We start from the raw sequence: 55,882 nt of genomic DNA, 5'->3' as shown, positions 1-55,882 counted from the left end.
CTGCTTCGCCCGGGTGCGCATGACGCGGGCGACGTCGGTGCCGCCGTCGGGTTCGGTCAGCGCGAAGGCCACTCGCTCGCGGCCGTCGAGGAGGGGGGCCAGGACGGTGCTGCGTTGCTGGTCGGTGCCGTACTCAGTGAACAGGCCGACGCCCATGTACTGCACGACCAGGCACACCGCCATCGAGGTTGGGCCGGCGGCGAGCTCTTCGAGGACGATGATCTGAAGTCGAGGGTCGGCGCCGGTCGTGCCGTCGGCCTGGGCATCGAGTCCGATCAGCCCGGCATCTCCGAGGGCACGGTACAGCTCGAGGTCGAAGGCGTTGGCGTCGTCGAGCTCCCTGACCCGCTGCGGAGGTGCATACCGTTCGATGATCTCACGCACCATCTCGCGCAGATCCGCTTGCTCTGTGGTGTCCGGCAGGGTGCCGCTTCCGATCATGAGACTCCTCCGGCTCGGGGTGACGGCACCCTCGGGGCGCAAGGTGCGGCCGCCACCGTGCTGTGACCTGGTCACTCACTCACAATACAAACGAGCGCACGTTTTTCCAAGACATCGAAAGGTTCATTTTCCTGCCTAGACAAACAAACACCCGTTCGTATAACGTGTGTGATGCCCATTACAGAGGGCGTGCGGGCCGTTCGATCCCACACGCGACCCGGCCCCGCCCTCACTCGTCGTGAACTCGCGGTATACGCGCGAAAGACGGCACCGACCACGAGAAAGGGTGACCATGCCTCCCACCGAGACCGCTGTCGACTGGAGTCGGCTCTGGTCGGATCCGTCGATGCTCCGCCTACGACGTGACCGCCGCAGTTTCTTCACCGTTGCCTGGAGCGTTTTCACGGTGGCATTCTGCGCGCTCGTCGGCTTCGCCGCCTTCGCCCCGGAGATCATCGCGAAACGTCCCGTACCGGGGCTGAGCATCGGGTTGATCCTGTCCCTCACCTACGTCGCGACCGTGATGAGCCTCGGCGCCTGGTATGTGAGGCGCGCACGCCACTGGGATGTACTGGCCGCGGCCGTGCTGAGCGTGCCCGCCACCCGGGAGCGAGAGGTCGCGGGCAATGTCTGACGGATTCAACACCACCGCCGTCGTCGTCACGATCCTGCTGCTGGGCACGACCTTCGTGGCGACCTACTTCGCCTCGCGCCGCACGAAGACGTCGGCGGAGTTCTGGACGGCCGGCGGCGGTATGACCGGACGCAAGAACGGCACCGCCATCGCCGGCGACTTCCTGTCCTCGGCCTCCCTGCTGGGTTATGCCGGGCTGGCCTACCTCTACGGCATGGACGGCATCGTCTACGCGATCTTCGCGTGCGGGATCTTCCTGATGGTGATGTTCCTGATCGCCGAAAAGCTGCGTAATCTAGGGCGTTTCACGTTCGCCGACGCGCTCGCCACCCGACTGCGGTCCGGTCCGGTCCGCATCGTCTCGGCGATCTCGACGCTGTTCATCTGCGTTTTCTACCTCCTCGCCCAGATGGTTGCCGGCGGCGTGCTGATGGAGGCACTGGCCGGGATCGACTTTTCCTGGGGCGTGGTGATCGCCGCGGTCCTGATGCTGACCTATGTGCTCTTCGGCGGCATGCTCGCCACGACGTGGCTGCAGATCATCAAGGCCGTCGCCCTGATGAGCGTCGTCGCACTGCTGGTGATCCTGGTTCTCATTCGGATCGATCCCAACCCGCTCAACATCATCGAGCAGGCGATCTCCCAGAGTAAATTCGGCGACCACTACCTGGCCACCGGCAACTCCTTCAAGGGACCCTGGAACATCATGTCCATGGCAGTGGCCGTGACGTTGTCCGCGGTCGGCCTGCCGCACGTGCTGATGCGATTCTTCACCGTCCCCGACGCCATCGAGGCCCGCAAGTCCGCGATCTGGGCGATCAGCCTGATCGGCGGATTCAACGTCCTCATCGCGTTCCTCGGCATCTCCGCACGCGCCGCCCTCGGCGCCGGCGGGGAGGAAATCGCCGGCAAGGGCGGCAATCTCGCCCTACCCGCCTTGACCGTCTGGCTCGGCGGTGGAGACGGCTTCGCGTCCGACCTGCTGCTGGCGCTGGTGGTCGCGGTCTCGATCGCCACGCTGCTGGCGGTGTCGGCCGGCCTGGTGCTCAGCGCGTCGAGCACGATCGCCCACGACCTGTGGGCCAAGACGTTCCACCGTCCCGAAACCGAGGAAATGACGGTCGGCCGGATCGCGGCAGTGGCGTTGGTGATCGTCACCGTCGGTGTCACCCTCACCATCGGCGGCACCCAGAACGTGACCTTCCTGGCCACGCTGGCGACGTCGACCGCGGCCAGCGCGAACTTCCCCGTCCTGATCATGACGCTGCTCTGGCGGCGGATGCGTACCCTCGGGGCCGTAGTCGGGGCGCTGTCGGGTCTGCTGACGGCTCTGGCGCTGATTTTGACCGGTCCGCTGGTGTGGCCGAGTCTGGCTCCGCTGCTGTCGGATTCGTTGTCGACCACCGCTCCGTTCCCGCTGGCCTTCCCGATCCTGCTGTCGGTGCCCGCAGGATTCCTCGGATGCATCGTGGGCAGCTACCTCAGTCGCGAGCCGGCAAATGACGCTGCCTTCGACGAACTTCAAGTGCGTGCCCTGACCGGGGCAGGTCTGGACACGACGAAGACCCTCTCACACTGATCCCCTCACGGCGGCGTTCGACCGGAAGCTGTCATCTCCGGTCGAGCGCCGCTGTGCATTCCCGACTGGTCGCCGAATTTCTACCGGCGGCCGACCGACAGAAGGAGAAATGTATGTCCGTCAAGATCGTTGCGCTGATCACGTCGAAATCCGAGCTTTCTCGCGACGAATTCCTCCGGTACTGGAACGTCGAGCACCCCCAGTACGTCTGGAAGCTCCCGGAACTCGAGCGCTACGTGCAGAACCCGGCGATCGAGCATCGCACGGAGTGGGCGTACGACGGGATGGCGGAGCTGTGGTTTCCGTCGGTCGCTGCGGTGGCCCAGGCGTTCTCCTCGCCGGAGGCGGATGCGGTGCGCGAGCACGAGGAAGAGTTCATCGGGGACATCACCTGGTTCCTCGCATCCGAGTCGGAGATCGTGCCGGTCTGACGGACGTTCGTCGAGGTCAGGGTTCGCGCAGGATGCCTTCCTGGGAGGCCGTTGCGATGCGCGCACCCGCCTCGGTGGTGAAGTCGCATGTGCACAGGCATCGGCCGCCGGTGGCGATCGGGCTGATCTGTCGACACAGCATCCAGTCGTTCATCGAGAACCGGCGGTGAAACCACATCGCGTGGTCGATGCTGGCACCGGCGATTACCCGGTTGCCGTACCAGGAGCGCCCGTGCGGCATCAGCGCGGGATCGAGCAGCGTCAGGTCGCTGACATACGCCAGCAGCGCGGTGTGCAACAGCGGCTCGTCCGGGACACTGGTGGCCGCGCGCACCCAGAACCGCTGCTCGGGAATCCGGGTTCCGGCCGCGGCAAGCGCTTCTGGGTGCTCGAGAAAGCGGAAGTCGAAGGGGTGTGGTTGCGACCACCACTCCGGCAGCATCGCACTCTCGCCCTCGAGCCGCTCGTGCAGCGGCAACAGTTCGTCCGGTGCCGTCTCGGTCAGCGGCGGGGACCATTCGTGCTCGGGGCCGCTCTGATCGGTGGCGAACGAAAGCTGCAGGGTCGCCAGCACGTCGTCGCCCTGGGTGGCGGTTACGGCTCGGGCGCTGTAGGAGCGGCCGTCGCGCAGGATCGTCACCTCGTAGGTGACGGGCGCCGCCGGGTTCCCTCCCCGCAGGAACAGCGTATGCAGCGAATGCGGATACCGATCGGCGGGTACGGTCGCACCGGCCGCCATCACGGCCTGGGCGAGAACCTGTCCGCCGAAGAGCCGGGGAAGTTTGCGCGCCGCGGTCGGTCCGTGGAACCGGTTGTCCCCGGCGTGTGTCAATCGCAGAGCGTCGACCAGCAACTCGAGTTGTTCGGCAGAAGCAATCACCGTCCGCGCCCTCTCTGTCGTCGACCCCGCCCCACGGGCAAGGCGGGAACCATCGTTGACCATTACCACATCGGACGGTACCTTAAGCGAACGTACGATTGTTTGTCTAAGTGGCATGGTCTTACGAAGGCGACCCCACACCGGGGCGCTCATCGGCACAGGTATTCGAAACCCCAAGGAGTCCGGGCATGTTGTCCAAGGTCCTCGTCGCCAACCGCGGCGAAATCGCGGTCCGCATCATTCGCACGTGTGCAGAGGCCGGTGTAGCCAGCGTCGCCGTGTACTCGGAGGCCGACGAAAAGGCGCTCCACGTGCGCCTTGCCGACGAAGCGGTCCTGCTCGGCGCGGCCTCGGCCTCCGAGTCGTACCTGGCGATAGACAAGATCATCGAGGCCGCCGGGAGCACCGGCGCACAGGCCGTGCACCCCGGCTACGGCTTCCTGGCGGAAAACGCCGCGTTCGCCAAGGCCGTCGAGGACGCCGGGTTGATCTTCATCGGGCCCCCTTCCTCGGCGATCGAAGTAATGGGATCGAAGATCGCCGCCCGCGAGATCGCCGCGGAGGCCGACGTCCCGCAGGTCCCCGGCTCGCAGAGCACCATCGCCTCCCCTGCGGACGTGATCGCGTTCGGTGACGAGTACGGCTACCCGGTGGCGATCAAGGCCACCTACGGCGGTGGCGGCCGCGGCATGCGGACAGTCGCCTCGGCCGCGGACGCCGAATCCGCGTTCGCCTCCGCCAAACAGGAATCCGCCGCCGCGTTCGGTCGTGACGACGTTTACCTCGAGCGATACCTGTCCAGCGCCCGCCACGTCGAGGTCCAGGTCTTCGCCGACACCCACGGCAATGCGGTATGGATCGGCGACCGCGACTGCTCGGTCCAGCGCCGACACCAGAAGCTGATCGAGGAAGCGCCCGCCCCCGGCCTGTCCGACGACCTGCGCCGCGCGATGGGCGAGGCGTCGGTCCGCCTGGCCAAGAAGGTCGGATATGTCGGTGCCGGCACCGTCGAGTTCCTTGTCGAGGCCGACCAGGACCGCTACTACTTCCTGGAGATGAACACCCGCATCCAGGTCGAGCACCCGGTCACCGAGATGACCCTCGGCCTCGATCTGGTCGCAGAGCAACTCGCTGTCGCTGCCGGCGAGCCGCTGTCGATCACCGAGTCCGGTGCCGCCCCGCGCGGGCACGCGATCGAGGTCCGCGTCAACGCCGAGGACACCCGCGGCGCCCTGTTCATGCCCAGCCCCGGCCCGATCGCCACCGTGCAGGCACCCACTCGCGCCGGAGTCCGGTGGGACGGCGGCTACGAATCCGGCGACGAGGTCCAGCCGTACTACGACAGCCTGGTCGGCAAGCTCATCGTGTGGGCACCCACCCGGGACCGGGCCCTGGACCGGTTGACCCTCGCCCTCGACGAGCTGATCATCGACGGCGTACCGACCACCGTCCCGGCCGCACGACAAATCATTGCGCACAAGGACTTCCGCAATGTCGCCATGCACACCAACTGGCTCGAGCGCGACATCGACTTCGCCTCGCTGCTGCCGCCGGTCGAGGACCTGTCCGACACCGATGCCGAGGAGATGCTGCCCCGCAACGAGGTGTGGGTCGGTGACCGCCGCTACGTCATCCCGTTCTTCACCCCCGCCGGTCCGGCCGCTGCCGCGCCCGTCGCCGAGCCGCAGGCGCGCCGCACCGCGACCGGCGGCCCACGGAAGAAACGGGGCGGCGGCGCCGCGGCGAGCGGTGAGGCCAAGAGCCCGATGCAGGGCACGGTCGCGCAGATCGACGTCGAGGTCGGCGCCCAGGTCGAGGCGGGCCAGGTGCTGATGGTGCTGGAGGCGATGAAGATGCAGAACCCGATCCGCGCCGCCGTTACCGGTGTCGTCGAGTCCTTGCACGTCGAGGTCGGGCAGGTCGTCGCGGCCGGAGCATCCCTGGCCACCGTTGTGGCGGCAGGTGAGTGAGATGACCACACCCGCAGGGCCGCCGGTCGCGGTCGTCACCGGCGCCGGAGGCGGACTCGGAGCCGTCACCGCCACGGTGCTCGGCGAACTCGGCCTGGCGGTGGCCTGCGTCGACATCGACAAAGTTGCGGCCAAGCGCACCGCCACCGAACTCGGCAACAACGGGGTCACCAGCGCCGCCTACGGCGTGGACATCACCTCCGAATCGGCGGCCAGCTCGCTAGTCGACGCGGTGCACGCCGACCTCGGCCAGGTTTCCCATCTGGTCAACATAGCCGGCATCCTGCGCCGCACCCATCTCGCCGACACCACCGCCGACTCCTGGCGGCAGGTCATGGATGTCAACGTCACCGCCCCGTTCCTGCTCACCCAGGCCTTCGCGGACGATCTGAAGGCCGCCGAGTACGGGCGAGTGATCAACTGCGCCTCCTTCGCCGGCACCCGCGGCTACGAGTATCCCGCCTACGCCGCCTCCAAGGCCGCACTGATCAACCTGACCAGCTCCCTGATGTTCGACTTCTGGGGCACCGCGGTCACCGTGAACGCCGTCGCCCCCGGCGCGATGGTCACACCCATGCTCGACCGCCCCGCGGCAGAGCGGATGGCGGCCAAGACCCCGACCGGGCGCATCCTCGACCCCGACGACGTCGCCGCGGTCATCGGATTCCTCGCCGGCTGCACCTCACGCGGGGTCAACGGCACCACCACCGTGATCGACGGCGGCGCCTCCCTGCTGTTCAGTTACAAGTAGCGTCCCACACCGCTACAACCGAAAACCACTACCTCCCAAAAAGTTTGGAACGATCATGACTGACATTCTCGACGAGAAGACCACCGCAGCCCCGGTGGGACCGCACGAAGAACTCGACATCCGCCTCGCCGCCGCCCGGCTCGGCGGCTCGGAGAAGCAGCGCCAGAAGCAGATCGACGCAGGCAAGATGCTCGTGCGCGACCGGCTCGAGCTGCTCTTCGACAGCAGCTGGTCCTTCGAGGACGGCCTACTCGCCCGCTACGACGAGGGCCTGCCCGGCGACGCCGTCGTCACCGCGGTCGGCAAGGTCGACGGCCGCGACATCGTCGTCATCGCCAACGACTACACCGTCAAGGCCGGCACCTGGGGCAAGCGCACCTTCGAGAAGATCGTTCGCGCCCAGGAACTCGCCGACTCCACCGGCACCCCGATCGTGTACCTCTTCGACTCCGCCGGCGCCCGCATCGACGAGCAGTTCGAGAGCTTCGTCGGTCGCCGCGCCTGGGGCAACATCTTCTACAACCAGGTCCAGATCTCCGGCCGCGTCCCCCAGGTCTGCGCCCTCTTCGGCCCCTCCCCTGCCGGCTCCGCCTACGTGCCCGCGCTGTGCGATCTGACGATCATGGTCCGCGGTCACGCCACCGCTTACCTCGGTTCGCCGCGCCTGGCGCAGATGGTGACCGGTGAGGATGTCACCCTCGAGGAAATGGGTGGGGCGGAGATGCACTCGACCGTCTCCGGTCTGTCCGACGTCCTCGTCGAAGACGACGCGGAAGCCATTGCCGCCGTGCGAGTGTGGCTGTCGTTCCTGCCGTCGAACTGGCAGCAGGAGCCCCCGGTCACCGCACCGGCGGACCCGTCCGGTGCCCGGACCATCAAGGAGATCGTCCCCGAGGTCGAGTCCGAGATCTTCGACATCCACGAGCTGATCGACTCCCTCGTCGACGACAACAGCTTCTTCCCCTACAAGGACCTCTTCGCCCAGGAACTGGTCACCGGGTTCGCGCGCCTGAACGGACAGAGCGTCGGCATCGTCGCCAACCAGCCCACCGTCAAGGGCGGGGTGATCTTCCCCGACTCCTCCGACAAGGCCGCCCGGTTCATCTGGATCTGCAACGCCTACAACATCCCGATCCTGTTCCTCGTCGACATCGCCGGCTACATGATCGGCTCCGAGGTCGAACGTCAGGGCATCATCCGGCACGGCGCGAAGATGATCTTCGCCGTCTCCGAGGCCCGCGTTCCCCGCATCACGGTGCTGCTGCGCAAGGCGTACGGCGGCGGATACCTCGCGATGTCCGGTGCCCCGATGCAGCCGGACGCCCTGATCGCGCTGCCGACCGCCAAGCCAGCCCTGATGGGCCCCGACGCCGCCGTCAACGGCATCCACTACAACCGCATCCAGGCCATCGAGGATCCCGAGGAGCGCGCGGCGTTCATCGCCGAAAAGCAGGCCGAGTACGCCGCCGGCATCGACGTGTTCAAGATCGCCAACGAGAACGCCGTCGAAGCGGTCGTGCCCGCGAACGAGCTGCGCAACGAACTCACCCAGCGCCTGGCGCTCTACCGCAAGCGGGACCGCACCGCACCCGCCCGCCGCAACGGCGTCACCCCGGTATGAGCAGGCCGGTGCTCGCACCGCGAGGGGAAGGCCTCGTCGGAGTCGTCACCGGTGCGGGCACCGGGATCGGCCGCGCCTGCCTCGAGGTGCTGGCCGACCACGGCGCCCGCGTCGACGCGTGGGACCGTAGCGACGACGCGTTGGCAGATCTTGCCGGGCGTGAGGATGTCTCTGCCCGTACCGTCGATGTCACCGATGCGGCGGAGGTCGCATCCGCAGCATCGGCGGCGTTGAAGCAGTGGGGCCGCATTGATTTCGTGGTCAACTGCGCAGGCGCTTTTTTGGTCGGCCCGCTAGCCGACGTCAGTGCCGAGTCGGTGCGGGCGCTGTTCGAGGTGAACGTGCTCGGGACGACGGTGGTCACGCAGGCGTTGCTCCCGGCGCTCAAGAGCAGCCGGGGGTCCATCGTGAACGTGGCCAGCTCGGTTGCCCTCAAGCCGACCGCCAGTAACGCGCACTACGCGGCGTCGAAGGCGGCGGTCGCGCACCTGACCCGGTGCTGGGCCCTCGAGTTGGGACCTGAGGGGGTTCGGGTCAACTCCGTCGCTCCCGGACCGACGCCGACCGCGATCTACCGGACCGCCGGAATGAGCGCGGAACAAGAGTCGACGCTACTCCGCGAGCGGGCTGAGGCGATTCCACTGCACAGGGTCGGCGATCCCGTCGACACCGCCCGGTGGATCGCACGGTTCGCACTCGAGGACGACTGGACGACCGGCGTCGTTCTTCCGGTGGATGGTGGAATGGCGCTCTGACGCCGCGAGTCCTCACCATTCGCCTTCAGCACGAAATCCCGGGCCCTCACGACGAGGGCCCGGGATCCGGTGCCTCCCGTTCCCACCGATGGATGCAGTCCGACGAGAGCTTCGCTGTGATCCACCGCCACCCATGCCCACATCGAATTTCCGTGCACGAACGTCGGCGACCGACCCAGGCCCGCCAGCCGCACCCTTGCGTGCCCCACTCCGGCCGGCGGAGCATGTCAACGTTCGACTCCGAAAGCGACCTATCCCGCAGTGCCTGAGCATCCGCACCACCAGATCAACCTGGGCTGGCAGCATCGCGCCTCCTGCCGCGGCATCGACACCGAGAGGTTCTTCTCCCCCGACGGTGAACGCGGCCGCGGCCGCGCCCAGCGGGAGCACGCCGCCAAACAGATCTGCCAGGACTGCCGCGTGCTCGCCGAATGCCGCGCCCACGCCCTCACCACCACCGAGGCTTACGGCATCTGGGGTGGCATGTCCGAAAACGAGCGCGCCCGCCACACCCGCCGTTCGCGCCTCGCGACCCGATCCCGGGAGTGTATCGCGCCACCGGACCCTCGAACCGGGTCCGAACAGGTCATGAGGTAGAACAGTCATGGGCCACCCACTACGACGCACCGAGAGTCATCGAATCCGGCGAGTCGACGGACACGTCGCGCGAACAGCTGGCGGCCAGTAGAGAAGAAGCCCAGTCACCTGTCATGGACGTCGGGGACACCGACACCGCAGAGCCCTTCGAGCTGCCCGGCGCGGACCTGTCCAGTGAAGAATTTGCCGTCTGCGGATTCCGAAACTGTATGACGAATTCATCTGCACCAGTTGCATTCTGGTCCATCACCGCAGCCGTCTTACCGATGGCGACTAGCTGAGCTACCGGGACTGCGCACTTTGTGTGCATCAGACCCTCCGCGTGCCGGGCATCGATCGTCAAGCGGGCCACCAGGGGTGTACAGCGAGGCGAGAAAGATACGGGTCCGTCAGCCAGTGCGTCGAGAATCAGGTCGTAGTTCTCATCGGTAAGAAATCCAACTTCCTCTTGTCGGCGGCGGCAGCGTTACTGATGGCACCATCATGCGGTGGGCGAACCGACTTCAGCGCACAGGACAGGACCGCGCCCGCAGTTCGCGGCCCTTCGAGGACTGGCGTGAACGAAGTACTGCCCGCACCCCCGGAGTGTCGCCGAGGTGCGAACAGTACCTATGAGCCGCCTTCACGGAGCAGAGGCGAAGAGGCACGCGGAGGAACGCCCACTGCCCCTTCACCCCCGACGGAAACGTTTCGGGTGAAGGGGCAGCGGATGGTCTCGCGGTCAGGCTTACACCGCCTCGCCACGAAACCCGACGGTTTCTAGCCGCCGACCTTCTGACTTGCGCCGGCATCGATGGGCAGGTTGATTCCGGTGATGTAGCGCGATTCGTCCGAGGCCAGGAAGAGCACGGCGTTGGTGATGTCGATGGGCTCGACCCATGGGATGTTCGGGAGCGAGTGCATGGTGGCGAACGCGTCGCGGGAATCCTCGAGCGTCGGGTGCGCGAGGTCGGGGCGGAAGAGCCCGTAAAAGGTCTCGTTCTGCAGGAGCTTGGTGTTGACGTTCGTCGGATGGACTGCGTTGACACGGATTCCCTTCGGGCCCAGTTCATTCGCCAGCGTGTGCATCAGTCCGACGATGCCATGCTTGGCGGTGACGTAGTGACCGACGTTCGGGTAACCGTTCAGGCTCGAGGTCGATCCGGTGAAAATCACCGAACCCCCGTCGCCCCGCTCGACCATGTTCGGCACCGCAGCCTTGACGGTGTGGAAGACACCGGTCAAGTTGGTGTCGATCATGTCGTTCCACTGCTCTTCGGTCAGGTCCAGGACCTTGTTTGCCGAGATTATGCCTGCGTTGGCACAGACGATGTCGATACGGCCGAACTCGGCGAGGCCGTCGGCGACCGCAGCCTCCATCTGCTTCAGGTTGCGCACGTCGGCCTGCGCGATAACCACGCGGCGGCCCAGCTCCTCGACCAGTCGCGCCGTTTCCTTCAGGTCGTCGAGCGACGCCATCGGGTACGGCACACTGCCGATCTGGTCGGCGATGTCGATGGCGATGATGTCAGCGCCCTCTTTGGCCAGCCCAAGTGCGTGCGACCGCCCCTGGCCACGTGCGGCCCCGGTGATCAGGGCGACCTTGCCCTCCAAACGGCTCATTGAGTTTCCCAATCTCTCGATGTACGTCCCTGCCGATGTCGGCGGAGTAGTGGACCAACAAACGTACGTGCGTTTGTTTAATTAGAGTGTGATCTGAGCGACAGCAAATGTCAACCATGTGCACCGGATGAGGAAGGGACCACTCGCAACACGCCGTCAGGGGACCATCGAAAACGCGGGAAGTATTCTTCACCAAGGCATTACCGTTGCATCCGACGATCCATCGGGACGCGTCGCGCAGCGCTACACCTCGAGCGCGCGGCAGGTAGTCATCGATTGGCGCAGCCGGCAACCACGCACCGCGCGCCAAGCCACGGTCTGGGGATTCTCGGGTTGGCGTCGCGAGAGTTGGCGGCCCGCGCTCCGGCAGTGCCGGGGCGCGGGCCGAACAGAGATATGGCTAGGTCAGCTGGCGTTCTCGACGCCGAGCTGCCGCAGTGCCATGGTGATGTAGGTGTTGACGACCTTGTCGAGGGACTTGGGGCCTCCGGGTTTGTACCAGGACGACACGTGCGCACCCTGCGCCAAAATCGAGTACGTCTGCAGTTTGGCATCGAGGATGTCGGCGCCGGTCTCCTTGGCCACGTCCTTGACGAGCTTCTGCAGCAGACGCTCGTACTCGGCGCGTTTGGCAAGGACCAAGTCCAAGTCCCCGTTGCCGAGGGACCGAAGTTCGGTGTTTCCGATGAATGTTTCCCGCGCATGCTCCGCGTGGTAGCGGATGTGGCAGTCGACCGCCGCCTTGAACCGGCCCACGGCACCGCCCTCAACACTGACGAGGGCCTCGTTCACGGCTTCGAGGAGTTCGTCCATGACCGACACCATGATGTCGGTCAGCAGCTCTTCCTTGCCGCTGATGTGGTTGTAGAGGCTGCCGACCTGGATGCCGACCTCACTCGCGACGGTGCGCAGTGATGTGGCCTCGTAGCCGTGCTCGTAGAACAGCCTGGCCGCGGCCTCGCGAATAGCGACGTTGGTGCGCGCGCCACCGCGTGTCACCCGAGTTGCTCGAGTCACTGTGCCCCTCCGAAGTAGATTGGACGGCTCCCAGGGGAGCCGGCGAGCGGTCTCGGGAACAATCGTACGTTAGTCGTTCCACATTTTCGTCGATTGCCGACCCGGCTGTTACCAGCCCATCGTCGCCCGGATGTTGGTTTTGACAATCTTGCCGCTGGGATTCATCGGCAGGGCGTTCGGGCCCACGAGCGCGATCATCTTCGGAACCTTGTATCCGGCCAAGTGCTTGCGCAGGAACGTTGCGATCTCCGTCTCCGTGACGGTCTGACCCGGCCGAACGGCGATCACCGCTCTCACTTCCTCGTCCCACTCCTCACTCGGCACACCGAGCACGGCGGCTTCCATGACAGCTGGGTGCGTGTGGAGCAACTGCTCGATCTCCGAGCTGTACACGTTCTCGCCACCGGTCTTGATCATGTCCTTGGCCCGGTCGCGGAAGTACAGGTAGCCATTCTCGTCGCGGACAGCAAGGTCACCGGTGCGCAACCAGCCGCCCTCCAGGACCTCCTTGGTGGCCTCCGGGCGGCCGAAGTATCCGGTCATCAGATTGGGGCCACGAACGCAGATCTCTCCGATCTCCCCCACCGACGTGGGGGTGCCGTCGTAGAGGTCACGCAACTCGACCTCGGTGAGCAGGTACTCGGTGCCGATCGAGCCGTCGATCTCCGGCCGGAGCATGTCCTGCGGGAGCAATCGGGTGACCATCGGTCCGGCTTCGGTCAAGCCGTAGCGGAAGAACAGGTCGACGTCCGGGATCAGTGCCGACACAGCCAGCTTGTCCGGCATGCGAAGCAGCCCGGCACCGGTGTGGAGCGCCTTGAAGTTGTCGCGGAACCCATCGGTGTCGAACGTGCCCGACTTGAGCATGCGCCGGATCATGTTGGGCACGAGGAACATGTTGGTGATCGACTCGTGCGCGACAAGATCCGCGATCTCGTCTTCCACGAACTTGTGGACGAGAACCGAACTGTTCCCCGTCACGTAGTGGGGCAGGAACCAGCACAGCAGCGCGGCAGAGTGAAAGAGCGGGGTGACGACGAGGCCGCGATCGTTCGGGCGGCCACCGATGCGACAGTCGGCGATTTCATTGACGGCGTTGGTCAGGATCGCCGAATGCGAGAGCACAACGCCCTTGGAGAACCCGGTGGTGCCGCCGGTGAACAAAATGCAGGCAGCATCAGACGCTCCCACCGGAACACCCTTGATCGGTTCCGACCGCAGGAGGTGGTCGAACTCGTCGCCCTCGTGCACGACGGTGACCGGCCCTTTGAGGCCGTCACCGGCCAGGACCTCCGCGATGGCGGCGTCGAAACCATCACCAACGAGTACGACGCGTGCGCCGGTCTCGTTGATGCCGTGGGCCAGCTCTTCGGTTGCCCATCGCCAGTTGTACGGAACGAAGGCGGCACCGGCGGCAACGATGCCCAGAAAGGTTTCGATGCTGAAGGCAGAGTTGCCCGCCAGGACGCCGACGGTGTCACCGGGCTCGACACCCCGGGCCCGCAGACCGGCTGCGATCCGCCACGCCCGGTCCGCGAGTTCTCCATGCGTGAGCCGGCGCGTACCGTCGAAGATCGCTTCGCGTTGAGGCACCAGCCGCTCGTTACGCCGAATAGCGTCGACGAGAGTAAACATCGTTCTCCTTAGCCGTACAAGTATTGCTGTGGTCTCCAACACTACGTCAAACGTACGTACGTTCGCTAGTCCCAACTGCGGTTGACCTCTTCAGGTTCGACCAGAGTCGAATCGCCGCACCGCGAGGAGATCGCGCACTACTGGTCAGAACGCGGTTATTGCGGTAACGACGAGCAATGAGATCTGTTGCATGCGAACCGACTACCCGACGGATGCAGAAATTGTGATGAATCAGCTGAGACATGGGTACTCCAGATCCGCGACCTGCTCGCTACGGAACCCGGAACAGACGGGCAACGGCCCGTGCCGGTTCGGCGACGCGGTACACCTCGACGACCCCGTGAGCGCGTCGATCCACCGCCACACTGCTGGACATCCCACCCAGTGGCGCAGTCGAGTGGTCGTCCGGTATATCTTTGAAACGGGCCGTCCGGTTTGTTAACCGGACGGCCCGTAACCGATACCGACGCTCACACGAAGAATATCGATATCTGTTTCCCGACACGTGGAGTTGTTCCACGAGCCGGGAACGGAAGGACCGCAGTGCTGTTGGCAGAAACGTCCGGAATACCGGCCCCCGTGGCCGCTCCCCGTCCCGAGGACTGGCGCGAGTCGGCAGCGTGTCGCGGAGTCGCATCATCGGTGTTCTTCTCCCCCGACGGCGAACGCGGTCACGCCCGCGCCCGTCGCGAAGCGAACGCCCAGCAGATCTGCCAGGACTGCCCCGTGCTCGCCCGGTGCCGCGACCACGCCCTGGCAGAGGACGAACCGTACGGAATCTGGGGTGGGATGACCGAAGCCGACCGCCGGCGGCACGCCCGCCGACTCCGTTCCGGCGGGCGCCGTTGACAGGTTCGTCCCTCCTCGCGGATCACCGTGCCTCCAGCTTGTCGATGTCGGCGAGGACTTTCTTGTGCCAGGCGATCTCGGTCTGGATGCGCATCACGGCGTGGGCGACGATGAGATCGTCCGCGGTGCTCTGGTCGGGCCATCGGCGATCGAGCTGGTGATCGAACTGCTGCTCGCGTGCCGAGAGGACCGCGATGCGGTCCTCGACGTAGCCGCGAAGTACCTCTCGGTCGAGATCTGCACTGACAGCCAGGGCGAGGTCGACGGGGTCCGGTTTGAGTTCGAACTCGGTGAACGCCTCGTCGCGGAGCGCTCGGAGTTCCCTGGTTCCCTCCGCCGTGATCTCGTAGACAGTTCTGGCGGGCAGGGCGCCGTCCCGCTCCGTGCGCAACGGCCGGATCAGGCCCTCGTCTTCGAGCCGATGCAACGCACCGTAGAGCGACCCGGGTTTCACCCGTGACCACAGTTCGGCCCGATCCAGACGCGCGTCGCGACGCAGTTGGTGACCGTGCATGGGTCCCCGCTTGGAGAGAGCGCCGAGGACGAACAGCCGCGTGGGGTTCATGCCATCAGTTCTACCGGAGTACTCACATTTGAGTACTCTCCTCCGTATGGCTATTCGACCGATCCTCATTGCCGGAGACACCAGACTGACCACACCAGCGGTGACGGTCACCGCGTTCGACAGCGAACTCGCAGCCTTCGTCGACGACCTCCACGAGACCAACACCGCAGCTCACGGAGCCGATCTGGCGGCCAACCAAGTCGGGGACCCGAGAGCGATCTTCGTGTACGACCTGATCGACGACACCCGTCGACATCGCGGGCACGTCATCAATCCGGTACTCGCGACATCACCTCTGCCCGAGAGCATGCCCGACCCAGACGAACTCGAAGGATGCCTCTCCGTTCCGGGCGAGCGTTACCCGACGGGCCGAGCCGACTGGGCGCGAGTCGTCGGCGTGGACATCGACAACAACCCGATCTCCGTCGAGGGCACCGGCTATCTGGCCCGCTGCCTGCAGCACGAAACCGATCATCTCGCCGGGCATCTCTACCTCGACCGGCTCGTCGGACGCAATCACCGCGCCGCCCGCAAGATGATCAAACGGCGTCAATGGACCGATCCCGGCAATACCTGGGTGCCCGGGGCGGACCGTGATCCCTTCGGTTGGTGACCGGCGGTCGACGCTCACCCGGCAGTTCTCCGAATCGGTTGCGTATCTGTGAATCTGGGCTCCGGAACGGTGTTCCGGTCGCGGCGGCCGGTGTCGACGTGGCGAGACTATTCGCCGACGAACTTCAGAATGTCCTGATCGAGTTCGTCCTGGTAGGCGCCGTAGATCCCGTGCGGGGCTCCGGGATAGACCTTGAGCGTGCCGTCTTTCACGAGGTGGATGGATTTCAGCGCCGCGGCGGCGATGGGCACGATCTGGTCGGCGTCGCCCTGGGCGATGAAGACGGGCACGGTCAACGCCTCGAGATCCTCGGTGAAGTCGGTTTCGGAGAACGCTTTGACGCAGTCGTAGGCGGCAGCGAGCCCGACGGCCATCCCCTGACGCCAGAAGTCGTCCTTCGCGCCCTGCGACACCGTGGCCCCCTCGCGATTGGCTCCGTAGAAGGCGACGGAGAGGTCCTTGTAGTACTGCGAACGGTCCTTCAGAACACCTTCGCGGATGGCGTCGAGCGCCTCGATCGGCGTGCCCTCGGGGTTGGAGTCGGACTTCAGCATGATCGGGGGTACAGCGCCGGCCGTGAAGATCTTCGACACCCGCCCTACGCCGTATTGCGCTGCATAGCGCACGACTTCACCCCCACCGGTCGAGTGGCCGATCAGAACGATGTCCGTCAGGTCGAGTGCCTCGACGAGTTCGGCGAGATCCTTCGCGTAGGTGTCCATGTCGTTGCCGCTGTATGTCTGGCTCGAGCGTCCGTGGCCGCGGCGATCATGGGCGATGGCGCGATAGCCCGCGTCGGCGAGAAGCTTGAGTTCGACCTGCCACGCGTCCGACGACAACGGCCAGCCATGACTGAGGATCACGGGTCTGCCGGTTCCCTGCTCGGTGTATTAGATCTCGGTTCCATCGGACGTGGTGATGTACGGCATGACTGATGCTCCTCGTGTGGGTGTTGGGCGATGGGGTCGAAGTACTCGGGTCAGACGGCGGCGTCGACCGGATTGGTCCGCGCCACGATCAGCGGATCGATGGGTGTGAAGGGAACGACGGGAGGTTCATCTCGGACATTCCGAATGCTGCAGAAAGAACCTCGCGGGAGAACGCGGAAGCCGTGGCGCGGTATCCGATGTCCGCCGGTGTGGCCTGGTCGAAGAAGATCAGGAAGTGGATGTCCTCATCGCCGATGACCTCGATGTGGTGCGGATAGGCACGGGGAATGAAGTACACCTGGCCGGGCTCGAGGACGTAGGCGTCGAATGTCCCGTCCGGATCCAGCACTGTCATCCGTGCGCGTCCCCGGTGCACGCAGCCGAGTTCGGCCGTGACTGGATGCCAGTGCGGCTCGAGCATTCCGGTTTCCTTCACCCTCCCGATGTTCTCGATGTGATCGATCGCTGAGGTTCACGGATTACGCTCGGAGCTAAGGCGATTCGCTTGATCGACATTCCGCCGAGAATGGGCAGGGAGTCGGAATCGAGTTGGTGATGTTCCCGAACTCATTCTTGAACACCGTGTTCTCGTTGACGAGGGATCCGACATGGAAAGATCGCAAGGACATAACTTTCCTTTTCTTCTGCTTGCGTGCGCCCGTTTTTCGGGCAGTTTCGATCAGAGGTGGTGCACCCGACACCGACGTCCGCGGCTAGAACCCTCCGTGGCCGCCGAAGCCACCGAAGTGGCCGAAGTGCCCGAAGCCTCCGAAGCCGCCGAAGCCGCCGAGCTCCCCGTGGAAAGGCCCCACGTCCTGTCGTCCGGGTCCGAAAGGCCCCGTCGTTCCCGGCCAGCCCCACGGGAAACCCGAATCCGGACGGTCCGTCACGGGACCCGCATCCGGCACGACGCGAGCAGCAGGTGTAGCTCCTACATCGGGTACTGTTGCAGCGGAAGCAGTTCCGACTCCGAGGGCGATCAGGGGTGCGATTGCGGCCACGGCGACCGCCGCGCGGATTGCGAACTTGTTCATTGTTCTCACCTTCATTTTCTTTCTGTGCTGCCCCGACTTGTGCGGAGCAGGTGATGGGTTGATGATCGAACGACCATTGATATAAATCGTCGTGGAAACGGGGCCCGTCGTCGCCACTGCCAGCAGGGGCTTGCGGGTGCAACCAGCCGCAATCTCGGTCTTCCAGGTAGCTGCAATTCCATGACTGTTCGATGTGTGCGAGGGGGCGTCATGGCGTGTCGGGCCGGGCGCCGATGACGTATTCTCGAAGTCGGTCACTTCGACGGTGATCGTGCGTTTTCTCACAAACGGGGACACTCGGGGTCGACGATGGCCGAATTCCATCCTCCGGCGACGCGGTCCGATCCGCTCTCGGCGATTGCGGTAGAGCTGGCCGCGGCCGGCTTCGATGATGCCCACGAAGTCGGACGTGGCGGTTTCGGAGCGGTCTACCGCTGCTGGCAGCGCTCACTCGAGCGCACTGTTGCCTTCAAGGTGCTCACTGCCGCCGCACTCGACTCGGGCAATCTCGACCGATTCCTGCGCGAGCAGCACGCGATGGGCAAACTGTCGGGGCATCCCAATATCGTCAGCATCTTCCAGAGCGGTACCACGGAATCGGGCGTGCCCTACATCGTGATGCAGTACCACCCACGCGACTCCCTCGGCGCGCTGGTCCGCGACGCCGGCCCGCTGAGCTGGCAGGATTCACTGCACATCGGGGTCAAAATAGCCGGGGCACTCGAGACGGCGCACCGGCGAGGCACCCTGCACCGCGACATCAAACCCGCGAACATCCTGCTCACCGAGTACGGGGAGCCTCAACTGACCGACTTCGGCATCGCTCGAATCGCGGGTGGATTCGAGACGGCCACCGGCCTCGTCTCCGGTTCCCCCGCGTTCACCGCACCCGAGGTACTCCACGGACAAACCCCCACACCGGCGTCGGATCTCTACAGCCTCGGGGCCACGCTCCTGTGCGCGCTCAACGGTCACGCGGGCATCGAACGCCCCCGAGCCGAGCAGACGGCCACTCAGGTGCCGCACACCACCGACGCGACAACATCCGATTCGACGCTGTCCGAGGCGACGCAGACCGACATACCCGCCGACGTGCGCTCCGCCATCAACCATGCGATGGCGGCCAACATCGAGGATCGGCCCGCGACCGCCGCCGAGTTCGGTGAAGAGTTGCGGCGGATTCAGCGCCGCCACGGCCTGACCGTCGACGACATGGCCGTGCCCACCGACATCGGCGACGACCACGCCCGCGAACACCCGCAGTCGGCGCGGGCACGGGCGAGTTCGGAGAGCGGCCCGGTGACGACACGGCTGCGCGTGATCCTCGCCGACGACGACGTCCTGCTCCGCGAGGGCGTGGCGAGCCTGCTCACACGCTCCGGCTTCGACGTCCTGGAACAGGCCGGCGACGCAACCACACTCCTCGACCTCGTCCGGGAGCGCGCCCCCGACCTGGTGATGGTCGATATCCGGATGCCCCCGACCCACACCACCGAAGGGCTCGACGCGGCCCGGGCGATCCGCGACGAATTCCCCGACGTCGGCATCCTGGTCCTGTCGGCGCACGCCGAAGTCGAACACGCGATGGAGCTACTGGCCAGCGGCCGGGGAATCGGCTACCTGCTCAAGAGCCGCATCACCGACGTCGACGACTTCATCGATACCCTCCAGCGCATCGCCGCGGGGGCCTCCGTCGTCGACCCCGCGCTGGTTCAGGAGTTGGTCTCCGCCCGCAGGCGCAACGACCCGCTCGCCGCACTCAGCGCGCGGGAGCGGGAGGTGCTGGCCCTCATGGCGGAAGGGCGTTCCAACGCCGGCATCGCCCGCCGACTGTGGGTCACCGAGGGCACCGTCGAGAAACACGTACGCAGCATCCTCACCAAACTGAACCTCCCGGAGACCGGCGACGATCACCGACGGGTTCTCGCGGTCGTCACCTTCCTCGAGGCCCGCTGACCGGAGCCACGCGCTCCCCTTCGGTTCCGTCACCGGCGCGGAGCAGATCCCGGATCGCGTCGGACGACAGATCGGACTTCGACACGAAGCCCACCGCGGGGCTCCCGGAGATCAAGTCCGCCAGGTCCTGCTCGGCGTGCGTGGAAATCAGGATCACCGCTGACGGGTACGCCTCGTCGTCGAGTCGCTCCGCGAGTTCGAACCCGCTCTCCGCGCCGAGTTCGACGTCGACCAGGATCACGTCGGGGTGTAGCTCCGCGACCGACCGGACCGCGTCGGCGGTGTTCGACGCCGCGCCGACGACCGTGATGCCCTGCTGCTCGAGCAGTCGCCGGGCAGTATCCGAGAAACGTGGGCTGTCGTCGACGATCAGGCACCGTAGACGACCGAGTTCCAACACCATGTCTTCCATGGTCGACCCCGTACTTCCCGGTACGCATTCCCGCTAGCAGGAAGATCTCCTAGGTCACTCGCCGGCGACCGGGATGGTGATCTCCAGCGTGGTCCCGTGACCGGGTGGACTCGTGATCTGCATGTGGCCGCCGAGTGCCTCGACACGGTCCTGTAGCCCGATGAGCCCGGAGCCCGCACCCGACGAGGCACCGCCGACGCCGTCGTCCCCGATCACGAGATGGAGAGTGCCGTCCTCCGCCCGGAGGGACACATCCACCTCGGAGGCGTGGGCATGCTTGGCGGCATTGGTGAGCGTCTCGGCGACCACATAGTATGCGGCGACCTCGACCGATTCCTCGAACCGGCCCTCGAGCGCGACGTCGAGGGACACGGGGACAGCCGAGCGACGGGCCAGCGTCTTCACTGCCGATCCCAGCCCGCCCTTCGCCAGGATCGCGGGATGGATTCCGTGCGAGAGTTCCCGCAGATCCTCCGACACCCCCTTGAGCCCGGAGGCGATGGCCGACAGCTGCTCCTTCACGTCCTGCCATTCGACCGGCACCGACGCTTCTGCCAAGCGCACCTCGAGTCCCAGCGACACCAACCGCTGTTGGGCCCCATCGTGCAGATCACGTTCCAGGCGACGCCGCGCCTCGTCGGCGGCCGCGACAATCCTCGCCCGTGAGGCGATCAGTTCGGCGCGGGTCACAGCATTGGCGATCGCAGTCGCGACGAGATCGGCGAAGTCACCGAGTCGGGCCTCGGTGTCCGCGGGCAGCGGCTCGGTACGCCGCGAACCGACGATCGCCGCGCCCCACACCCGTTCGTCCACGACGATCGGGACTCCCACGATCGATCCGAAGCCCTCGGCACGAATGCGCGTAGCAACTGCCCCACCGACGTGTGCGTGGTTGTCGATCCTGGCGCCGTGGCCGGTGCGCAACACGATCGCCCCGACGTCGCCACCCTCCGTCGAGATCCTGTCCCCGGTGACGGGCATCCCAATCACCCCCGGCTCGTATCGAACGGCGACCAGCGTCCCGGTGCCGTCTCCCTCGTAGCGAAGCAACACGGCGTCGACCACATGCAGCCAGAGCGCGAGTTCTTCGGCCACCGCCGTGAACACCTCCGAGGGGCTCACCCCACGCGCTGCCAGTGTTGCCACTCGACGCAGTGAAGCCTGGTGTTCGGCGAGGATCGCGAGTTCGTCCCGGCTCGCCTCAGCCTCTCGGCGCCGCAGTACCGCTTCTGCGGTGCGCAGTCGGGCCTGTCCGGCCATGAGGTTGGCCACGAGCGCGACGGGCAGGAAAACCAGGATGGCCACCCAGTCGCTGGCTTTGGTCGGAAGTAGCGTGCCCTCCACCTGAAGGTGAAAGTAGACATAGACCAGTGCGCTCACCAGCGTCGTCATCACCGACAGCGCGAATCCCCACCGAGCCGAGACCACCAGAACTCCGAGCAAGAACACCGCACCGAATGCGTTCTGCGGCGCGACCTTGTCGAGTTGATGCACCACAACGGTTTCCACGGTGATCACGGTGGCGGCGACCACGATCCCCAACCACAACGGCGGGGTGGTCGGACGCACCAGGAGCGATATCAGACGCGCAGGCATCTGGTGCGCGTCCGCATCGAAAGCCGACCGTGGGGACGCTGCGCCGCGCCGGGACAGCGCTCCGATTGATCGCCGTGACCACATTCGCGTCATCGTGCATGCTCGGATCAGTCGTGGAGTTCTCGGACAGACCTCGATGAGCATCATATCGAGCTGCCGGTCCGGTCTCATCCGATCGAGTTCCCGTCACTCGGCTGACACCCGCCGATGTCGCTACGCTGGGCACAGGCCGATGCAGTAAACCTTGGGAGGAAGCGGTGGTAGCCGTACAGATACAGGTGGGTGATCTGGTGCAGGCGTCCGGTCACGCCGGTCCCTGGCTGGTGGTCGAGCTCAGCAAGGGCATGGCGTCGCTGCAGCATCCCGACGGGCACAGGCTTTCAGTCCGGACCACGACGCTGTCCGTCGTGCACAAGGCGACGAGCCCGGCGGGTGAGGTCGAGCCTGTCGACACCGAACAGCCGGGAGAGGCGCCCACCCTCTTCGACTAGGTCGTGTCTCCGAGTCAGGCAGTTCCCAGCTGAGAGCAGGTTTCGTTCATGGCATGTCGTATCGGTGAGCTCGTGCTCGGTTGCCGCGACCCTGAGGTGTTGGCGCGGTTCTGGTGCGAGGTCCTCGACTTCGTCGTGCTCGACCACGAGGACGACGGCTCGGTGGAGATCGGGCCTCGCGAAGGGTTCGGCGGTCCGCAGCCGACGATCATCCTCAGTCGCAGGGACGAGCCGGAGAAGGGGAAATCCCGGCTGCACATCGACGTCAACGCCACCGACCGCGATCAGGACGCCGAGCTCGAACGCCTTCTGAAGCTCGGTGCGCGCCCGGCCGACGTCGGCCAGACAGGGCAGGAGCAGTGGCATGTCCTGACCGACCCCGAAGGCAATGAGTTCTGCCTGCTGAAGGCCCGCCTCAACCCGCTCTGACGCTCATCGGTCACACCTCGACATCAGGCACCCAGGGGGTCTGCCCCGCAGGAACCGCGGCAGTCGACGATCGTGGTGACGATCGACGTGGCAGCCGGAGTCTGCGGGGTCGAGCCGAACCCGCCGGCATCGACGGTCCGAGTGCCGCCGGACTGCGAGCTCGCGGTGACGAAGTCGCGGACCGCGTCCGACGGAGCGAGGAGTACGCGGTGACCGTCGGCGAGTTCGACCATGACATCCGCGAACTCGCCGAGCGGCGATCGCGACCAGTGTCCGACGACGATGCGCACGCCCGAGCCGGTGCCCGGGCCGGTGTTCTCCCCGTCGAACCACCATCTGGTCATCCGGCCAGCGTATGCGCGGTTATTCCGTCAGGTGTCGGTACTTCGCCGCGCTCCGGTCCGACAGGACGGTGCGGAGAATGAATCGCGTTTGGGCCGTGATGTATTGGTCCACCGTGTAGCGGGCCGCGAAGTGCCAGTGCTTGAGCGCCCACCCGTGCGCGAGCATCACCATGTCGAACGTCGTCAGATCGACGTCGAGATCGCCGGCGATGCCCGCGGCAATCGCGGCGTCGAGGGCGTCGTGGAGCGGCTTGGACGTCGCCACCTCGAGTTCCTTGATCCGCTCACGCCCGTCCTGGTCGAGTGTCCGACTCTCCCGATACGTCAGCACGACGGCATCGAGATTCTCGTCGACGATCTCGACATAGCGCCGGAACCCGGCCACGAGCCTGTCGACGGGGTCGGTTCCCACTGCGTCCATCGCGGGCTCGAGCTGATCACGGAAGGCGTCGAGGATGTCGACGATCGTGGCGAGGAGGATGTCCTCCTTGCCACCGAAGTACTTGTAGATCAGCCCGACACTCACCTGGGCCTCGTCGGCCAGCGCCTGCATGGACATCTGGTGGAAGCCGGTCCGCTGCATCACCGTGACGGCGGCGTCGAGCACCTGACGTCGCCTGGAGCTGACGCGCACGGCGCGGACGGCTTCGTCGAGTGGAAGGGCGGACGTGTCCTTCGCCATGACAGATGACCTCTCCTTGCTGGCAGAACCTGCGGTGAACGAGTATTCACAGTATCCCGCGCGAGGCCGGAACTGCAGTCCGGCCCGCGTCAGATACCGAGATCCTTCGCGACGATGGTCTTCATGATCTCGGTGGTCCCGCCGTAGATCGTCTGGATCCGGGCGTCCACGAACGCGCGCGCCACCGCGTATTCGCGCATGTACCCGTACCCGCCGTGCAACTGCAGGCACCGGTCGGCGACGCGAACCTGCAGTTCAGTGGTCCACCACTTGAGCCGCGCCGCACGGGCCGGGGTCAGCTCTCCGCGGACGTGCTGCCGGATGCAGTCGTCGAGGTAGGTCCGGGCCAGATCGAGTTCCGTGGCCAGTTCCGCGAGAACGAACTGGGTGTTCTGGAAACCGGCGATCGGCCGTCCGAAGGCGCTGCGTTCCTTCACGTACTCCAGGGTCTGCTCGAGCACGCCCTCGGCGGCCGAGACCGCGCCGACGGACAGCGAGAGGCGCTCCTGCGGCAGATTGTGGACGAGTTGATAGAAACCCTGCCCCTCCTCGCCGAGGAGATTGGCCACCGGCACGCGCATGTCGGTGAACGTCAACTCGCTCGTGTCCTGGGCGTGCAGCCCGATCTTCTCCAGGTTGCGGCCCCGGGAGAACCCCGGTGTGTCGGACTCGACGACGAGCAGGGACAGCCCCTTGTGCGTGTCTGCCGACGTGCGCACGGCGACGACGAAGAGCGTGCCGTTCTGGCCGTTGGAGATGAACGTCTTGCTGCCGTTCACCACGTAGTGGTCGCCGTCGCGCACTGCCGTGGTGCGGATCCCGGTGAGGTCGCTGCCAGTGCCCGGCTCGGTCATCGCGATGCCGAGAATCGTCTCCCCGGTGACGGTTCCGGGAAGCCAGCGCCCCTTCTGCTCCTCCGTCGTCATGTCCGTCAGGTACGGCAGCACGACGTCGTTCTGCAGCGAGAACGCGATGCCCGCGGCGGCGGCACCCGCCCGGTTGACCTCGTCGACGACGATCGCGTTGTAGCGGAAGTCCTCGACGCCGGGACCGCCGTAGGCTTCGGGAACCGGGAAGCCGAGCAGCCCCTGCTTACCCGCGTCGGTGAACAGTGCCGGGTCGAGGCAGCTTTCACTCTCCCACTGCTCGTGCCGCGGGACGATCCGCTCACGCACGAAGCTGCGGACACTGTCCCGGAACTGGTGGTGCTCGGACTCGTATTCGATGGTCATGTGGTTCGTCTCCTATCCGCGGAATGCGTTCTCGCCGGTGAAGGCCTGCCCGAGAACCAGCTGATGCATCTCGGGTGTGCCCTCGTAGGTCAGGACCGATTCGAGATTGACCATGTGCCGAATGACGGGGAATTCCAGTGAGATTCCGTTGCCACCGAGGATGGTGCGTGCCGTGCGGCAGATCTCGATGGCCTCACGCGTGTTGTTGAGTTTGCCGAAGCTGACCTGGTCCGGTCGCAGCCCAGCTGTGTCCTTGAGCCTGCCGAGGTGGAGCGACAGCAGCTGCCCCTTGTGGAGCTCGACTGCCATGTCAGCCAACTTGGCCTGGGTCAGCTGGAAGCCGCCGATCGGCCGGCCGAACTGGGAGCGGTCCTTCGAGTACTGCAGCGCGGCCTCCCACGCGGACCTCGCCGCGCCCATCGCACCCCAGACGATTCCGTACCGGGCCTCGGACAAACTGCTGAGCGGGGCCCGCACACCACGAGCGGCAGGGAGCATAGCCGATTCGGGGAGGCGCACGTTGTCGAGTACCAGTTCGCTGGTGACCGAGGCCCGCAGCGACATCTTGTGCTTGATCAGGGGTGCGCTGAAGCCGGGGGTGTCGGTCGGGACGACGAAGCCCCGGATGCCGTCGTCGGTGGCCGCCCAGACCACCGCGACGTCGGCGATGCTGCCGTTGGTGATCCACATCTTGCGGCCGTTCAGAATCCAGTCCGAGCCGTCGCGCTTGGCGCGGGTCGACATCGACGCCGGGTCGGAGCCTGCATCCGGTTCGGTGAGTCCGAAGCAGCCGATGATCTCGCCCGCCGCCATGCCGGGCAGCCACTGATTCTTCTGCTCTTCGGAACCGTTGTTCCAGATCGAGAACATGGCCAGGGAGCCCTGCACCGACACGAGGGAGCGAATGCCGGAGTCGCAGGCCTCGAGTTCGAGGCAGGCGAGACCGTAGTGGACGGCCGAGGATCCTCCGCATCCGTAGCCTTCGAGATGCATGCCCAGGACCCCGAGCTTCCCGAACTCTCTCGCCAGCTCGCGGGCTCCCGGCAGCTCCCCGGCCTCGAACCAGTCCGCGATGTGTGGCATGACGTGTTCGGCGCAGAACTTCCGGACGGTGTCGCGCACAGCGAGTTCGTCGTCCGAGTACAGCGAGTCGATGTCGAGTGGGTCGACGGCGTTGAAGGGCCGAGGTTGTGATTGCGTGGTCATGACGGTGTCCTTTACGAGCCGATGGTGTGGGATCCGCGGGAGCTCGGGACGACGAATGCCCCGCTCTCGAACTCCCGGCGCGCGGTATCGGTGGCCTTGTAGTGCAACTTCTTTCCCGTCGCCGACACGGGGAGTGATTCCACGAAACGGTAGGCCCGGGGGCGCTTGAACTGCGACAGCATCGGATGCGTGCGGCAGAAGTCGTCCAGATCGTCCGCGGACGGGACCGGTGCGGTGGTGACGACGTACGCGACGACGACCTGCCCCCACGTGTCGTCGGGAACCCCGACCACCAGCGAATCCGTGACCGACCGGTGCTCGTTGAGCGCTTCCTCGATCTGCACGGGGTGCACGTTCTCGCCGCCGGACAGGAGCATGTCGTCCTTGCGGCCGACGATCGTCACGAACTCCTTGTCGTCCCAGGTGGCCAGATCGCCGATGTGGAGCCAGCCGTTGCGGAACTTCTGCCTCTCCGGCTCCGGGGCATCGACGTAGGCGTTGGCGCCTTTCGGTGAGCGCACGATGACCTCACCGATCTCGGTTCCGTCCTTGGCGACCGTCTCGTGCGCGTCGGCGAGGCGGTCGTCGAACAGCCTGACCACGGCGACGTCGTCGTCGATGCAGGCGCGACCGGCTGTCCCGGCCATCTCCGGCAGATCGGTGGGCCGGAGGAAGGTGTTCCAGAATCCTTCGGTGCTGCCGTACCCATTGAAGATGCGGGGGTTCAGCACCTTCTGATAGTGCAGTGCCGCCTCCCGTTCGAGAGGCGCGCCCATCGTCACGATGCCGTTGAGCGTGGACAGGTCTCGGGGCTTCTCTTCCTGTGCGCGAGCGAGCATCGCCAGGTTGGTCGGGGCACCGATCAGGAACGTCAGCCCGTATTCCTCGACGTAGTCGAGGGTGACCTCGGCGTCGAAGCTGCGCTGCGACACCAGCGAGGCGCCGAGATAGAACGTGGGATTCGGCCCGGCGCAGTACAGTCCGCCGCGGTGGAACCACGGAGTCATGTTCAATGTCTTGTCTTCCGCGGTCAGTGGGAAGTGCATGATTACGTCGTGGGCGCTGAAGATCTCGATCATGCTGTTCAGCGGCACGCCCTTGGGCATGCCGGTGGTTCCCGACGTGAACAGCCGTGTGGTTTCGTCCCACACCGTGCGCGTCACCTCCGGCAGCGACGCCGACTCGGCCACGAGTTCGTCGAACCGGATCACCTCGAAACCATTGCTCGGCAGGGGTTCTCCCGGCCCGACGGCGACGACGACGGCGGGCTTGTGCGTGGAACGTGCCAACGCGTCCCGCACCATCTCGCCGATCTCGGTGTCGTAGACGAACACCCTGGGACGGTTCGCGTCGAGGATGAACGCCGTCTCCCCGGACGCGAGCCGGAAATTCATCGGCGAGCCGATTGCACCGCAGGCCTGCCCGGCCAGGTAGAGCTGGGCGAACTCGGGGCCGTTGAACAACTGGTAGGCCACGACGTCGCCGGGCGCTACGCTGGCGCGGGCGAGCCCGGTGGCGAGCCGGTCGACGCGATCGCCGAGTTCGGCGTACGTCCAGCTCTCGCCGGTCGACGGGGACTGCATCGCGAGTCGATCGGCATACCGGTGGGTGTTGCGCCGGAAGCCGTTCAGATAGGTGAAGTCGTGCTCGAAGTACTGACGATAGGCGTGGGCATCGTACGTGTACGTCATGATGAGTCCTCCGTCCCGGTACCGGTCAGCCGGCCATGGTGAGGCCACCGCTGACGCTGATCACCTGGCCCGTGATGAACGACGCGGATTCGGACGCGAAGAACAGGACCGGTGCCGCCACTTCCTCCGGGCGGGCGAGCCGCCGGAACGGAATGGCCTTCACCAGAGCCTCTTTGAGCTTCTCCGTCTGGGCTTGGAACAGTGGGGTGTCGGTCGGGCCGGGACACACGCAGTTGACGTTGATCCGGTACCGGGCCATCTCACGGGCGAGCGACTTCGACAGCGCGATCACGCCGCCCTTCGCGCCGGCGTAGATGCTCTCCCCCGCACTGCCGACACGGCCGGCATCGCTCGCCAGGTTGATGACGCGCCCGCCGTTACCCGCCTCCACCATGCCGGGGAGGAACGCACTGCACATGTGCACGGGACCGAGGTAGTTGATGGCGACGACCTTCTCGGCGAATTCGGTGGTGGCGTTGAGGAACTGGTCGGTGCGGTCCCATCCCGCCGCGTTGACGAGGACGTTCGCGACGCCGACCTCGGCCGTCACCCGGTCGCGCAGGGCATCGACCTGCACCCGGTCGGCGACGTCGACGGTCATCGGAAAGAGCCGGTCGGGCCGTTCGGCTGCCGTCTTCTCCGCGGCCTGCAGGTCGAGGTCGGCGACGACCACCGTTTCGCCCTGTTCGGCGAGCGCGAGCGCGATGGCGCGGCCGATGCCGGATCCCGCGCCGGTGACCACTGCGATGTTGTTGCTCATGGTTGTTCCCACTTCCCGTGCTGTCGGACTCAGGCGTTCACGTACTTGTTGAAATTGGGCTTGCGCTTCTCCGCGAACGCCGCCGCGCCCTCGAGCCCCTCGGGTGAGTGCGTGAACAGGTCCAGCGCAGACATCGCGAGGTTGCTCAGTCCGGCCTGGTGGTCGGTGTCGGCGTTGAACGACTGCTTCAGGAAACGCAGGGTGGTGGGGCTCTTCTCCGCGATCTCCGCGGCGACGGCCTTGGCCTCCTCGAGCAGACGGTCGGCGGGGACCACCCAGTTGACCAGGCCCCAGCGTTCGGCGGTGACGGCGTCGTACTGGCGGCAGAGGTACCAGATCTCCCGGGCGCGCTTCTCGCCGACGACTCGCGCCAGGAACGCGGACCCGAACCCGGCGTCGAAGGAGCCGACCCGCGGACCCGCCTGGCCGAACTTCGCGGTCTCGGACGCGATGGTGAGGTCGCAGAGAACGTGGAGGACGTGGCCGCCGCCCACGGCGATGCCGTTCACCGCGGCGATGACGGGCTTGGGGACGTCGCGGATCAGCTTGTGCAGGTGGCCGATCTCGAACATTCCGCTCTCGGTCGGGCCGTAGTCGCCGGTCTCCGCGCGCTGCTTGACGTCGCCGCCGGTGCAGAACGCCTTCTCCCCCGCGCCGGTGAGGATGATCGCCTGCACCGCGTCGTCGGCCCACGCCGAGCGGAAGGCCTTGATCAGCTCCTCGACGGTCTTGCCACGAAAGGCGTTGTAGCGCGCGGGGCGGTTGATCGTCACGACCGCAGCCGGGCCGTCGACCTCGTAGGTGATGTCTTCGTAATCGGTCACGGTGATTCCTCTCTCTGGATTCGGCAATGAGGTGATGTTCATGATCTGTGAACAACTATTCGGTTGGAATGAACGTACATTCACGCCGAGGATTGTGTCAAGGGTCACTCGGCGCTCGGTGGTGCTAGAGGAAAGCGCTGACCCCGGTCTCCGCCCGGCCGATCAGCAGCTTCTGGATCTGACTGGTGCCCTCGTAGAGCGTCATCACCCGCGCGTCGCGCATGTATTTCGCGACGGGATATTCGTCGACGTACCCGTACCCACCGAAGATCTGAATTGCGTTGTTGGCGGCGCGAACCGCGGCCTCGCTGCAGAAGTACTTCGCCTTCGACGCGGCCGTGCCGAACGGTTCGACGCGCTCGATCAGGTCGGCCGCCCGCCAGGTGAGCAGCCTCCCCGCGTCGGCGTCGACGGACATGTCGGCGATCAGGTCCTGCACGAGCTGGAACGACGCGAGCGGACGGTCGAACTGCGTGCGCTCGCGGGAGTAGTCGACGGCAGCTTCGAGGCAGCCCTGGATGATTCCGACGCAACCCGCACCCACCGAGACGCGGCCCTTGTCCAGCGAGTGCATGGCAATGGAGAAGCCCTGCCCCTCGGATCCGAGCAGGCAACTGGCCGGCACGCGCACGTCCGTGAAGGACAGCTCGGCCGTCGCCTGCCCGCGCAGTCCGAGCTTTCCGTGGATCTCGCGCGATTCGAATCCCGGGGTGTCCGTCGGAACCAGAAAGGCCGAAACCCCTTTGGGCCCCGGACCTCCGGTGCGCGCGAACACCAGGCACACTTTCGCCCACGTGCCGTTGGTGATGAAGATCTTGGAACCGTTGATGACGTAGTCGTCGCCCGTGCGTACCGCCTTGGTCTTCAGGTTGCCGGGGTCGGAACCGTTGTCCGGCTCGGTGAGCCCGAAACAGGCGAGCGCCTCACCGGACGCGATGCGGGGAAGCCATTCGTGCTTCTGATCCTCGGTGCCGTGCGACAGGATCACCTTGCCAACCAGCCCCATCGACACCGACACGATGCCCCGGACCGCGGAGTCCGCCCGGCCGAGTTCCTCCATGCCGAGGCAGTACGTGATGTAGTCGCCGCCGAGCCCGCCGTACTCCTCCGGAATGGTCATGCCGAAGAAGCCGATGTCGGCCAGTTTCTCGACGATCGCGGTGTCCACCGATTCGGCGCGGTCCCACGCGGCGCGGTGCGGGACGACCTCCTTGTTCAAGAAGTCGCGGGCCAGCTGCCGGAACTCCTTCTGCTCCTCGGTCAGGGTCAGGTCCATGGATGCTCCTCGATGCCGTGTTGAAGACACGATCACTGTGTGTGAGTGATCACTCACCTGGAGTGAAGCTATATTCACTCCGGGGTGTCGTCAACCCCCGGGCACTGGCCCGGTGCCGCGTCGGCTGAGTAGGCTCGACTCATGCCGGTCACCTGGTCGGACGAGGTCGACGACGTCATCTGCGGCGATCTGACCTGCGGGTTCGCGTACATCACGCCCGCAGGCGGGGCCGTGGTCACGGCGGTGGCACCCCTCGGGCTGTGCGACCGCCAGCGGGGAACGGTCGGCTTCACCACCTCGCTGGGGTTCGGCCGCAAGCTCGAACGCATCACGGGTGAACCCCGGGTGGCGCTCGCCTACCACGCCCGCGAGCACGGGATCGGCGACGGCACCAATCAGCGCTACGTGCTCGTGCAGGGAGACGCGACGTTCGACCCCACCCCCGACCCGGAACTGCTCGAGGACATCGGCCGGCGCTCCACCCCCTACACGGGCGAGCCACGCCGCGGCGTGTTCTGGGACCGGTGGCTCAGCGCGTACTATTCCGACCGGGTACCGGTGACCGTGACGGTGACGCGGGTCGTCGCCTGGCCCGACCTGCACCTGACCGGGCCGCCCGAGGTGTTCGGCGCACCGCTACCCGCGGTCGACGCGGAACCCCAGACCCCACCGAAGAAGGGCACCAGCCCACGGGTGGATGCGGCCAAGACCGGCGAGCGCGCGGCGAAGCTAGCGCACCGGTTGCTCGCCTACCGTCAGGCGGACGGCTATCCGGCCGTCGTACCGGTCGACGTGAGCTCTGCGAGCAGCGAGGGCGTGCGTCTGACGGTGCCTGCCGGAGTGCCGCAGGGCGGCCGCCGCGCAGGCCTGCTCGCCCACGCCTATCGCGCCGAGCTCGTCGGCCTCGAGTCGCGTCAGAACACCGGCTGGATCGAGGTCACGGGCACCGAGACGCTGTATGCACCCCATACCCAGGCCGGGTTCGCGGCACCACCGAACAAGACCCTCCTGCTCCTCGCCAACGGTTTTCTGGCCCGGCGTGGGCTGGCGAAGGCCCGCAAGGAGGGCCGGACCCAGGCCATGGGCGCCTGACTCAGATGACCCCGCCGTTGGCGTAGATCACCTAGCCGTTGACCCAGCGCGCCGGGCCGGCGAGGAACGACACGACCTCGGCGATGTCCGTCGGCATGCCCAGTCGCTCGAGCGGTGACATCCCGGCAAGGCGATCGACAGCGTCCTGTTGCTTGCCGTCGAGGAACAGGGGTGTGGCCGTCGGACCGGGAGCGACGGCGTTGACGGTGACGTCGCGGCCACGGAGTTCCTTCGCGAGGATCAGGGTGATCGCGTCCACGGCGCCCTTCGTCGCGGCGTACGCCGTGTAGTTGGGGAGCGCCAACTTCACCACCGAGGACGAGAAGTTGATGATCGCGCCGCCGCTGCGCACCCGCCGCGCGGCCTGCTGATCCACGACGAAGGTTCCCCGGATGTTGGTGCGGTGCATCCGGTCCAGATCGGCGAGATCGAGTTCGGCCAACGGCGCCAGCAGCATGATGCCCGCGCTGTGCACGACGACGTCGACACCGCCGTACAACTCCTCGGTGCGGTCGAACAGCATGACGACCTGGTCCTCGTCCGCCACATCCGCCTGCACCGCCGAGGCCTTCCCGCCCGCCGCGGTGATGGCGTCCACCGTGTCCTGGGCGGGCGCCGGGTTGTGGGCATATGTGACCACCACGGTCTGCCCGTCCGCCGCGAGCCGTTCGGCGGTGACGCGGCCGATCCCGCCGGAACCCCCGGTGACGATGGCAACGCGCGGGTCCTCGGCGGGTGCGGTGTCGGTCATGGGTGATCCTCTCGACTGAGCGGCGAATCGGTCTCCTCTCCGATCACACAGGCAGTCTCGAACGCCGGTCAAGGGCCCGGCACGTGGTTCACCGCCGCCGAGTTCGGCACGGTATTGTCACCTCAACCGAACCTTCGGTCGGCTACCGTGGATGACGGCGCACCGATGCGGTGGAGTTCTGCACCTGGAAGGATTGCGCGCATGACTACGGCACGCCCCGCACGGAAGACCGGATCGCCCGGACGTCCCGGCTACGACCTCGACTCGCTGCTCGCTGTCGCCGTCAAGGTCTTCAACGACAAGGGTTACGACGGCACCAGCATGGAGGTGCTGGCCCAGCGCCTGGGAATCACGAAGTCGTCGATCTATCACCACGTGTCCGGGAAGTCGGAGCTGCTCGAACTGGCACTGTCGCGCGCGCTCAACGCGCTCTTCGCGGTCACCACCGAGGAGAAGGCGACGAGCGGCCGGTACATCGACCGTCTCGAGTACCTCGTCCGCCGCAGTGTCGAGGTCCTCGCCGCCGAGCTTCCCTACGTGACGCTGCTGCTGCGCGTTCGGGGCAACACCGCGGTGGAGCGTCGCGCCCTCGCCCGCCGCCGCGAGTTCGACGCGTTCGTCAGCGACCTCGTCGTCGCGGCGGCGGAAGAGGGAGACCTGCGGCCCGGCATCGATCCCGCGCTCACCAGCCGGCTCGTGTTCGGCACGGTCAACTCGCTGATCGAGTGGTACCGCCCGCGCACCGGCGGCACCGTCGCCGACCTGGCGGACGCCGTCGTCGAGCTGACGTTCGACGGGCTGCGCCGCACCTGACTGGTCGGGCCTTCCAGTCGGGCCTGCGACCCAGGTACCGCAGCAGTTCGGCGACGTCATCACCGTCCGATCCGTCGATCACGGGGAGCATCGCGTGCGCGGCGTCCGGAGAACTAGTGCGCCGAACCCGGGCAACCGAACGCGAGGGAACGACGCTTCGGCGCGCGTGACACCGTTCCGTCGCACGCCCTCCGCGCGACCGGTGTCAGCCGCCATCGCTCGGGAACGCACCGGAATCCGATCCGCACCGCTGCCGAATCGCCGGAGCCTGCGCTCGTCGGCCGCGGACCACTCCCAGCCGAGCTTGTCGCGCGCGACCGGAGGCAGCGTTCCGCGGGCAATCCACACGAGCAGCCGTCCGAGCACGGGACCGACGAGACGCCACACGACCGCGGGAATGCGATCGTCGGGACGAGGCGTCGGTAATCCGTTGAGGAGGCGCGACCTGCGCACCGTCTCGGTCTTCTCGAGAACCGTGCAGACCATGTCGTCCCAGTAGTCCACGAAATCGGCGTACGTCTCGGGCAGGTTGGTCGCCGACACCCCGTAGAGCGCGTACCACTGCTTCGACTCCTGATACAGCTGCTCCTTCTCGGAGTCACCGAGCGGTTCACCGAAGTACTCGGCGACCACATACTGCGTGGCCAGGAACGTGGCGTGAGCCCAGAAGTACGGACCGGGATTCAGCGCGTGATACCGCCGCCCCTCGTCCGTCGTGCCCTTGATGTCCTTGTGCATGTCGCGAATCATCTGGGCCTCCGCGCCGGTCGGATCGTAGAGCGCGCGGATGATAGGCCCCGCGGAACGGGCCAGCCGGGCGAACTCGTTGCCGAAGACGGTCGAGTGCTGCACGAGAGCGGTGTCGATGACGGGATGCATCACCTGCAGCGTGCCCGACCAGGAGATCAGCAGCGCGGTTCGCCAGTCGCCGAACCGGTGCCACGTCAGCGAGTCGGGCCCGAGCGGCGGCAGCGCCGAACGGCGCTGGGACGGAAGCTCTGTGGTGGTCATGACGATCTCCTGATGCCGCTCGATGTGGAACGTGTTGCATTCAGGATGACTGTTGACATCACCTGATGTCAACAGTGGGCCGCGCGGGCTCCCCGATCGTTACCGGGATCGATGAGACGATGACGGCATGACCGACAGCCAGAACCCTCGTGGGGCACCGCGCAAATGGCGTGGCCAGGAGCCAGACGACCGCCGCGCGGCCAGGCGTGCGGCACTGATCGAGGCCGGCCTGCAGATCATGGGAACCGAGGGAACGGCAGCGACGACGATGCGGGCGACCTGCCGTCAGGCGGGCCTCACCGAGCGCTACTTCTACGAGAGTTTCGACAACCGGGAGGCGCTACTCATCGCCCTCCTCGACCACGTCGTCCTGGGCGCGAGGGACACCCTGCTCGGAGCCCTGGAGACGGGCCCGGCCGATCCGGGCGAACTCGTCCGCCACGTCGTGAAGGCGTTCACCGGCTACATAGCCCAGGACCGGCGGCGGGGACGCGTCATGTTCGTCGAGTCGCAGTCGGTGCCGGAATTGGCCCAGCGCGGCGAACAACTCGTCAACGAGTTCACCACTCCCATGGCGGCGGCACTGACAATGCTGGGTGTCGACGGCGCACCCCGCGACGCCGTCAACACCCAGCTGAACGCGATTGCCCTGTTCGGGGCGATCGCCTTTCTGTACCAGCGCTGGCTCACCGGAAGCCCGAAGATCTCGCAGAAGCGGATCGTCGAGCACATCGCACTCACCATCGAGGCTCATGCGCCGGTGAACAGCACCCCCTAGACCTGCGCGCGACGGACCAGGGGCCGCCGCATCGCTTCGAGGCCGACGACGATCACCACGGCGATCACCACGTGCATGGCAGCCAGTGCGACGGTGCTGGCGGTGTCGAAGTCCGCTTGAACGGTGAGCGCGATCGTCGCCAGCGGCAGCAGCGCGCCGATCACTTCGGCAGGCCGGATGACGGCCACCCATTTGAGTGAGATGAGCGCGGCCAGTGTCATCCCGATCAACGTCGGAACCACCGTCAGGATGACGACGCCTCCGGGGGCGACACTGCTGGTCGTGCCGGCATCCGTCATCTCGAACGACCCGCCGGCGGCGAGCCCGAGCAGCCAGATGACCAGGTTCGGGACGAGCGCTCCGATGACGGTCGCGACGACCGCCCAGGGCCGGCTCAGTTCGAGCGTCGCCGGGTTGATCCGTGAGGTCGTGGTTGCAGAAATCGTGGCTCCAGTGTTGGACATGATCTGTACTCCCTGTCGAGTTGCTCGAATTGCTACTGACCGATCCTGCAACCTCAACCATTGTTCGGGTCAAGGCTTGAAATCGAGGTCTTTTCGGTGGGACCTGACCATTAGACCCACGCGGAACGCAAAACTCATCGCGGTCGGCCCCGATCCGCCATCTGAGGAAAGATGGCCACCATGAACTCCGACCCCACACCGCTTCCCCGACCGCGGGGGCTCGGCAATCCCCTCCGCATTCTCGCGCGCTGGCTCGGCACCCGGGAATGGGTGATGCGGATGGCGCCGATCATCATCTGGCTGGAATCGCACCTGCGCGCGTGGACCGGCAACCGGGTGAGCCTCATCGGCATCGCCGGACTGCAGTCCCTGCAGGTGACGGTCCCGGGTCGCAAGAGCGGCACCCCACGGACGACGGCCTTGCTGTGCATTCCGTACGGCGACGGGTACATCGTCACCGGCTCGAACTGGGGCCGCCCCGAGCACCCGGCATGGTCGGTGAACCTGCGTGCCGCGGACGAGGCCGTGGTGAAGGCAGGGTCGCACGAGTCCCGCATGAGCGTCCGGATCATCACTGGGGACGAACGCGAGAATCTCTGGAAGCTGGTGGTCGACTACTGGCCCGGCTACCTCATGGAGCATCGACGGTCCGGCGGACGTGAGTTCCGGTTGTTCGTGCTCGAGCCCACGCGATCGGCTACGGAGACTCGCGAATCCTGAAGACCGGCTCCACGAAGCGTTCGACGGCGTGACGCTCTGCGGCCGCGTTGGGCAACGGCCAGGTCAACAGCTCGCGATCACGGGGAATATGTGTCAGGATCGGCGTCATTGCGAGGTGGCAAGTTGGCTGCAAGTTCGCTACGCGAGCGAATGCCGAGCTTGGCGTATACGCGGGTCAGGTGGTACTGCACTGTCTTGACGGACACGAAGAGTTCGTCTGCGACCTCCTTGTTTCGTTTTCCGGACGCGACCAGTATCGCCACAGTGCGCTCTTGCGGAGTCAGTGTGGTGATGAGTATGGATATTTCGTTGTCCCTCGACGCGCTGACTTTGAGGCCTCCCGCTTGGAGTTCACGTTCGCATCGCTTCACATAGGTCTCCGCAGCGAGTAGTACGTAGAGTTCACGGGCATTGCGCATCACCGCATCGGCATCTCGGCGACGTCCGGCACGGCGCAGGGTCTGTCCGTACGCGAAGTTGATGCGGGCCTGCTCGTACGGCATCGATAATTCCGAAATGTCCTCGAGGGCCGCTTCGAATGATTCGATTGCCTTGTCGATGTCACCTTGTGCACCCGAGACTCGGCCTCGAATGGTGCGAAGGCGCGCAGCCGTGGATCGGTGGTTTCGTGTGGCTGCGAGGCTTTCGTGGGGTCGCAGGAATGTGTCAGCTTCTTCGACCCGGCCGGTCACGACAAGTGCGTTGGCATACGTGTCGGCCCAGGGCCAGAAGCCCGGCTCGTTCATTGCATGCCGATCGTCGATTCCCCGTAGCGGTTGAAGGTAGCGGAGGACGCTCACGTAATCAGCGGATGCTTCGGCATACTGCGCCATGGCAATCCGCGCGGGGGCCAGCATGATTTTGTAGTCGTGGTTGCCGGCACGCCCGAGGCGGAGATGCTGCCGGGAGGCCAGCCAGTTCCCACGCAAGGCGTGAATCTGCGCGCCCGTCCAATGAACGAGTGGCCGGAGCAGGCTCACACCCGACGTGTCGAGTTGTGCCGCCGCGCGATCCACCGTACGCAGTGCGTCGTCCCAGTCTCCCAGAACGAAGTAGGCGCGTGCCAACCATGCTTGTGCCCACAGCGAGATCCGGAGTGAACCGCCGCGATGGTTTGTACACTCGGCCCTTTCGAGTTCGGCGCGAGCGGTCTCCGGATCGTCGAGGGCGAGAGCGAGCCAACCTTCCGCCATTCCAACGCGTTGTCGCTGTTCTCCGAGCCGGATTCGTGCGGCCAGTTGGGCGTAGGCGGACAGTGCCTCGCTGGTTCGCCCGGCCATCGCCAGCCCCAACCCACGGATCGCCGCCGATTCGATTGCAGCGGGCGTCCCGCAGTCGACGAGGGATGCGGCACGGTCCGCCCACATCACCAGGTCGTCGGTGCAGAGTTCTGCCAGCGAGTGCAGCACCATTCGCTGGCAGATTATCGCCGCGATGTCGGGTTCATCGGCCGGACCTCCCAGAGCCTCCCATGCACAGGTCAGCGCGTGATGTGCCTCCGCCTGGCGTCCGCGTTGTATCGCGAGGTAGCCGAGGACGGCACTCCGTCTCGGTCCGGCCGGTGCGGCTTCGACGTCGAGGAGGTAGGTCAGTGCTTGCGGGAGGAGAGCAGCTCCGGTCAGTGCGTCGACTCCTCGGACGAGGCGGTCTGTCCGGTGATCCGGGTCTGGGCTGATTCGGCTCGCGATGATCAGTGATTTGGCTACTTCCGACCAAGCGCCGGCGCCGGCCCGGTCGTCGGCGTATCGGTCGAGTCGGTCGGCGAGGCCCGCGTCGGGCAGCGGTGCCGCGTCGGCGGCGTGGTACAGAGCGGCTCCCTCGTCCTCGACGAGGGCGATGGCGCGCTCGTGCAGTGCGCGCCATCTGGCTGGTCCGATCTCATCGGCCACCGCGGCCTGTGTCATCGGTTCGGGGAAGACCAGGGTGACCACACCTGTCTGTGACCGCATTTTTATCAGGCCGACGCTATGAAGCACTTCCAGGGCGGGGATGGGGTCGTCGAGGCCCGCGAGTTGGGTTGCGGTCGGAAGCGGGCATTCGGTGCCGAGAACAGCAGCAGCTTCCGCTAACGCGCGCGCGTCGGCGGGGCACCGGGCCAGCGCCCGGCGAACCGCGGCTGCGTGCTCCCGGGGCGACGGGAGCCGGCCCTGCCACTGATACCACCGGTCGCGGGGAATCTCTTCGAGTAGTTGGAGTATGGGTCGTGGTTTGCCGAGCGTGTGGTCGTAGAGCTGTCGTGCCGTGAACGGTGTCAGGTCGACGCGGGCGAAAGACATTGCCAATCTTGCGATGTCGGCCGGGGTGAGGGGGCGGACTCGCACCGTACAGCCGCGGTGCTGCGCGAAGAGAGCGACGGACTCCGGCGGAACGTCGTCGGGAAGGGGATCCGGGATGACCAGCAACACGACCAGAGGGCAGCCGCCGTGTTGCACCGCAGTCAAGAGTGCCCGCAGCGACTCGATATCTGCCCAGTGTGCGTCGTCGACCACGAGGACCGTCGGCCGGCAGGCGAGTGCCGAGTAGTCGGCGGCCGCGTCGATCGGGTCGGCGTATGAGACCGGCATCTTCTGGAGTTGCTCGGTCACATCCCAAGCGCGGGTGCGTCTCCACGCGGCACCAGTCGCGGTGCGGACGTGCCAGCCCGGCCATCGGTCGGTAAGCCTGGAGATCAGCGTGGTCTTCCCCACTCCGGGCATACCTTCGACGAGAGCGATGGTGGCGGACCGAGTTCGCGTGCGATCGACCAGACGATCGAGTTCTGAGAGTTCACGGTCGTGGCCGATTGGCATCGCCAGCACGGTCGGGTCATAACGCTCGTGGGGGTGACGACCGGGCTCGATACTCATTACGGTGCTCCTGCTGTCGCCACTACTACTGGGCGCGGGTATCACGAACAAAAGTGTCGTAGAACTGCGGTTCGATCGAACTGACCGCCATGTGCTTGCCATCGGCGGTCTCGTAGATTGAGTAGGACGGGTACCGCAATCCATCAGGTTGGATTGGCGCCGGTCCGTCGACCGCCGGCAGCGAGCATTCCGTAGATCAGTGTCCCCATGTGGGCGGCGAGGACGCCGATCACGAGATATATTGCACCGACGCCGAAGTCGCCGACAACTGCGCGAGAGGGATCTGTGGGTGTTCCTCGTCGCCGATGGCATGCAGGAGCCCCGTGCCGGCCAGGTGTCCGACATCATGTCCGGCGGTCGTTGCTTTCGGGCCGGTTTGTCCCCAGCCGGTCATCCGGGGCGTAGTCGTTCAGGGCGTCACGGTCGGCGTCAGCATTGAGATCGGGATAGATCGATCGTTTCCCGCGGTGGCGGATCTGCGACCCGTCCCGCGGCGGGCGGCCGCGCTCTGCTGGTCGGAGGTCTGCGAGAGTCATTGCCGCGAAGGGCGCCGGTCCCATGCCCCCGACCTCGAGGACTCGGAGGCCGGCGAGGGGGCCGGACGACCCGGCGTCTGGGGGAGGGGTCGTCATGGGGAGCGCCGATCTGTGGGATGGGCTGTCAGTTGTCGTTATCGATCAGGTCGGTGGCACCGCGTTCGAGCCACATGGCCTCGACATTGCGGCGGATCACCTTCCCGGACGCGCTGGTGGGAAGCATGTCGTTGCGCAACCACCAGCGGGTGGGGATTTGGAAGCGGCCGAGCGTTGTGGCTGCGTGTGCGCGCAAGTCGTCGGTGCTGACCGGCATGCCGCGCCGGATGGTGACGGCGGCCGCGACCTGTTCGCCGAGCTCCTCGTGCGGCAGGGCCACGACGATTGCTTCGGCGACGGCCGGATGGGTGGTCAGGGCCGCGGCCACGTGGGCGCACGAAATGTTCTCTCCGCCGCGGATGATGATGTCCTTCGACCGGCCGCTCAGGTAGAGGTAGTCGTCGGCGTCGACGCGACCGAGATCACCGGTGTGCAGCCACCCGTCGGCGTCGACGAGCGATTCCAGGTCGGGGTCGACGTACCCACTCATCAGGCCGGGGCAGTTGACGAGAATCTCGCCGTTACCGTCGGCGTCCGGGGTCGCGATCGTCACCTCGATCGGCGGCAGCAGTTTGCCGACGCAGCCCGGGCGCTCGGAGATCTCACGGGATGTACCCATGGCGAGGAGGCCACCGGCCTCGGTCAGCCCGTACATCGACCCGGCACCGCCACCCTTGAGGTTGGGGAACCGCTCCTGAACGGTGCGCCGGAATGCCGGGGTCGACGCGGACCCGCCGAGGGGGATCGACCGGACACTGGACGTGTCTGCAGAGACGAAGTTTTCGTGTTCCATGACACGAGTGACCATGGCGGGCACAGCACCCCAGGTCGTCACCTGCTCTTGCTCGATGAGGCGGAGGACCTCCGCTGGATTGAACCGGCCGTCCTGGTACACCAACCGTGCCCCGGTGACCAGTGCGGCGGTCATGACCTGCACGCCGGCGAGGTGGAACAGCGGCACGGTCACCATGTTGACACTGGCGGCGCCGTCGCGGTCGAGTTCGCCGGGCAGCCGGTGGGTCGCCAGAAGGAGGTTGTGGATGTTGCCGACGACCGAGCGCTGGGACAGCAGCACACCCTTGGCCGCTCCGGTACTGCCGGAGGTGAACAAGACCAGGGCCGGGTCGTCCTCCGCCACCTCGGGCAGGGGTAGCTCGGGTGCGGAGTCGCCGTGCAGCATCGGGCCGAGGTCGGTGACGCTGACCCCGGTGATCCCGGTGGGAACACGGTCTTCGGTGTCGTCGTCGTGGACGATCAGGACCGGGCGGACGGTGTCGAGGGCACCTTCGAGTTCGGCGGCGCTCCACCAGGCGTTGCACAGGTCCACCACGGCGCCGAGGCAGTGCGCGGCCCAGAACGCCATCGTGCATTCCGCGTGATTGCGGGCGAACAGGGCGACGTGATCGCCCGCGCCCACGCCCAGCGTCCGGAAGTGTTCGGCGATCCGCGCGACCGCGCGTTCGTGCTCGGCGAAGGTCAGCCGGCGCTCACCTTGCACGACGTGGACCCTATCGCCCCAGTGCCGGGCGTCGAGCAACAGCTGCGCGACGGCGGTGCGCCGGTGGCGGTAGACACGACAGGTACGGCCCCGCACGATCGCGTCCGTGGTGTCGCGGCTCCACCGGAAGCCGTCCGCGGCGGGGCCGGTGTGTTCGTCAACTGTGGTCGAGGGTGTGTTCATCAGGTGTGGTCCGTTTCTTGCGGTCGCTCGCGGTGGATCGGGGAGGGGTGCTCATGCGGGAGGTGCGGGCAGCGTCTCGGGGGCGGGCGCCGCGAACTGCGGGGCGCGCCGTTCGGCCATGGCCGCCACGCCTTCCTTGAAGTCGGGCTGCTGCATGAACTGCTCGATGAGGTCTTTCGAATCCTCCACTGCAGTACCGACATTCGAGTGGAGAAGCTCGGCGTAGATCTGGCGTTTGGCGCCGGTCGCGGAGGCCGGGGACACCTGGGTGGCGATGTAGTCGGCGACCTCGTAGACCTTGTCGAGGAAGTGCTCGTCCCGGGGATGTACGCCGTTCAGGAAACCCATGCGAAGGAGTTCTTCGGAGCGCAGGATGCGTCCGGTGATGAGGATGTCGGCGGTGTTCGCCAATCCGACGATGCGGGGCAGCAGCCAGGCCAGTCCGTACTCGGCGGGCAGTCCCAGGCGCGGGGTCGCGGTGGTGAACTTGGCGCCCTCCACGGCGTAGCGGAGGTCGCAGTAACCGGCCAGGGCGACCGCGATACCGGCGCACGGTCCGTTGATGGCGGCGATCAGCGGGACGCGTAGGCCCCACATCCACACCAGGTCGTGGTCGAATTCCGGATTCACCCCGTGGCCGGGGCGTGCGAAGTCGGGCTTGTTGACGGTGTCGGCATACTTTTCGTCGGTCTCGGTGTAGAAGTCCAGCGCCTTGGTATCGGCGCCGACACAGAACTGATTACCGCCGCCGGTGAGGACCACAGCCCGAACGGCGGGATCCGCATCGAGGGTTGCCATGGTCCAGCGGAGCTCAGCATTCATGCGGGACGTCCAGGAGTTGCCGCGGCCAGGGCGGTCGAGCCACACCGTGGCGACACCATTCTCGCGGATTTCGTAGCGGGTGACCTTGAGGTCCATCGCGCTGTCCTCTCGTGGGTGGAAGTGGTCGATCCGGGGCCCTGGTGTGGTGCAGGCTTGACAGGTTTGCCCACGTCACGTGTACACCGGCCAGGCCAGGAACGATCAGGGTTCGTATACTTCGGCGTCGGCGAGCCACATACGGTGGACCCGACGTGTGTTCAGTTCAAGCGCGGCGGCGACGTCGCGGCATCGAATGTGTCGAGCAAGTGCGAGGGCTGCGCGGGTCACCGGTGTGCTCACCCCGGGACGAGCACTGCCTTCACGATTTTGCCGGTCTCGGCGTCGTCGATGGCTTGATTGATCTCGTCGAGGGTGTACGTGGTGATCAGCCGGTCCGCTGGAAATCGTCCCTGCCGATGGAGGTCGAGCAGAACAGGGATGAACTCCTCAGGGCGGGTGTCACCCATTGCCACGCCCGTGATGGTGCGACCGGTGGAAAGAAGGCGCGTCATATCTGTCGAAAGCTCTGTTCCCCTGGGGCCTACACCCAGAATTGCGCAGGTCCCCGTGGGCGCCAGACAGTCGATCGCTTGTGCCGCCACCGCTGGTACCGCGCTCGTCTCCACGCTGTAGTTCACACCCGACGGTGCGACAGACCGGAGGGCCTGCATGACGTCCCTTCCATCCGAGGCGTCGATCGTGTGTGTAGCACCTAGTTCCTGCGCCAAGTCCAGCCGAGAAGGATGGACATCGACAGCGATGATGGTGGTACACCCGACGACCTTGGCTGCCATGACAGCCGCTAGTCCCACCGCTCCGGCACCGAAGACTGCGATGCTGGACCCCACTGGTGGAGCTAGTCTGTTCATTACGGTTCCGGCGCCTGTTTGAAGTCCGCACGCGAGCGGACCCGCCACAACGAGGTCCGCGTCCGCGCCGACCTTTACCACATTGCGTTCGGTCGCAACCGCATGAGTGGCGAAGGACGACTGCGCGAAGAAGAATCCGTGCACAGATCCGTCTCCGTGTAGAGCATTGGTTCCATCCGGTCTGCTCCCGCCCGTCGTCCACGTCGCGTGATCGACGCAGTAGGCCGGGTGCCCGCTTGCGCAGTAGTGGCATTCGCCACAGTGCCAGTAGGTCATTACGACGCGATCCCCGGGGGCAACCTTGGTGACCGATTTGCCCACGGCGCGGACGATGCCGGCACCCTCATGTCCGAGAACGATCGGCAAAGGCACAGGCATCCACTGGTTTCGGACTGCCACATCGGTGTGGCAGAGCCCGACGGCCGACACCTCGACGAGTACCTCATCGGATCGTGGGTCGTCGAGCGTCAGTTCCTCGAGTGATAACGGTGCCTCCTTCTCTCTCGCCACGGCGGCACGGATCCGCAACATGAATACTCCTTCCGATGAGGGGCAGAACCTGAAGTGGTGCCGACCTACTGCTTGTGTAACCAGCGATCGCTCGCGTAGATGGACTTGTATTCGGTGTAGGCCTCCAGTGCTTCGGGGCCGAACTCGCGGCCGAGGCCGCTGTCCTTCATCCCACCGAACGGCGCACCGGGGTCGAGGGTGTAGTAATTGATCCCAAACGAGCCAGTCCGTACGCGTCGAGCGATCTCGAGCCCGCGGGTCTCATCTTGTGTCCAGACGGAGCCGCCCAGCCCGTAGCTGCTGTCGTTGGCGATCCGGACTGCGTCGTCGTCACCGTCATAGGGGATCACCACGATGACTGGACCGAAGACTTCCTCCCTGGCGATGGGATCCGAGTTCGAGACACCGGCAAACACGGTGGGTTCGACGAACCACCCACGCTCCTGATCGACTGGCCTACCGCCCCCCGTCACGAGGACGGCGCCTCCAGAACGTGCACCATCGATGTGTGCCAGCACCCGGGAGCGGTGCACTGCACTGACCATCGGCCCACAGGTCACTGTGGGATCCAACGGATTTCCGAGCACGAGGTTGCGGGCATGGTCGGCGACGACATCGACGATCTCGTCATATCGACTACGCGGAGCGAGGATTCGGGATTGAAGCGCGCAAATCTGACCGTTGTTGCGGAAACTCGAATCCGGCAGGCCGGCGGCGAAGACATTCAGGTCGACATCGTCAAGGACGATCGATGCTGATTTGCCGCCGAGTTCCAATGTGCACGGTCGGATCAACCGACCGCATTCGGCACCGATTGCTCGCCCCGCCGCCGTGGAACCGGTGAAGGCTATCTTGTCGACGGCAGGGTGTGAGACGAGTGCCGCACCGGCGTCGCGATCGCCTGGCACAATGTTGAGCACTCCACCCGGAATCCCGGCCGCGCTCGCCGCTTCTCCGAACGCGAAGGCGTCCAGCGCGGTTTCGGGCGACGGCTTGAGGACGATGGTGCACCCCATCGCAAGTGCCGGCGCGATCTTCATGACCGCCAGCGTCTGCGGCGAGTTCCACGGCGTGATCGCACCCACCACACCAACAGGTTCTCGTCGGACGATGGTCGAACCGCGCAGACTGGCACGGACATCCTCGGTCTCCGCGTCCGCCACCAAGTTGGCGTACATCCGAAGCGTCGCCGCCGGGCCGGATCCATTGGCCACCCGCGACAGCGTGATCGGCATGCCGTTCTCTCGGCTGACCAGGGTGGCAGTGTCGTCGGCGCGGGCCTCGAGTTCGTCGGCGAAATCAAGCATCAGAGAGGCCCGCTCGGTCGCGCTCATGCGACCCCAGGGGCCGCGGTCCAGAGCGTTTCGTGCCGAATCCACTGCACGCCCGATGTCACGCCGGTTTCCCAGGGGAGCCCTACCGATCGTCTCCTCGGTGGCGGCCTCGATGACCTCCACCGAATCCGTGCTGTCGGCCGGCACCCACTCGCCGTCGACATAGAGAGATTTATGCTCGATCACCGGTAACCCTCCAGAAGCGTGCCGATCGGCATCGCATCGTCCCGGGTGAATCCTGCCTGACGGAACCAGGAGGCCTCGCGTTCGACCTGCCGCGCGGCGAGGCTCGCCATGAGGTCAGCCGCCGATGAATCTCCTCCGGCACGCCGGCCGCTCAGCTGCTGATAGAGACGCTCGGTGAGCACCTTCATCCGACGCGTCTTTTCGGTGATCACGTGAAGCGGGGTTGCTGCCTCCGTGGCACTCGGCCCGTCCTCATTCAGAATGTCGATGACGTCGCGCTCGTCCGACGCGATCATCTGGGCGAACGCGGTGAGGGTCGTCCGGTAATCCTGATACTCGACCACCGCGTATCGATACTCGTGTTCATGGCATTCGATCAGGGACCCGAGGGTGGCATCGATCAAGAGGACCTGCTCATGGGCGAAGTGCGCGCTTTCGGGCAGTGCGGGTACCACGGTCTCGGTGAGCCTGCGTCGAATCGCTTCAAGTTGCTGAGTAACGGTCGGAATCATGCGGAAACTCCAGATACGAGTCGGTTGAGTTCTTTCGAGAAATACGCGCCCAGACCTGGATAGATGAAGTTGTACATGACATCGAGCTGGGTCATCCGCAGGTCTGCATTGCGTGGGGCCGTTCCGATCAGCGAGATCACTGACCAGTAGAGCGCATAGACCATGTAGTAGTTCAGGCGTTCCCGGTCGACTGTGAGCCCCGAGATCCGCTCGTAGTCTGCGATGAATTGCTCCGTTTCAACCAGGCCCGAATTGAGGAACTCTCCTGATTCCCCCACCGAACCCCATGCGGGGAGCATGGCGTATGCAAGATCGGAATGGCGGTCACCCAGATAGCAGAGTTCCCAGTCGATTACGGACTTGATCTCGCCGCTGTGCTCATCGAAGAGGAAGTTCCCGTTTCGGTAGTCACCGTGCAGCAACGACACTTGATCGACAGGCGGCCGGTTTCGCCAGAGCCACTCCCGAGTAAGTGTGATCGTCGGATGGGGTTCGAAGGCATCCTCGTCCCACGCCCGGTCCCAGAAAGTCAACCGCCAGTCCAGGGCTTGGGTCGTCTGGGCACTCGGAATATCGAATCCCTCGAGATCTGCACCAGACCAGTCGTAGGCGTGCAGGTGGGCGAGGTGCTCGACGAACTGAGGGGCGAGCAATTTCTGCAGCCTCGGGCCGTACACCGTGCCCAGTCCGGTGGCGAGGGGAACGGCATCGGTTGGTGCAGAGACCCCCTCGGCGAAGCTGGTGATCATCGCAGGTGAGCCGAAGTCGTCCGAGCCGGGGGATATCCAGTATGCCGTCGGAACCGGCAGCGCCGACTTCACGGCGTTCAGCATGGAGAACTCACGCTGGACATTCGTCTCACAGCAAGCCCCGTGGGACTTGATCCGGAGTACGAGCCGCTCGGATCCTCCGCCACGGGACAGGCGGAACGAGTAGCACTCGTTTGCACCGCCACCGGACAGCTGAACGACGTCGGTGACCTCGAACTCCTCATCGAGGCGGTTGCGGAGGAAGCGAGTAATTCGTACCTCGGCCTCTTCGGGGGTGATCCCGGCTCGACTTCGTGAGCCCAGGGCGCGGCGGCGTGCCCGTTCGTCGAGTAACTCGTGCAGGTTCCTTTCGATTGCATCCTCACCGGGCGCTTCGTTGCCGTGACGAAGACCTGCCGGCAGTTCGGTCTCGAGTTTCACAGTTTTTCTCCTCATTGTGAAGGGGGTGCGGTCAGACTTCTTCCAAACTCCGATTCGACGTATTCATTCCGAAGAATCCCATCGTGATCGCGAATACCAGAGCGCAGACTGCCATGTAGGCGAAGACGGGAGCGAATCCGAAGCCGTTGTAGATACCGGCTACGAGGAACCCCTGGGCTAGGCCGGCAACGCGTCCCATTCCGTTTCCAATTCCTGCACCCAGGCCGCGAAGATTTGTCGGGAAAATCTCCGGAGCATAGGTGTAGAGAACCGACAGTGCGACGTACGAGAACGCCGTCAGCAGAAACCCTGAGATGACGATCAGAATGAGACTGTCCACGACAGCGAAGGCGAGAAGAAATACCGCGACGAGTACCATGCTGACCGCGCCCACTCTACGGCGTTCAAATTTGTCGATGATGGGGTACGCCAGGAAGGAGCCCGGGACGCTTGCCAGCGACATCATAAACGCTATGTGCAGGGCCTGCGTTTGGGGAAGCCCGCGCTCGACGAGGAGGGTCGCTACCCATCCGTTGAAGCCGTAGTTGATCAAAATGAAACAGATCATGCAGACGGAGAGAACGATCAGTCGGCCAATATACTTACGAGAGAACAACTCCGACACGCGGCCGGTGGGTACCGGTTCGGCTACGACAACCTCGGGGAGTTCCCCTCCAGTTTTGCGTCGCGCCTCGTCCTCGAGCTTGCCGATCAGCGTCTCGGCTTCGACCTCTCGCCCATTATCGATCTGCCATCGCACAGACTCGGGGAGGACGCGCATGCCGATCAGACTTCCGATGATTCCCAGACCTCCGACCACGAATACCCAACGCCACATTCCGGGACCCATTGATATAACGATGCTGGAGATTCCTGCAACGGCCGGAATTCCTACACAGCCAAAACCGAGGAGGAGGGCTTGATAGCGACCTCGCAGATGCTTTGGGTACATTTCACTGACAAACACAAGCAATACGCCGGTCATGGCCTGGAGCCCCACTCCCGTGAGGACACGGAAGGCACCGAGAAACATCACATTTGGCGAGAGGGCTGCCGCCAAGGAGAAAACCGAGTAGAAGACAACAGCCGATAGTATTATCTTCCGCCGACCTAGCCGGTCGGCCAGTCTCCCTCCTAGCACTGCACCGATCATCATGCCTACAAAGGTGACAGACGAGAGAAGCCCGATCGTAGAGATAGATAGTCCCCATTCGGCCCGTAGAGCAGGTGCCGTGTAGCCGAGCATTGCGGCATCTAATGTGTCGAAGAAGAAGAAGAAAGCAAGGAGAACCATCCACTTTTTGTGTGTGGCGGTCGCAAGCGGCAGTCGATCAATTCGGGCTTTGAGAATGGCAGTCGAGTCTTGCTGCCAGGAGGTCGAAGTAGTCATATCGCCTGCATGCATCCTTATCCGGTCCGATCTGGGTGATCCGTTCATCGGGTCCTCCTGATGGTTGGGGTCCCGGTTGTTCAGCAACACTTGTGGTTCCTGAACGTCACTTGACTGAGTAGTGACCTTCCCGTTGCGCGAAGGCGTTCTTGGTGCCGCTCCGGCTGCGCTCTCGCAGGAAGTTGAATTCGTCCTCTTCGAATCTGAGGTTCGTGCCCAGGGTGTGCCCGACATATCCGCGAGCGAACTGCTCGCTTCCGCCCAGACTCTCCATCGCCTGCTGCCACATGGCCCGTCCCGTCACCAAGGCATCTCTGGGATGCTGGGCGATCCGCTCGGCCCATGCTTGGACGGTGCCCTCGAGGTCGGCCTCCGGCACCGACCGGTTCACCGCCCCGAATCGCTCCGCATCCCGGCCATCGAATTCGTCTCCGAGCAGGAGGATCTCGCGGGCCCTCTTCGGCCCGTACTTGAGGATCTGGGTGTTCAGATGCCAAGTGTTACCGGCCAAGCCCAACCGTTGCTCGGCGTGACTGAATCGGGCAGTGTCTGCGGCGATGGCGAGGTCGACCAGTTCCACGAGGTACATGCCTGCACCGGTGCACACACCTTGGACCTGCGCGATGACCGGCTTGAGCGAGAAGTGGAATGCCTTGTAGTTCTCCCCCAGTTTGCGATCTCGCGAAAGCCGGGATCGTTGACTGGGGCGGCGCGGCTTCGTTCCGTCAGCGCCCGGTTCGAGTCCGTAGGACTTGGCGGCGTCGTTGTAGTCGTGTCCGGAGCAGAAGGACCGTCCGTTTCCTTTGAGGATGATGACCTTGACGTCGTCGTCGTCCTCCAACTCGTGCAGTTTCTCGACCAGCAGATCGAGATCGGCGAACCGGAGGGCGTTGTGCTTCTCGGGACGGTTCATGACGAGTTTGGCAACCGGTCCCTCGCGCTCTACCAGGATGGCATTGCTCATCGTTTGTATCCTTTCATCGCGTGTTAGGAGACGGTTGTATTGATGTGAGGATCTCCGCCGCCTCGTCAACAATCCTGGGCAGGTATTCCGCGACCGTGACAACGTCGGAGATACCGCTGGCAACCTGCCCCATCAGCACGAGTCCGTTTTCGGTGTCGCCCTCGATTTGGGCGCGCCGCATTGCGGCGATCTTCTCGGCCTGGGGGGTGGTGCCGGTCCGCATCTTCTCCGCGGCGGGGTTACGTAGCATCCGGCACGGCCCGAAGACGCCGTCGATCAACAGGTCGTCACCTTCCTGTGCTGCGACGAGGGCGTCCCGGTAGGCGGGGTGCCATTCGGTGTTGTCGGTGGTCGCCGCGAATCGGGTACCGAGAGCGACGGCGTCGGCGCCGAGACAGAGCGCGGCGGCCAACCCGCGGCCGTCTCGCACGCCTCCGGTGAGCACGACTGGCACATCGACCGCGGCGGCGACGTTCGGAACGAGCACGAAGGTGTGCATACCGCTGGCCGGTGCGTGCCCGCCCATTTCCGAACCGGCGGCAATGACGACGTCGACGCCAGCTTCGACCGCCTTCACGGCATGCCGCGTGGCACCCACCTTGTGTTGGTGGATCATGCCCTCGTCGTGGATCCTCGCGGTCAGGCCGGCGGGGAATCCGGCAGAGGTGGTCAGAACGCGCAACCGGCTTGCGATCCCGGCATCGCCCCGTCGTGCCGCGAACACCGCGTCGAGATAAATGCGCGCGAATGTCGCGATCCCACCGTTACGGTCGTGGCCCACCGGGATGTTCACCGCGAACGGGGCGGAGGTGCGGGTCGCGCATTCCTCGATGCTGCGGCGCAGCTCGGCTGCGGCCGCATGAAGGTCGCCGTCCGTTCCAGGCACGCTCACCGTGCCCAGACCGCCCGCGTTCGACACCGCCGCGGCCAGTCTGGTGGTCCCGAACGGGCCCATCCCTTCCTGAACTACCGGGTGCCGGATACCGACCAGATCTGTGTAGCGGTTGGCGAGGGGACCGCGCACTTTGTCACTCATCATGTGCCTTTCGCGTCGGCGCAGCACCGGCAGAGGGTGTGGCGGCCCATGCCGGAAGAATTGATCCGCCCACTCCGCATCGCTGCCACTCACCAAGGGTAAATAACTTCGTGACACGAATCATAGTTCCCGTACTATTACTCTTGATGAGTTCGCTGTCAAGAGGTCATTCACGGACCCCCTGATGGATTTACCAACCTCGAGGAGACATACAGGTGACGCTGATGGATAGTGACCCCCACACCGAATCCGACCCTCTGTCCATTCCGGGCCTACTAGGCCGGAACCCCGCCGCCCTCGAGTCCACGGAGATCGCAGCAGCAAGTCGCCCCCCGCTGACCATGATCGGCAATCGGCTGCGGGAAACGAACGCCAATGCCCCCCTCGGCCCCGCGCAAAGTTTGGTGTTGAGCCAGCTCACGGCCGCTGATTCGATGCCGATCACCGAACTGGCGGCCGCCGATGGCCGCGCAATTTCGACCATGACCGAAATCGTCGGTCGACTGGCCAAGGCCGGATGGGTCGAGAAGCGCGAGGGCCTCGAGGACCGCCGCCAGGTCCGGGTCGCGATCACCGCGGCAGGCCGGCGCATCCTCGAGGAGAACCAGCAATTGCGCAACCAGACACTCGCCGAGCGCATCTCCACCCTGGCCGACCACGAACGCGTCGCACTCGCCGCCGCGCTCCCCGCCCTGTGGAAAATCGCCGACATCGATCCCGAACTGTGGCCCCGAGTTCATGGGCGCACCGTCAAGCGCCCCCGCCGACAGGCGCAACCCATTCACCAGGAGCGACCCGCCGACAGAATTTAGTTCGTCCCCCTTGACAGTTACGGCGATCACATTCACTCTTGAAAAATGGTTCGCGTAACGAAGCAACCCACTGAGGTTGCAACACCGCCCCGTCCACTTGATTGGCTGTCCGGCATCCGGGTCGTCGAAGTTTCGACCGGGGTCGCGGCACCGCTGACCGGCCGGATCCTCGCCGAACTCGGCGCCGAAGTGATCAAGGTCGAATCCCGCGCCAAGTTGGACGTCAACCGGGTGCGGGTGCCACGAGAGGAAATGTCGGGGCTCGCCGACCCCGAGACGTTGCGATTGGAAGGCTTCGGCCTACTCCACGAAGCGAGTGCCAGTAAGCGCAGTGTCACGCTGAACCTGAAGACCGAGGCCGGCCGCGACTTGTTCCTGCGACTGCTCCGCGAAGCGGACGTCTTCGTCCAGAACTTCGCACCCGGCTGGCTCGAACGACTCGGCCTGTCCATCGAAGACCTGTTGCATCAGTGCCCCCGCCTGGTGGTGTTGTCGGCCACGGGTTACGGCCAGACCGGTCCGCTGTGCCAGCAACGCGCATACGCACCGATCATGAGTTCGCTCGCCGGACTGGAGGGCGTGATCGGATATGAGGACGGCGCGGTCGTCGGAGCGTCGGCGACCGCGATGGCCGACCTCAACTGCTCATTCTACGGCGCCTTCCTCGTGCTCGCCGCCCTCAACGGACGCACCCGGACCGGTGGTGGACGGCATCTCGATCTCTCCCAGACCGAGGCATGCGTCGCACTGCTCGGTGAGGCCATGGTCGAGTACGCAACCACAGGAAAGGCGCCGGGACCCACCGGAAACACCACCTCCACCGGTCGCCGCGAAGTGGTGCCGTGCAGCGACGGCCGGTGGGTCGTCGTCGATGATGCACCCGAGGGCGATCTCGTCTCCACCCGCCCCGACGCGGTTTCCAGCGAGGAATTGGTTACCCAACTCCAGTCAACGGGAATCGCCGCGACGCCGGTACTGACCCCCCAGGAGGTATTGCAGGATCAGGCTTTCCGGGATCGTGGGCTCTTCCAGGAGGTCGAACATCCCGTCCTCGGCCCCTTGATTACGACCAGTATTCCGTGGCACCTCGACGGCGCTGTCCCGCGTGTTCGCTCGTCGTCACCGTTGCTCGGCTCGGACACCGAAGAGATCATGACCCAACTTCTCCGTGTCGCCTCCGAGGACTTCGATCGTCTGACCGCTGAAGGAGCGTTTCACTGATGTACGACTCAATGGCCGGAGTAACGGTCCTCGAGCTTTCCGGTACGCGGTCCGCGGCTTTTACCGGCAAACTTCTCGCCGATGTCGGCGCGACCGTTGTGCGCATCGATACCTCCGAGCCCGACCCGTATCTCGACATCCACAAGCTCGCCAGCACGAGCGCAGTCACCGACCTCCTTCCTGGTGCCGAGGTGTTCCTCACCGATCTCGACGACGAAGCATTGAAGGCCCAGGGTGTATCACTCGATACCCTCCGCCGCGACTACCCTGCGCTCGTCGTCACCGCCCTGTCACCGCTGGGCCGCACCGGTCACCGAGCCGACTGGCATGCCAACGAGATTGCGATGCAGGCGATGTCCGGTCTGATGCACGTCACCGGCTATCCGGACCGCGAGCCGCTCGCCGCCCCGTACGCGCTGGGGGCCTTGCAGTTGGGGATCAGCGGGGCGGGGGCCACCTGCGCGGCGGTGCTCCGTGCCCGCCGACAAGGCACTGGTGCCATGGTGGAAATCAGCGGCGCCGAAGTACTGGCCTCCTACGTACGCATCTACGGTGCCGTCGGCGAGTACTACGGAATCGAGCTCACCCGAGCCGGCTATCGAGCACCCGGTTCCGGCGGGCGCTACCCCTTCGGAATCTTCCCGTGCAAGGACGGGCACGTCGCCCTCATCGCCCGAACCGCCCCCGAGTGGGACCGGTTCGTCGAGATGATGGGTTCACCGGAGTGGGCCTCTCTCCCCCGATACACCGACGCCCGGGCGATGGCTATGGACTACCCGGATGAAGTCGATGAACTTGTCATCCCGTGGTTGACGAGCCACACCCGCGACGAACTTCTGGATTTGGCTCAACAGCACAAGGTTCCGATGGCCCCCGTCCGCCGAGTGGACGAACTCACCGACGACATTCAGATGCAGCACCGGAACTTCTTCGAGACCATCACACTCGCCGACGGCACCCCCGCTACGGTGCCCGGCCGGCCCTGGGTCGAAACCTGCGCGCAAACACCCTGACCTTTGTAGACGGGTACCGAACCCGACCGGGCTTGCCCGACCAACCGCCTCTCTCACTACCGCCGACGCGTCGAGCCGACTCGGGTCCCCAAGAGGAAAACCCAGAGGAACAATGACTACTCCGCTCTCTTGGCAGCAAGACACTGCTGCAGTTCTCAAAGCCCGAATCGATCGACTGCCGATAGCGACAGCCACACACAAGAAGTGGATGACGCTTCTCGCCTTCTTCTTCTTCTTCGACACCATGGATGCCGCCATGCTCGGATACACGGCACCAGCGCTCCGAGCCGAGTGGGGACTGAGCATCTCCACCATCGGGCTCCTCTCGTCAACCACTTTCGTCGGCATGATGATCGGTGCCGTGGTGGGAGGGAGATTGGCTGATCGTGTGGGTCGGCGCCCGATAATCCTAGGCTCCGTTGTCTTCTACTCGGCGTTCTCGCTGGCTACAGGCCTCGCACCGAACGTGACCTCTCTCGGCGTCTACCGCGCGCTCACCGGACTGGGGCTCCAGGCGATGATCGGCGTTCTACTTGTCTTTGTCAGCGAAATGTATCCAAAGCATCTCCGAGGACGTTATCAAGCACTCCTACTTGGATTTGGATGCATCGGAATTCCTGTGGTTGCAGGCCTCGCTAGTTTTCTTATTCCGATGGGCCCTGGAATGTGGCGTTGGGTATTCGCAATCGGAAGTGTGGGAATCATCGGAACCTTGGTCGGGATGCGCATTCTTCCGGAGTCGGTGCGCTGGCAGGTCGATAACGGGCGAGCGGCCGAAGCCGAGGGGCTGGTCGACAAGTTGGAAGCCGAGGCTCGACAGAAAACCGGAAAGGAACTCCCTGAGGTAGTGGTCACCGAACCGGTCCCCGCCGGGCGAGTGTCCGACTTGTTCACCCGTAAATATTTGGGACGGCTGATCACGCTTTCCGTATGTATGAGCTGTTTCGTGCTGATCAATTACGGATTCAACGGCTGGGTCGCAACCCTTCTGATGGAACGCGGGCTTTCCCAAGAACAGTCAATGCACGCTGCCTTCATCATGTCACTGGCAAGCGCCCTGGGCGCCTTCCTGGTGTATCCGATCATCGACAGGTTTGAACGCCGCGTGGTGGGGTCAGTGTGCATGGCGCTTGTCGCGGCCCTTCTTACGCTCTTCGCCTTCTCGGACAATGCCACCGTTACCGTCCTATCAGGATTCCTGCTGACCGCATTACTTTTCGCTGCACTATCAGTTCTCTACACATACGCACCGGAGGTATTTCCGACCAACCTGCGTGGATTCGGCGCAGGAATCGCAAACGGAACGGGACGCGTCGCCGGCCTGGCCCAGGGGTTCGTCGTAGCGGCCATATTCACTAGCTTCGGCTTTTCGTCAGTATTTCTCTATTTGGCTGCTTGCGCCCTCGTATTCGCAATTTCACTGGGATTATTCGGAGTGAAGACATCGAATCGAAGCCTAGAAGAAGGCTGACACGGTTCCCAAATCACCAGAGGTGATAATTCATAAAAGCGGCACGCCGCTTCTGGAGGAGTACCCGTGATCGAGCATAAATCTCTCTATGTCGACGGCGAGTGGGTGCCGGCCGACAGCACGGATTCGGTCGAGGTTATCGAGGCCGCCACCGAGGAGGCGATCGGTTGGGCTCCCCTGGGAAATCGGCGTGACATCGGGCGTGCGGTGGAGTCGGCACGAAACGCTCTGGACCGCGGCCCCTGGGGTCGCATGAGCGCGACCGATCGGGCCTCTCTGATGCTTGATTTCGCCGGAGTGTACGAACTGGCTCGTTTGGGATCAACTACTCAACCCTCGACCCCGGTGCGCCGTTCGGTGGGATGAAAAGCAGGCCTAGTCCGCGAGTCGACCCCGAAGCACTGGAGGCATACACCGAATACAAGTCCATCTACGCGAGCGATCGCTGGCTACACAAGCCCTGGACTCGATTTGTGTAGCGAGCCCTAAGGGCGATGAAGATTGGTTCAGTTTCACTGTTGAATAGGAGAACGAAATGACCTCAAATGGACGGCTCGCGGGAAAGGTGGCGTTCATTACCGGAGCCGCGCGCGGCCAGGGGCGCAGTCATGCACTTCGCCTCGCAGGCGAAGGAGCGGACATCATCGCGGTGGACGTTTGCACCGATTACGGAACAACGGATTACCCGATGTCCACCGCGGAGGATCTGGAGCAGACGGTCAAGGAGGTGCAAGCTCTCGGAAGGCGGATCGTCAGCCACACCGCCGACGTCCGAGATCTCGAACAGCTCAGATCCGCTGTCGATCACGGCGTCGCCGAACTCGGGCGGCTCGACATAGTCGTCGCAAATGCCGGTATCTGCATACTCGCGACCTGGGACGAGCTCACCCCCGAGGCGTGGAAGGACGTCATCGATACGAACC

55 protein-coding genes and 3 pseudogenes (2 of these 58 only partly in view) are annotated in these 55,882 nt (G+C 65.2%); 25 read left to right on the top strand and 33 right to left on the bottom strand.

Translation table 11 applies throughout. From position 1 onward, the window contains the following. Positions 1-516, bottom strand: partial view of an acyl-CoA dehydrogenase family protein gene (locus ACFVJ3_RS27555; RefSeq protein ID WP_378455075.1) — the beginning only. Its footprint begins 732 nt before the window's first position; only the first 516 of its 1,248 coding nucleotides appear in the window; its start codon is at positions 514-516; the stop codon falls past the left edge of the window. A gap of 217 nt (positions 517-733) precedes the next feature. Here ACFVJ3_RS27555 and ACFVJ3_RS27550 point away from each other — a divergent pair, with 217 nt between their 5' ends. From ACFVJ3_RS27550 to ACFVJ3_RS27540, 3 genes are all read left to right on the top strand, one after another. Continuing rightward, on the top strand, positions 734-1,075 hold the full coding sequence (locus tag ACFVJ3_RS27550) for a DUF485 domain-containing protein (RefSeq protein ID WP_378455074.1): 342 nt from the start codon (positions 734-736) through the stop codon (positions 1,073-1,075). Continuing rightward, positions 1,068-2,654, top strand: a complete 1,587-nt coding sequence (locus ACFVJ3_RS27545; RefSeq protein WP_378455073.1) for a cation acetate symporter — start codon at positions 1,068-1,070, stop codon at positions 2,652-2,654. The genes ACFVJ3_RS27550 and ACFVJ3_RS27545 overlap by 8 nt, the downstream gene beginning before the upstream one ends. Positions 2,655-2,767: 113 nt before the next feature. After that, a complete protein-coding gene (locus tag ACFVJ3_RS27540) occupies positions 2,768-3,085 on the top strand; it encodes an EthD family reductase (protein ID WP_378455072.1) in 318 nt (105 codons plus the stop codon). A gap of 16 nt (positions 3,086-3,101) precedes the next feature. Here the strand turns inward: ACFVJ3_RS27540 and ACFVJ3_RS27535 are convergent, their stop codons facing one another. Next, positions 3,102-3,965, bottom strand: coding sequence for an acyl-CoA thioesterase (locus ACFVJ3_RS27535; RefSeq protein WP_378455071.1), 864 nt, complete (start codon positions 3,963-3,965; stop codon positions 3,102-3,104). A 188-nt stretch (positions 3,966-4,153) separates the two neighbouring features. On the opposite strand from ACFVJ3_RS27535, the gene ACFVJ3_RS27530 reads away from it, so the two are divergent. From ACFVJ3_RS27530 to ACFVJ3_RS27505, 6 genes and pseudogenes are all read left to right on the top strand, one after another. Then, positions 4,154-5,935 carry an acetyl/propionyl/methylcrotonyl-CoA carboxylase subunit alpha gene (locus ACFVJ3_RS27530; protein ID WP_378455070.1) on the top strand — a complete coding sequence of 594 codons (1,782 nt, stop codon included), beginning with the start codon at positions 4,154-4,156 and terminating at the stop codon, positions 5,933-5,935. Position 5,936: 1 nt separating this feature from the next. Beyond that, positions 5,937-6,686, top strand: a complete 750-nt coding sequence (locus ACFVJ3_RS27525) for an SDR family NAD(P)-dependent oxidoreductase (RefSeq protein ID WP_378455069.1) — start codon at positions 5,937-5,939, stop codon at positions 6,684-6,686. A 55-nt stretch (positions 6,687-6,741) separates the two neighbouring features. Further along, entirely contained in the window at positions 6,742-8,307 is a 1,566-nt protein-coding gene (locus ACFVJ3_RS27520) for an acyl-CoA carboxylase subunit beta (RefSeq protein WP_378455068.1), read from the top strand. After that, positions 8,304-9,062, top strand: coding sequence for an SDR family NAD(P)-dependent oxidoreductase (locus ACFVJ3_RS27515; RefSeq protein WP_378455067.1), 759 nt, complete (start codon positions 8,304-8,306; stop codon positions 9,060-9,062). Before ACFVJ3_RS27520 ends, ACFVJ3_RS27515 begins: the two co-directional genes overlap by 4 nt. 261 nt (positions 9,063-9,323) lie before the next feature. Further along, complete coding sequence (locus ACFVJ3_RS27510; RefSeq protein ID WP_378455066.1) at positions 9,324-9,659, top strand: WhiB family transcriptional regulator; 336 nt, start codon at positions 9,324-9,326, stop codon at positions 9,657-9,659. A 38-nt stretch (positions 9,660-9,697) separates the two neighbouring features. Beyond that, positions 9,698-9,936: pseudogene (locus ACFVJ3_RS27505) on the top strand (DUF4193 family protein). A gap of 482 nt (positions 9,937-10,418) precedes the next feature. On the opposite strand, the gene ACFVJ3_RS27500 reads toward ACFVJ3_RS27505, so the two are convergent. The 3 genes from ACFVJ3_RS27500 to ACFVJ3_RS27490 all read right to left on the bottom strand — a co-directional run bounded on the left by ACFVJ3_RS27500 (position 10,419) and on the right by ACFVJ3_RS27490 (position 13,913). Next, positions 10,419-11,261 carry a mycofactocin-coupled SDR family oxidoreductase gene (locus ACFVJ3_RS27500; protein WP_378455065.1) on the bottom strand — a complete coding sequence of 281 codons (843 nt, stop codon included), beginning with the start codon at positions 11,259-11,261 and terminating at the stop codon, positions 10,419-10,421. Between the two features lie 405 nt (positions 11,262-11,666). Next, a complete protein-coding gene (locus tag ACFVJ3_RS27495; RefSeq protein WP_378455064.1) occupies positions 11,667-12,278 on the bottom strand; it encodes a TetR/AcrR family transcriptional regulator in 612 nt (203 codons plus the stop codon). 108 nt (positions 12,279-12,386) lie between these two features. After that, positions 12,387-13,913: a class I adenylate-forming enzyme family protein gene (locus ACFVJ3_RS27490; protein WP_378455063.1), complete on the bottom strand. Its 1,527-nt coding sequence runs from the start codon at positions 13,911-13,913 to the stop codon at positions 12,387-12,389. 543 nt (positions 13,914-14,456) lie between these two features. Between ACFVJ3_RS27490 and ACFVJ3_RS27485 the strand changes: the two genes are divergently transcribed. Next, positions 14,457-14,762, top strand: a complete 306-nt coding sequence (locus ACFVJ3_RS27485; protein WP_378455062.1) for a WhiB family transcriptional regulator — start codon at positions 14,457-14,459, stop codon at positions 14,760-14,762. 22 nt (positions 14,763-14,784) lie between these two features. Here the strand turns inward: ACFVJ3_RS27485 and ACFVJ3_RS27480 are convergent, their stop codons facing one another. Next, positions 14,785-15,327, bottom strand: coding sequence for a PadR family transcriptional regulator (locus ACFVJ3_RS27480; protein ID WP_378455061.1), 543 nt, complete (start codon positions 15,325-15,327; stop codon positions 14,785-14,787). Between the two features lie 46 nt (positions 15,328-15,373). Here ACFVJ3_RS27480 and ACFVJ3_RS27475 point away from each other — a divergent pair, with 46 nt between their 5' ends. Beyond that, positions 15,374-15,940: a peptide deformylase gene (locus ACFVJ3_RS27475; RefSeq protein ID WP_378455060.1), complete on the top strand. Its 567-nt coding sequence runs from the start codon at positions 15,374-15,376 to the stop codon at positions 15,938-15,940. 107 nt (positions 15,941-16,047) lie between these two features. On the opposite strand, the pseudogene ACFVJ3_RS27470 reads toward ACFVJ3_RS27475, so the two are convergent. The 3 genes and pseudogenes from ACFVJ3_RS27470 to ACFVJ3_RS27460 all read right to left on the bottom strand — a co-directional run bounded on the left by ACFVJ3_RS27470 (position 16,048) and on the right by ACFVJ3_RS27460 (position 17,903). Next, positions 16,048-16,869, bottom strand: a pseudogene (locus tag ACFVJ3_RS27470) (alpha/beta fold hydrolase). Positions 16,870-16,919: 50 nt separating this feature from the next. Further along, a pseudogene (locus ACFVJ3_RS27465) lies at positions 16,920-17,308 on the bottom strand (cupin domain-containing protein); the annotation flags it as partial. Between the two features lie 274 nt (positions 17,309-17,582). Beyond that, the gene (locus ACFVJ3_RS27460) at positions 17,583-17,903 is read right to left on the bottom strand and encodes a hypothetical protein (protein WP_378455059.1); all 321 of its coding nucleotides are present in this window, start codon (positions 17,901-17,903) and stop codon (positions 17,583-17,585) included. 309 nt (positions 17,904-18,212) lie between these two features. Between ACFVJ3_RS27460 and ACFVJ3_RS27455 the strand changes: the two genes are divergently transcribed. Beyond that, positions 18,213-19,859: a protein kinase gene (locus ACFVJ3_RS27455; RefSeq protein ID WP_378455058.1), complete on the top strand. Its 1,647-nt coding sequence runs from the start codon at positions 18,213-18,215 to the stop codon at positions 19,857-19,859. On the opposite strand, the gene ACFVJ3_RS27450 is transcribed toward ACFVJ3_RS27455, so the two are convergent. Together ACFVJ3_RS27450 and ACFVJ3_RS27445 are read right to left on the bottom strand one after the other, a co-directional pair. Further along, the gene (locus ACFVJ3_RS27450) at positions 19,837-20,271 is read right to left on the bottom strand and encodes a LytR/AlgR family response regulator transcription factor (protein ID WP_378455057.1); all 435 of its coding nucleotides are present in this window, start codon (positions 20,269-20,271) and stop codon (positions 19,837-19,839) included. The two genes, ACFVJ3_RS27455 and ACFVJ3_RS27450, sit on opposite strands and share 23 nt — an antisense overlap. A gap of 54 nt (positions 20,272-20,325) precedes the next feature. Beyond that, positions 20,326-21,867, bottom strand: coding sequence for a DUF4118 domain-containing protein (locus ACFVJ3_RS27445; RefSeq protein ID WP_378455056.1), 1,542 nt, complete (start codon positions 21,865-21,867; stop codon positions 20,326-20,328). Between the two features lie 257 nt (positions 21,868-22,124). On the opposite strand from ACFVJ3_RS27445, the gene ACFVJ3_RS27440 reads away from it, so the two are divergent. Beyond that, the gene (locus ACFVJ3_RS27440) at positions 22,125-22,358 is read left to right on the top strand and encodes a hypothetical protein (RefSeq protein ID WP_378455055.1); all 234 of its coding nucleotides are present in this window, start codon (positions 22,125-22,127) and stop codon (positions 22,356-22,358) included. Positions 22,359-22,406: 48 nt separating this feature from the next. Further along, positions 22,407-22,787 carry a VOC family protein gene (locus ACFVJ3_RS27435; RefSeq protein WP_378455054.1) on the top strand — a complete coding sequence of 127 codons (381 nt, stop codon included), beginning with the start codon at positions 22,407-22,409 and terminating at the stop codon, positions 22,785-22,787. A 23-nt stretch (positions 22,788-22,810) separates the two neighbouring features. Here the strand turns inward: ACFVJ3_RS27435 and ACFVJ3_RS27430 are convergent, their stop codons facing one another. The 8 genes from ACFVJ3_RS27430 to ACFVJ3_RS27395 all read right to left on the bottom strand — a co-directional run bounded on the left by ACFVJ3_RS27430 (position 22,811) and on the right by ACFVJ3_RS27395 (position 30,802). After that, positions 22,811-23,131 carry a hypothetical protein gene (locus tag ACFVJ3_RS27430; protein WP_378455053.1) on the bottom strand — a complete coding sequence of 107 codons (321 nt, stop codon included), beginning with the start codon at positions 23,129-23,131 and terminating at the stop codon, positions 22,811-22,813. Positions 23,132-23,150: 19 nt separating this feature from the next. Continuing rightward, positions 23,151-23,813 (bottom strand): TetR/AcrR family transcriptional regulator, encoded by a 663-nt coding sequence (locus ACFVJ3_RS27425; protein WP_378455052.1) that lies wholly within the window; start codon positions 23,811-23,813, stop codon positions 23,151-23,153. 89 nt (positions 23,814-23,902) lie between these two features. After that, entirely contained in the window at positions 23,903-25,045 is a 1,143-nt protein-coding gene (locus tag ACFVJ3_RS27420) for an acyl-CoA dehydrogenase family protein (protein WP_378455051.1), read from the bottom strand. A 12-nt stretch (positions 25,046-25,057) separates the two neighbouring features. Further along, complete coding sequence (locus ACFVJ3_RS27415; RefSeq protein WP_378455050.1) at positions 25,058-26,251, bottom strand: acyl-CoA dehydrogenase; 1,194 nt, start codon at positions 26,249-26,251, stop codon at positions 25,058-25,060. Between the two features lie 11 nt (positions 26,252-26,262). Beyond that, positions 26,263-27,942: a class I adenylate-forming enzyme family protein gene (locus ACFVJ3_RS27410; RefSeq protein WP_378455049.1), complete on the bottom strand. Its 1,680-nt coding sequence runs from the start codon at positions 27,940-27,942 to the stop codon at positions 26,263-26,265. Positions 27,943-27,967: 25 nt separating this feature from the next. Beyond that, a complete protein-coding gene (locus ACFVJ3_RS27405; RefSeq protein WP_378455048.1) occupies positions 27,968-28,702 on the bottom strand; it encodes an SDR family NAD(P)-dependent oxidoreductase in 735 nt (244 codons plus the stop codon). A 29-nt stretch (positions 28,703-28,731) separates the two neighbouring features. Next, positions 28,732-29,526 carry an enoyl-CoA hydratase-related protein gene (locus ACFVJ3_RS27400; RefSeq protein ID WP_378455047.1) on the bottom strand — a complete coding sequence of 265 codons (795 nt, stop codon included), beginning with the start codon at positions 29,524-29,526 and terminating at the stop codon, positions 28,732-28,734. Between the two features lie 124 nt (positions 29,527-29,650). Continuing rightward, the gene (locus ACFVJ3_RS27395) at positions 29,651-30,802 is read right to left on the bottom strand and encodes an acyl-CoA dehydrogenase family protein (protein WP_378455046.1); all 1,152 of its coding nucleotides are present in this window, start codon (positions 30,800-30,802) and stop codon (positions 29,651-29,653) included. A gap of 141 nt (positions 30,803-30,943) precedes the next feature. Between ACFVJ3_RS27395 and ACFVJ3_RS27390 the strand changes: the two genes are divergently transcribed. After that, positions 30,944-31,894, top strand: coding sequence for a hypothetical protein (locus tag ACFVJ3_RS27390; RefSeq protein ID WP_378455045.1), 951 nt, complete (start codon positions 30,944-30,946; stop codon positions 31,892-31,894). A 31-nt stretch (positions 31,895-31,925) separates the two neighbouring features. Here ACFVJ3_RS27390 and ACFVJ3_RS27385 read toward each other — a convergent pair whose 3' ends face one another. Next, a complete protein-coding gene (locus ACFVJ3_RS27385) occupies positions 31,926-32,645 on the bottom strand; it encodes an SDR family oxidoreductase (RefSeq protein WP_378455044.1) in 720 nt (239 codons plus the stop codon). Between the two features lie 201 nt (positions 32,646-32,846). On the opposite strand from ACFVJ3_RS27385, the gene ACFVJ3_RS27380 reads away from it, so the two are divergent. After that, positions 32,847-33,458, top strand: a complete 612-nt coding sequence (locus tag ACFVJ3_RS27380; protein ID WP_005250938.1) for a TetR/AcrR family transcriptional regulator — start codon at positions 32,847-32,849, stop codon at positions 33,456-33,458. Positions 33,459-33,536: 78 nt separating this feature from the next. On the opposite strand, the gene ACFVJ3_RS27375 is transcribed toward ACFVJ3_RS27380, so the two are convergent. Then, the gene (locus tag ACFVJ3_RS27375; RefSeq protein WP_378455043.1) at positions 33,537-34,469 is read right to left on the bottom strand and encodes an oxygenase MpaB family protein; all 933 of its coding nucleotides are present in this window, start codon (positions 34,467-34,469) and stop codon (positions 33,537-33,539) included. Positions 34,470-34,596: 127 nt separating this feature from the next. Here ACFVJ3_RS27375 and ACFVJ3_RS27370 point away from each other — a divergent pair, with 127 nt between their 5' ends. Beyond that, positions 34,597-35,247, top strand: a complete 651-nt coding sequence (locus tag ACFVJ3_RS27370) for a TetR/AcrR family transcriptional regulator (protein WP_378455042.1) — start codon at positions 34,597-34,599, stop codon at positions 35,245-35,247. Here ACFVJ3_RS27370 and ACFVJ3_RS27365 read toward each other — a convergent pair. Then, a complete protein-coding gene (locus tag ACFVJ3_RS27365) occupies positions 35,244-35,711 on the bottom strand; it encodes a DUF6069 family protein (protein WP_378455041.1) in 468 nt (155 codons plus the stop codon). The two genes, ACFVJ3_RS27370 and ACFVJ3_RS27365, sit on opposite strands and share 4 nt — an antisense overlap. A gap of 180 nt (positions 35,712-35,891) precedes the next feature. On the opposite strand from ACFVJ3_RS27365, the gene ACFVJ3_RS27360 reads away from it, so the two are divergent. Then, entirely contained in the window at positions 35,892-36,431 is a 540-nt protein-coding gene (locus ACFVJ3_RS27360) for a nitroreductase family deazaflavin-dependent oxidoreductase (protein ID WP_378455087.1), read from the top strand. A gap of 77 nt (positions 36,432-36,508) precedes the next feature. On the opposite strand, the gene ACFVJ3_RS27355 is transcribed toward ACFVJ3_RS27360, so the two are convergent. The 8 genes from ACFVJ3_RS27355 to ACFVJ3_RS27320 all read right to left on the bottom strand — a co-directional run bounded on the left by ACFVJ3_RS27355 (position 36,509) and on the right by ACFVJ3_RS27320 (position 46,785). Beyond that, positions 36,509-39,220 carry a LuxR C-terminal-related transcriptional regulator gene (locus ACFVJ3_RS27355; RefSeq protein ID WP_378455086.1) on the bottom strand — a complete coding sequence of 904 codons (2,712 nt, stop codon included), beginning with the start codon at positions 39,218-39,220 and terminating at the stop codon, positions 36,509-36,511. A 286-nt stretch (positions 39,221-39,506) separates the two neighbouring features. Further along, complete coding sequence (locus tag ACFVJ3_RS27350) at positions 39,507-39,671, bottom strand: hypothetical protein (protein ID WP_378455040.1); 165 nt, start codon at positions 39,669-39,671, stop codon at positions 39,507-39,509. 266 nt (positions 39,672-39,937) lie between these two features. Continuing rightward, on the bottom strand, positions 39,938-41,590 hold the full coding sequence (locus tag ACFVJ3_RS27345; RefSeq protein ID WP_378455039.1) for a class I adenylate-forming enzyme family protein: 1,653 nt from the start codon (positions 41,588-41,590) through the stop codon (positions 39,938-39,940). 51 nt (positions 41,591-41,641) lie between these two features. Continuing rightward, complete coding sequence (locus ACFVJ3_RS27340) at positions 41,642-42,508, bottom strand: enoyl-CoA hydratase-related protein (RefSeq protein WP_378455038.1); 867 nt, start codon at positions 42,506-42,508, stop codon at positions 41,642-41,644. 239 nt (positions 42,509-42,747) lie between these two features. Then, on the bottom strand, positions 42,748-43,851 hold the full coding sequence (locus ACFVJ3_RS27335) for an NAD(P)-dependent alcohol dehydrogenase (RefSeq protein WP_378455037.1): 1,104 nt from the start codon (positions 43,849-43,851) through the stop codon (positions 42,748-42,750). Positions 43,852-43,895: 44 nt separating this feature from the next. After that, positions 43,896-45,350 (bottom strand): aldehyde dehydrogenase, encoded by a 1,455-nt coding sequence (locus tag ACFVJ3_RS27330; RefSeq protein ID WP_378455036.1) that lies wholly within the window; start codon positions 45,348-45,350, stop codon positions 43,896-43,898. Beyond that, positions 45,347-45,862, bottom strand: coding sequence for a hypothetical protein (locus ACFVJ3_RS27325; RefSeq protein WP_378455035.1), 516 nt, complete (start codon positions 45,860-45,862; stop codon positions 45,347-45,349). Before ACFVJ3_RS27325 ends, ACFVJ3_RS27330 begins: the two co-directional genes overlap by 4 nt. Beyond that, positions 45,859-46,785, bottom strand: coding sequence for a phosphotransferase family protein (locus ACFVJ3_RS27320; protein ID WP_378455085.1), 927 nt, complete (start codon positions 46,783-46,785; stop codon positions 45,859-45,861). Before ACFVJ3_RS27320 ends, ACFVJ3_RS27325 begins: the two co-directional genes overlap by 4 nt. Between ACFVJ3_RS27320 and ACFVJ3_RS27315 the strand changes: the two genes are divergently transcribed. Further along, complete coding sequence (locus tag ACFVJ3_RS27315) at positions 46,735-46,929, top strand: hypothetical protein (RefSeq protein WP_378455088.1); 195 nt, start codon at positions 46,735-46,737, stop codon at positions 46,927-46,929. The two genes, ACFVJ3_RS27320 and ACFVJ3_RS27315, sit on opposite strands and share 51 nt — an antisense overlap. Before the next feature lie 154 nt (positions 46,930-47,083). Here the strand turns inward: ACFVJ3_RS27315 and ACFVJ3_RS27310 are convergent, their stop codons facing one another. From ACFVJ3_RS27310 to ACFVJ3_RS27300, 3 genes are read right to left on the bottom strand one after another with little or no spacing between them, the layout of a single operon-like run. Beyond that, complete coding sequence (locus tag ACFVJ3_RS27310) at positions 47,084-48,532, bottom strand: MFS transporter (RefSeq protein WP_378455034.1); 1,449 nt, start codon at positions 48,530-48,532, stop codon at positions 47,084-47,086. A gap of 16 nt (positions 48,533-48,548) precedes the next feature. After that, positions 48,549-49,406, bottom strand: coding sequence for an enoyl-CoA hydratase/isomerase family protein (locus ACFVJ3_RS27305; protein ID WP_378455033.1), 858 nt, complete (start codon positions 49,404-49,406; stop codon positions 48,549-48,551). A 13-nt stretch (positions 49,407-49,419) separates the two neighbouring features. Next, positions 49,420-50,442, bottom strand: a complete 1,023-nt coding sequence (locus ACFVJ3_RS27300) for an NAD(P)H-dependent flavin oxidoreductase (RefSeq protein WP_378455032.1) — start codon at positions 50,440-50,442, stop codon at positions 49,420-49,422. Positions 50,443-50,666: 224 nt separating this feature from the next. Here ACFVJ3_RS27300 and ACFVJ3_RS27295 point away from each other — a divergent pair, with 224 nt between their 5' ends. The 6 genes from ACFVJ3_RS27295 to ACFVJ3_RS27270 form a co-directional block, all read left to right on the top strand. Then, complete coding sequence (locus ACFVJ3_RS27295) at positions 50,667-51,254, top strand: MarR family winged helix-turn-helix transcriptional regulator (protein ID WP_378455031.1); 588 nt, start codon at positions 50,667-50,669, stop codon at positions 51,252-51,254. A 45-nt stretch (positions 51,255-51,299) separates the two neighbouring features. Next, positions 51,300-52,475 carry a CaiB/BaiF CoA transferase family protein gene (locus tag ACFVJ3_RS27290; RefSeq protein WP_378455030.1) on the top strand — a complete coding sequence of 392 codons (1,176 nt, stop codon included), beginning with the start codon at positions 51,300-51,302 and terminating at the stop codon, positions 52,473-52,475. Next, positions 52,475-53,488, top strand: a complete 1,014-nt coding sequence (locus ACFVJ3_RS27285) for a CoA transferase (RefSeq protein ID WP_378455029.1) — start codon at positions 52,475-52,477, stop codon at positions 53,486-53,488. The genes ACFVJ3_RS27290 and ACFVJ3_RS27285 overlap by 1 nt, the downstream gene beginning before the upstream one ends. Positions 53,489-53,696: 208 nt before the next feature. Continuing rightward, positions 53,697-54,959, top strand: coding sequence for an MFS transporter (locus ACFVJ3_RS27280; RefSeq protein ID WP_378455028.1), 1,263 nt, complete (start codon positions 53,697-53,699; stop codon positions 54,957-54,959). 66 nt (positions 54,960-55,025) lie between these two features. Next, positions 55,026-55,325 (top strand): aldehyde dehydrogenase family protein, encoded by a 300-nt coding sequence (locus tag ACFVJ3_RS27275; protein ID WP_378455027.1) that lies wholly within the window; start codon positions 55,026-55,028, stop codon positions 55,323-55,325. 169 nt (positions 55,326-55,494) lie between these two features. Next, positions 55,495-55,882: the 5' portion of a mycofactocin-coupled SDR family oxidoreductase gene (locus ACFVJ3_RS27270; RefSeq protein WP_378455026.1), read on the top strand. Its footprint extends 428 nt past the window's final position; 388 of the gene's 816 nt are visible here — the first part of the coding sequence; the start codon lies at positions 55,495-55,497; its stop codon lies beyond the right edge, outside the window.

It is taken from the genome of Rhodococcus sp. NPDC127593 (assembly GCF_042671975.1).
Classification (GTDB): domain Bacteria; phylum Actinomycetota; class Actinomycetes; order Mycobacteriales; family Mycobacteriaceae; genus Rhodococcus_F.
Note: the sequence above shows the minus strand (reverse complement) of the source record. Positions and strands in the feature narration are given on the sequence as shown.

Coding starts and splice junctions, on each gene's coding strand:
- ACFVJ3_RS27425 (WP_378455052.1), bottom strand. CDS start 23,813: ATGGCGAAGGACACGTCCGCCCTTCCACTCGACGAAGCCGTCCGCGCC.
- ACFVJ3_RS27380 (WP_005250938.1), top strand. CDS start 32,847: ATGACTACGGCACGCCCCGCACGGAAGACCGGATCGCCCGGACGTCCC.
- ACFVJ3_RS27305 (WP_378455033.1), bottom strand. CDS start 49,406: ATGAGCAATGCCATCCTGGTAGAGCGCGAGGGACCGGTTGCCAAACTC.
- ACFVJ3_RS27545 (WP_378455073.1), top strand. CDS start 1,068: ATGTCTGACGGATTCAACACCACCGCCGTCGTCGTCACGATCCTGCTG.
- ACFVJ3_RS27450 (WP_378455057.1), bottom strand. CDS start 20,271: ATGGAAGACATGGTGTTGGAACTCGGTCGTCTACGGTGCCTGATCGTC.
- ACFVJ3_RS27290 (WP_378455030.1), top strand. CDS start 51,300: ATGGTTCGCGTAACGAAGCAACCCACTGAGGTTGCAACACCGCCCCGT.
- ACFVJ3_RS27335 (WP_378455037.1), bottom strand. CDS start 43,851: ATGTTGCGGATCCGTGCCGCCGTGGCGAGAGAGAAGGAGGCACCGTTA.
- ACFVJ3_RS27475 (WP_378455060.1), top strand. CDS start 15,374: ATGGCTATTCGACCGATCCTCATTGCCGGAGACACCAGACTGACCACA.
- ACFVJ3_RS27355 (WP_378455086.1), bottom strand. CDS start 39,220: ATGCCAATCGGCCACGACCGTGAACTCTCAGAACTCGATCGTCTGGTC.
- ACFVJ3_RS27360 (WP_378455087.1), top strand. CDS start 35,892: ATGAACTCCGACCCCACACCGCTTCCCCGACCGCGGGGGCTCGGCAAT.
- ACFVJ3_RS27500 (WP_378455065.1), bottom strand. CDS start 11,261: ATGAGCCGTTTGGAGGGCAAGGTCGCCCTGATCACCGGGGCCGCACGT.
- ACFVJ3_RS27540 (WP_378455072.1), top strand. CDS start 2,768: ATGTCCGTCAAGATCGTTGCGCTGATCACGTCGAAATCCGAGCTTTCT.
- ACFVJ3_RS27365 (WP_378455041.1), bottom strand. CDS start 35,711: ATGTCCAACACTGGAGCCACGATTTCTGCAACCACGACCTCACGGATC.
- ACFVJ3_RS27525 (WP_378455069.1), top strand. CDS start 5,937: ATGACCACACCCGCAGGGCCGCCGGTCGCGGTCGTCACCGGCGCCGGA.
- ACFVJ3_RS27345 (WP_378455039.1), bottom strand. CDS start 41,590: ATGAACACACCCTCGACCACAGTTGACGAACACACCGGCCCCGCCGCG.
- ACFVJ3_RS27395 (WP_378455046.1), bottom strand. CDS start 30,802: ATGGACCTGACCCTGACCGAGGAGCAGAAGGAGTTCCGGCAGCTGGCC.
- ACFVJ3_RS27480 (WP_378455061.1), bottom strand. CDS start 15,327: ATGAACCCCACGCGGCTGTTCGTCCTCGGCGCTCTCTCCAAGCGGGGA.
- ACFVJ3_RS27285 (WP_378455029.1), top strand. CDS start 52,475: ATGTACGACTCAATGGCCGGAGTAACGGTCCTCGAGCTTTCCGGTACG.
- ACFVJ3_RS27520 (WP_378455068.1), top strand. CDS start 6,742: ATGACTGACATTCTCGACGAGAAGACCACCGCAGCCCCGGTGGGACCG.
- ACFVJ3_RS27515 (WP_378455067.1), top strand. CDS start 8,304: ATGAGCAGGCCGGTGCTCGCACCGCGAGGGGAAGGCCTCGTCGGAGTC.
- ACFVJ3_RS27390 (WP_378455045.1), top strand. CDS start 30,944: ATGCCGGTCACCTGGTCGGACGAGGTCGACGACGTCATCTGCGGCGAT.
- ACFVJ3_RS27435 (WP_378455054.1), top strand. CDS start 22,407: ATGGCATGTCGTATCGGTGAGCTCGTGCTCGGTTGCCGCGACCCTGAG.
- ACFVJ3_RS27455 (WP_378455058.1), top strand. CDS start 18,213: ATGGCCGAATTCCATCCTCCGGCGACGCGGTCCGATCCGCTCTCGGCG.
- ACFVJ3_RS27340 (WP_378455038.1), bottom strand. CDS start 42,508: ATGGACCTCAAGGTCACCCGCTACGAAATCCGCGAGAATGGTGTCGCC.
- ACFVJ3_RS27460 (WP_378455059.1), bottom strand. CDS start 17,903: ATGAACAAGTTCGCAATCCGCGCGGCGGTCGCCGTGGCCGCAATCGCA.
- ACFVJ3_RS27375 (WP_378455043.1), bottom strand. CDS start 34,469: ATGACCACCACAGAGCTTCCGTCCCAGCGCCGTTCGGCGCTGCCGCCG.
- ACFVJ3_RS27300 (WP_378455032.1), bottom strand. CDS start 50,442: ATGAGTGACAAAGTGCGCGGTCCCCTCGCCAACCGCTACACAGATCTG.
- ACFVJ3_RS27410 (WP_378455049.1), bottom strand. CDS start 27,942: ATGACGTACACGTACGATGCCCACGCCTATCGTCAGTACTTCGAGCAC.
- ACFVJ3_RS27370 (WP_378455042.1), top strand. CDS start 34,597: ATGACCGACAGCCAGAACCCTCGTGGGGCACCGCGCAAATGGCGTGGC.
- ACFVJ3_RS27325 (WP_378455035.1), bottom strand. CDS start 45,862: ATGATTCCGACCGTTACTCAGCAACTTGAAGCGATTCGACGCAGGCTC.
- ACFVJ3_RS27490 (WP_378455063.1), bottom strand. CDS start 13,913: ATGTTTACTCTCGTCGACGCTATTCGGCGTAACGAGCGGCTGGTGCCT.
- ACFVJ3_RS27405 (WP_378455048.1), bottom strand. CDS start 28,702: ATGAGCAACAACATCGCAGTGGTCACCGGCGCGGGATCCGGCATCGGC.
- ACFVJ3_RS27420 (WP_378455051.1), bottom strand. CDS start 25,045: ATGACCATCGAATACGAGTCCGAGCACCACCAGTTCCGGGACAGTGTC.
- ACFVJ3_RS27530 (WP_378455070.1), top strand. CDS start 4,154: ATGTTGTCCAAGGTCCTCGTCGCCAACCGCGGCGAAATCGCGGTCCGC.
- ACFVJ3_RS27280 (WP_378455028.1), top strand. CDS start 53,697: ATGACGCTTCTCGCCTTCTTCTTCTTCTTCGACACCATGGATGCCGCC.
- ACFVJ3_RS27415 (WP_378455050.1), bottom strand. CDS start 26,251: ATGACCACGCAATCACAACCTCGGCCCTTCAACGCCGTCGACCCACTC.
- ACFVJ3_RS27295 (WP_378455031.1), top strand. CDS start 50,667: ATGGATAGTGACCCCCACACCGAATCCGACCCTCTGTCCATTCCGGGC.
- ACFVJ3_RS27385 (WP_378455044.1), bottom strand. CDS start 32,645: ATGACCGACACCGCACCCGCCGAGGACCCGCGCGTTGCCATCGTCACC.
- ACFVJ3_RS27550 (WP_378455074.1), top strand. CDS start 734: ATGCCTCCCACCGAGACCGCTGTCGACTGGAGTCGGCTCTGGTCGGAT.
- ACFVJ3_RS27350 (WP_378455040.1), bottom strand. CDS start 39,671: ATGACCGGCTGGGGACAAACCGGCCCGAAAGCAACGACCGCCGGACAT.
- ACFVJ3_RS27445 (WP_378455056.1), bottom strand. CDS start 21,867: ATGCCTGCGCGTCTGATATCGCTCCTGGTGCGTCCGACCACCCCGCCG.
- ACFVJ3_RS27430 (WP_378455053.1), bottom strand. CDS start 23,131: ATGACCAGATGGTGGTTCGACGGGGAGAACACCGGCCCGGGCACCGGC.